The 55,659-nt window shown below is 68.8% G+C and carries 61 protein-coding genes (2 of these 61 only partly in view); 19 read left to right on the forward strand and 42 right to left on the reverse strand.

Going from position 1 to position 55,659, the window contains the following annotated elements; genetic code table 11:
* On the reverse strand, positions 1-190 hold the start of the coding sequence (locus tag FB560_RS15950; RefSeq protein WP_141873502.1) for a cupin domain-containing protein. It extends 236 nt beyond the left edge of the window; 190 of the gene's 426 nt are visible here — the first part of the coding sequence; it begins with the start codon at positions 188-190; its stop codon lies beyond the left edge, outside the window.
* 240 nt (positions 191-430) lie between these two features.
* Here FB560_RS15950 and FB560_RS15955 point away from each other — a divergent pair, with 240 nt between their 5' ends.
* The 3 genes from FB560_RS15955 (at position 431) to FB560_RS15965 (ending at position 2,231) form a co-directional block, all read left to right on the forward strand.
* On the forward strand, positions 431-880 hold the full coding sequence (locus tag FB560_RS15955) for a carboxymuconolactone decarboxylase family protein (protein ID WP_141873503.1): 450 nt from the start codon (positions 431-433) through the stop codon (positions 878-880).
* A 95-nt stretch (positions 881-975) separates the two neighbouring features.
* Positions 976-2,028, forward strand: a complete 1,053-nt coding sequence (locus FB560_RS15960; protein WP_141873504.1) for an iron-containing redox enzyme family protein — start codon at positions 976-978, stop codon at positions 2,026-2,028.
* Positions 2,025-2,231: a CDGSH iron-sulfur domain-containing protein gene (locus FB560_RS15965; RefSeq protein WP_141873505.1), complete on the forward strand. Its 207-nt coding sequence runs from the start codon at positions 2,025-2,027 to the stop codon at positions 2,229-2,231. The genes FB560_RS15960 and FB560_RS15965 overlap by 4 nt, the downstream gene beginning before the upstream one ends.
* A 17-nt stretch (positions 2,232-2,248) precedes the next feature.
* Here FB560_RS15965 and FB560_RS15970 read toward each other — a convergent pair whose 3' ends face one another.
* The 4 genes from FB560_RS15970 to FB560_RS15985 are packed head-to-tail and all read right to left on the reverse strand — an operon-like array spanning position 2,249 to position 3,722.
* Positions 2,249-2,581 carry a rhodanese-like domain-containing protein gene (locus tag FB560_RS15970; RefSeq protein ID WP_141873506.1) on the reverse strand — a complete coding sequence of 111 codons (333 nt, stop codon included), beginning with the start codon at positions 2,579-2,581 and terminating at the stop codon, positions 2,249-2,251.
* Positions 2,578-2,841 (reverse strand): hypothetical protein, encoded by a 264-nt coding sequence (locus FB560_RS15975; protein ID WP_141873507.1) that lies wholly within the window; start codon positions 2,839-2,841, stop codon positions 2,578-2,580. Before FB560_RS15975 ends, FB560_RS15970 begins: the two co-directional genes overlap by 4 nt.
* Positions 2,838-3,284, reverse strand: coding sequence for a hypothetical protein (locus FB560_RS15980; protein WP_141873508.1), 447 nt, complete (start codon positions 3,282-3,284; stop codon positions 2,838-2,840). The genes FB560_RS15975 and FB560_RS15980 overlap by 4 nt, the downstream gene beginning before the upstream one ends.
* A gap of 9 nt (positions 3,285-3,293) precedes the next feature.
* Positions 3,294-3,722, reverse strand: coding sequence for a MarR family winged helix-turn-helix transcriptional regulator (locus FB560_RS15985; RefSeq protein ID WP_141873509.1), 429 nt, complete (start codon positions 3,720-3,722; stop codon positions 3,294-3,296).
* Positions 3,723-3,812: 90 nt separating this feature from the next.
* Here FB560_RS15985 and FB560_RS15990 point away from each other — a divergent pair, with 90 nt between their 5' ends.
* The 3 genes from FB560_RS15990 to FB560_RS16000 all read left to right on the forward strand — a co-directional run bounded on the left by FB560_RS15990 (position 3,813) and on the right by FB560_RS16000 (position 6,715).
* Positions 3,813-4,490, forward strand: a complete 678-nt coding sequence (locus FB560_RS15990; protein WP_141873510.1) for a response regulator transcription factor — start codon at positions 3,813-3,815, stop codon at positions 4,488-4,490.
* Positions 4,483-5,799 carry a sensor histidine kinase gene (locus FB560_RS15995; protein WP_141873511.1) on the forward strand — a complete coding sequence of 439 codons (1,317 nt, stop codon included), beginning with the start codon at positions 4,483-4,485 and terminating at the stop codon, positions 5,797-5,799. Before FB560_RS15990 ends, FB560_RS15995 begins: the two co-directional genes overlap by 8 nt.
* An 82-nt stretch (positions 5,800-5,881) precedes the next feature.
* On the forward strand, positions 5,882-6,715 hold the full coding sequence (locus FB560_RS16000) for a hypothetical protein (RefSeq protein ID WP_229672887.1): 834 nt from the start codon (positions 5,882-5,884) through the stop codon (positions 6,713-6,715).
* An 82-nt stretch (positions 6,716-6,797) separates the two neighbouring features.
* On the opposite strand, the gene FB560_RS16005 is transcribed toward FB560_RS16000, so the two are convergent.
* The 3 genes from FB560_RS16005 to FB560_RS16015 form a co-directional block, all read right to left on the reverse strand.
* A complete protein-coding gene (locus tag FB560_RS16005) occupies positions 6,798-8,099 on the reverse strand; it encodes an MFS transporter (RefSeq protein WP_141873512.1) in 1,302 nt (433 codons plus the stop codon).
* Positions 8,100-8,194: 95 nt separating this feature from the next.
* A complete protein-coding gene (locus tag FB560_RS16010) occupies positions 8,195-9,562 on the reverse strand; it encodes an amidohydrolase family protein (RefSeq protein WP_141873513.1) in 1,368 nt (455 codons plus the stop codon).
* An 85-nt stretch (positions 9,563-9,647) separates the two neighbouring features.
* Positions 9,648-10,217 (reverse strand): helix-turn-helix domain-containing protein, encoded by a 570-nt coding sequence (locus FB560_RS16015; protein ID WP_141873514.1) that lies wholly within the window; start codon positions 10,215-10,217, stop codon positions 9,648-9,650.
* Between the two features lie 153 nt (positions 10,218-10,370).
* Here FB560_RS16015 and FB560_RS16020 point away from each other — a divergent pair, with 153 nt between their 5' ends.
* Both FB560_RS16020 and FB560_RS16025 read left to right on the forward strand, forming a co-directional pair.
* Positions 10,371-10,598, forward strand: coding sequence for an RNA-binding S4 domain-containing protein (locus FB560_RS16020; protein ID WP_141873515.1), 228 nt, complete (start codon positions 10,371-10,373; stop codon positions 10,596-10,598).
* A 39-nt stretch (positions 10,599-10,637) separates the two neighbouring features.
* Positions 10,638-11,468 (forward strand): class I SAM-dependent methyltransferase, encoded by an 831-nt coding sequence (locus tag FB560_RS16025; RefSeq protein ID WP_141873516.1) that lies wholly within the window; start codon positions 10,638-10,640, stop codon positions 11,466-11,468.
* A gap of 18 nt (positions 11,469-11,486) precedes the next feature.
* On the opposite strand, the gene FB560_RS16030 is transcribed toward FB560_RS16025, so the two are convergent.
* The gene (locus FB560_RS16030; RefSeq protein WP_141873517.1) at positions 11,487-12,449 is read right to left on the reverse strand and encodes a helix-turn-helix transcriptional regulator; all 963 of its coding nucleotides are present in this window, start codon (positions 12,447-12,449) and stop codon (positions 11,487-11,489) included.
* A 63-nt stretch (positions 12,450-12,512) separates the two neighbouring features.
* Here FB560_RS16030 and FB560_RS16035 point away from each other — a divergent pair, with 63 nt between their 5' ends.
* Positions 12,513-13,649, forward strand: coding sequence for an epoxide hydrolase family protein (locus FB560_RS16035; protein ID WP_141873518.1), 1,137 nt, complete (start codon positions 12,513-12,515; stop codon positions 13,647-13,649).
* A 48-nt stretch (positions 13,650-13,697) separates the two neighbouring features.
* Here FB560_RS16035 and FB560_RS16040 read toward each other — a convergent pair whose 3' ends face one another.
* A complete protein-coding gene (locus FB560_RS16040) occupies positions 13,698-14,354 on the reverse strand; it encodes a class I SAM-dependent DNA methyltransferase (RefSeq protein WP_229672890.1) in 657 nt (218 codons plus the stop codon).
* Between the two features lie 104 nt (positions 14,355-14,458).
* Here FB560_RS16040 and FB560_RS16045 point away from each other — a divergent pair, with 104 nt between their 5' ends.
* Positions 14,459-14,980: a hypothetical protein gene (locus FB560_RS16045; RefSeq protein WP_141873519.1), complete on the forward strand. Its 522-nt coding sequence runs from the start codon at positions 14,459-14,461 to the stop codon at positions 14,978-14,980.
* A gap of 111 nt (positions 14,981-15,091) precedes the next feature.
* Positions 15,092-15,553 carry a hypothetical protein gene (locus FB560_RS16050; protein ID WP_141873520.1) on the forward strand — a complete coding sequence of 154 codons (462 nt, stop codon included), beginning with the start codon at positions 15,092-15,094 and terminating at the stop codon, positions 15,551-15,553.
* 64 nt (positions 15,554-15,617) lie between these two features.
* Here the strand turns inward: FB560_RS16050 and FB560_RS16055 are convergent, their stop codons facing one another.
* Positions 15,618-15,848: a histidine ammonia-lyase gene (locus FB560_RS16055; protein ID WP_141873521.1), complete on the reverse strand. Its 231-nt coding sequence runs from the start codon at positions 15,846-15,848 to the stop codon at positions 15,618-15,620.
* A 115-nt stretch (positions 15,849-15,963) separates the two neighbouring features.
* On the reverse strand, positions 15,964-17,337 hold the full coding sequence (gene dnaB, locus FB560_RS16060; protein WP_141874585.1) for a replicative DNA helicase: 1,374 nt from the start codon (positions 17,335-17,337) through the stop codon (positions 15,964-15,966).
* Between the two features lie 527 nt (positions 17,338-17,864).
* Between dnaB and FB560_RS16065 the strand changes: the two genes are divergently transcribed.
* Both FB560_RS16065 and FB560_RS16070 read left to right on the forward strand, forming a co-directional pair.
* On the forward strand, positions 17,865-18,869 hold the full coding sequence (locus FB560_RS16065; protein ID WP_141873522.1) for a hypothetical protein: 1,005 nt from the start codon (positions 17,865-17,867) through the stop codon (positions 18,867-18,869).
* A gap of 103 nt (positions 18,870-18,972) precedes the next feature.
* A complete protein-coding gene (locus FB560_RS16070) occupies positions 18,973-20,664 on the forward strand; it encodes a chaplin family protein (RefSeq protein ID WP_170198183.1) in 1,692 nt (563 codons plus the stop codon).
* A gap of 291 nt (positions 20,665-20,955) precedes the next feature.
* On the opposite strand, the gene rplI is transcribed toward FB560_RS16070, so the two are convergent.
* From rplI to FB560_RS16180, 22 genes are all read right to left on the reverse strand, one after another.
* Positions 20,956-21,408 (reverse strand): 50S ribosomal protein L9, encoded by a 453-nt coding sequence (rplI, locus tag FB560_RS16075; RefSeq protein ID WP_141873524.1) that lies wholly within the window; start codon positions 21,406-21,408, stop codon positions 20,956-20,958.
* A gap of 11 nt (positions 21,409-21,419) precedes the next feature.
* The gene (gene rpsR / locus FB560_RS16080) at positions 21,420-21,674 is read right to left on the reverse strand and encodes a 30S ribosomal protein S18 (RefSeq protein ID WP_141873525.1); all 255 of its coding nucleotides are present in this window, start codon (positions 21,672-21,674) and stop codon (positions 21,420-21,422) included.
* Between the two features lie 68 nt (positions 21,675-21,742).
* Positions 21,743-22,252, reverse strand: coding sequence for a single-stranded DNA-binding protein (locus tag FB560_RS16085; protein ID WP_141873526.1), 510 nt, complete (start codon positions 22,250-22,252; stop codon positions 21,743-21,745).
* Positions 22,253-22,257: 5 nt separating this feature from the next.
* Complete coding sequence (gene rpsF, locus FB560_RS16090) at positions 22,258-22,626, reverse strand: 30S ribosomal protein S6 (protein WP_141873527.1); 369 nt, start codon at positions 22,624-22,626, stop codon at positions 22,258-22,260.
* A gap of 220 nt (positions 22,627-22,846) precedes the next feature.
* Positions 22,847-23,842, reverse strand: coding sequence for an ADP-ribosylglycohydrolase family protein (locus FB560_RS16095; RefSeq protein WP_170198184.1), 996 nt, complete (start codon positions 23,840-23,842; stop codon positions 22,847-22,849).
* A complete protein-coding gene (locus FB560_RS16100) occupies positions 23,839-24,834 on the reverse strand; it encodes an ADP-ribosylglycohydrolase family protein (RefSeq protein ID WP_170198185.1) in 996 nt (331 codons plus the stop codon). The genes FB560_RS16095 and FB560_RS16100 overlap by 4 nt, the downstream gene beginning before the upstream one ends.
* Positions 24,835-24,855: 21 nt before the next feature.
* The gene (locus FB560_RS16105) at positions 24,856-26,205 is read right to left on the reverse strand and encodes an ADP-ribosylglycohydrolase family protein (RefSeq protein WP_141874586.1); all 1,350 of its coding nucleotides are present in this window, start codon (positions 26,203-26,205) and stop codon (positions 24,856-24,858) included.
* Positions 26,205-27,353: an ADP-ribosylglycohydrolase family protein gene (locus FB560_RS16110; protein ID WP_141873530.1), complete on the reverse strand. Its 1,149-nt coding sequence runs from the start codon at positions 27,351-27,353 to the stop codon at positions 26,205-26,207. The genes FB560_RS16105 and FB560_RS16110 overlap by 1 nt, the downstream gene beginning before the upstream one ends.
* A gap of 51 nt (positions 27,354-27,404) precedes the next feature.
* Positions 27,405-28,697: an ABC transporter substrate-binding protein gene (locus FB560_RS16115; protein WP_141873531.1), complete on the reverse strand. Its 1,293-nt coding sequence runs from the start codon at positions 28,695-28,697 to the stop codon at positions 27,405-27,407.
* Between the two features lie 48 nt (positions 28,698-28,745).
* Positions 28,746-29,654: a carbohydrate ABC transporter permease gene (locus FB560_RS16120; protein WP_233444110.1), complete on the reverse strand. Its 909-nt coding sequence runs from the start codon at positions 29,652-29,654 to the stop codon at positions 28,746-28,748.
* Complete coding sequence (locus FB560_RS16125) at positions 29,651-30,592, reverse strand: carbohydrate ABC transporter permease (protein ID WP_141873532.1); 942 nt, start codon at positions 30,590-30,592, stop codon at positions 29,651-29,653. The genes FB560_RS16120 and FB560_RS16125 overlap by 4 nt, the downstream gene beginning before the upstream one ends.
* Entirely contained in the window at positions 30,589-31,611 is a 1,023-nt protein-coding gene (locus FB560_RS16130; RefSeq protein ID WP_141873533.1) for a LacI family DNA-binding transcriptional regulator, read from the reverse strand. The genes FB560_RS16125 and FB560_RS16130 overlap by 4 nt, the downstream gene beginning before the upstream one ends.
* Before the next feature lie 104 nt (positions 31,612-31,715).
* Positions 31,716-32,519: an HpcH/HpaI aldolase/citrate lyase family protein gene (locus FB560_RS16135; RefSeq protein ID WP_141873534.1), complete on the reverse strand. Its 804-nt coding sequence runs from the start codon at positions 32,517-32,519 to the stop codon at positions 31,716-31,718.
* A complete protein-coding gene (locus FB560_RS16140; RefSeq protein ID WP_141873535.1) occupies positions 32,519-33,736 on the reverse strand; it encodes a CaiB/BaiF CoA transferase family protein in 1,218 nt (405 codons plus the stop codon). Before FB560_RS16140 ends, FB560_RS16135 begins: the two co-directional genes overlap by 1 nt.
* 51 nt (positions 33,737-33,787) lie before the next feature.
* A complete protein-coding gene (locus FB560_RS16145) occupies positions 33,788-34,816 on the reverse strand; it encodes a FecCD family ABC transporter permease (RefSeq protein WP_141873536.1) in 1,029 nt (342 codons plus the stop codon).
* The gene (locus FB560_RS16150) at positions 34,813-35,844 is read right to left on the reverse strand and encodes a FecCD family ABC transporter permease (RefSeq protein WP_141873537.1); all 1,032 of its coding nucleotides are present in this window, start codon (positions 35,842-35,844) and stop codon (positions 34,813-34,815) included. The genes FB560_RS16145 and FB560_RS16150 overlap by 4 nt, the downstream gene beginning before the upstream one ends.
* Complete coding sequence (locus tag FB560_RS16155) at positions 35,841-36,884, reverse strand: ABC transporter substrate-binding protein (RefSeq protein ID WP_141873538.1); 1,044 nt, start codon at positions 36,882-36,884, stop codon at positions 35,841-35,843. The genes FB560_RS16150 and FB560_RS16155 overlap by 4 nt, the downstream gene beginning before the upstream one ends.
* Positions 36,885-37,099: 215 nt before the next feature.
* Entirely contained in the window at positions 37,100-37,939 is an 840-nt protein-coding gene (locus FB560_RS16160) for an ABC transporter ATP-binding protein (protein ID WP_141873539.1), read from the reverse strand.
* Positions 37,932-38,780: an ABC transporter ATP-binding protein gene (locus FB560_RS16165; protein WP_141873540.1), complete on the reverse strand. Its 849-nt coding sequence runs from the start codon at positions 38,778-38,780 to the stop codon at positions 37,932-37,934. Before FB560_RS16165 ends, FB560_RS16160 begins: the two co-directional genes overlap by 8 nt.
* Entirely contained in the window at positions 38,777-39,688 is a 912-nt protein-coding gene (locus FB560_RS16170) for an ABC transporter permease (RefSeq protein ID WP_141873541.1), read from the reverse strand. Before FB560_RS16170 ends, FB560_RS16165 begins: the two co-directional genes overlap by 4 nt.
* Complete coding sequence (locus tag FB560_RS16175) at positions 39,685-40,746, reverse strand: ABC transporter permease (protein WP_141873542.1); 1,062 nt, start codon at positions 40,744-40,746, stop codon at positions 39,685-39,687. The genes FB560_RS16170 and FB560_RS16175 overlap by 4 nt, the downstream gene beginning before the upstream one ends.
* An 11-nt stretch (positions 40,747-40,757) precedes the next feature.
* Positions 40,758-42,344 carry an ABC transporter substrate-binding protein gene (locus tag FB560_RS16180; RefSeq protein ID WP_141873543.1) on the reverse strand — a complete coding sequence of 529 codons (1,587 nt, stop codon included), beginning with the start codon at positions 42,342-42,344 and terminating at the stop codon, positions 40,758-40,760.
* Positions 42,345-42,495: 151 nt separating this feature from the next.
* On the opposite strand from FB560_RS16180, the gene FB560_RS16185 reads away from it, so the two are divergent.
* Positions 42,496-43,086, forward strand: a complete 591-nt coding sequence (locus FB560_RS16185; RefSeq protein WP_267901917.1) for an Lrp/AsnC family transcriptional regulator — start codon at positions 42,496-42,498, stop codon at positions 43,084-43,086.
* A gap of 39 nt (positions 43,087-43,125) precedes the next feature.
* Here the strand turns inward: FB560_RS16185 and FB560_RS16190 are convergent, their stop codons facing one another.
* Genes FB560_RS16190 through FB560_RS16200 form a run of 3 tightly spaced genes read right to left on the reverse strand, consistent with a single transcriptional unit; the run spans position 43,126 to position 45,111 of the window.
* Positions 43,126-43,482, reverse strand: coding sequence for a hypothetical protein (locus FB560_RS16190; protein WP_229672905.1), 357 nt, complete (start codon positions 43,480-43,482; stop codon positions 43,126-43,128).
* Positions 43,483-43,504: 22 nt separating this feature from the next.
* A complete protein-coding gene (locus FB560_RS16195) occupies positions 43,505-44,104 on the reverse strand; it encodes a GNAT family N-acetyltransferase (RefSeq protein ID WP_229672910.1) in 600 nt (199 codons plus the stop codon).
* A complete protein-coding gene (locus FB560_RS16200) occupies positions 44,101-45,111 on the reverse strand; it encodes a hypothetical protein (RefSeq protein WP_141873545.1) in 1,011 nt (336 codons plus the stop codon). The genes FB560_RS16195 and FB560_RS16200 overlap by 4 nt, the downstream gene beginning before the upstream one ends.
* 80 nt (positions 45,112-45,191) lie before the next feature.
* Here FB560_RS16200 and FB560_RS16205 point away from each other — a divergent pair, with 80 nt between their 5' ends.
* The 4 genes from FB560_RS16205 to FB560_RS16220 all read left to right on the forward strand — a co-directional run bounded on the left by FB560_RS16205 (position 45,192) and on the right by FB560_RS16220 (position 49,579).
* Complete coding sequence (locus FB560_RS16205) at positions 45,192-46,160, forward strand: hypothetical protein (protein ID WP_141873546.1); 969 nt, start codon at positions 45,192-45,194, stop codon at positions 46,158-46,160.
* Positions 46,157-47,266 carry a hypothetical protein gene (locus tag FB560_RS16210; RefSeq protein WP_141873547.1) on the forward strand — a complete coding sequence of 370 codons (1,110 nt, stop codon included), beginning with the start codon at positions 46,157-46,159 and terminating at the stop codon, positions 47,264-47,266. Before FB560_RS16205 ends, FB560_RS16210 begins: the two co-directional genes overlap by 4 nt.
* A gap of 368 nt (positions 47,267-47,634) precedes the next feature.
* The gene (locus FB560_RS16215; RefSeq protein WP_170198186.1) at positions 47,635-48,681 is read left to right on the forward strand and encodes a sensor histidine kinase; all 1,047 of its coding nucleotides are present in this window, start codon (positions 47,635-47,637) and stop codon (positions 48,679-48,681) included.
* Positions 48,674-49,579, forward strand: a complete 906-nt coding sequence (locus FB560_RS16220; RefSeq protein WP_170198187.1) for a response regulator — start codon at positions 48,674-48,676, stop codon at positions 49,577-49,579. The genes FB560_RS16215 and FB560_RS16220 overlap by 8 nt, the downstream gene beginning before the upstream one ends.
* Before the next feature lie 145 nt (positions 49,580-49,724).
* Here FB560_RS16220 and FB560_RS16225 read toward each other — a convergent pair whose 3' ends face one another.
* Positions 49,725-51,089: a glycosyltransferase gene (locus FB560_RS16225; protein ID WP_141873550.1), complete on the reverse strand. Its 1,365-nt coding sequence runs from the start codon at positions 51,087-51,089 to the stop codon at positions 49,725-49,727.
* A gap of 64 nt (positions 51,090-51,153) precedes the next feature.
* Between FB560_RS16225 and FB560_RS16230 the strand changes: the two genes are divergently transcribed.
* Positions 51,154-51,795, forward strand: a complete 642-nt coding sequence (locus FB560_RS16230) for a TetR family transcriptional regulator (protein ID WP_141873551.1) — start codon at positions 51,154-51,156, stop codon at positions 51,793-51,795.
* Between the two features lie 105 nt (positions 51,796-51,900).
* Here the strand turns inward: FB560_RS16230 and FB560_RS16235 are convergent, their stop codons facing one another.
* The 4 genes from FB560_RS16235 to FB560_RS16250 all read right to left on the reverse strand — a co-directional run.
* Positions 51,901-52,299 (reverse strand): DUF779 domain-containing protein, encoded by a 399-nt coding sequence (locus tag FB560_RS16235; RefSeq protein ID WP_141873552.1) that lies wholly within the window; start codon positions 52,297-52,299, stop codon positions 51,901-51,903.
* A 68-nt stretch (positions 52,300-52,367) separates the two neighbouring features.
* Positions 52,368-53,918, reverse strand: coding sequence for an acetaldehyde dehydrogenase ExaC (gene exaC, locus FB560_RS16240; protein WP_141873553.1), 1,551 nt, complete (start codon positions 53,916-53,918; stop codon positions 52,368-52,370).
* A 115-nt stretch (positions 53,919-54,033) separates the two neighbouring features.
* Positions 54,034-55,356 carry a GAF domain-containing protein gene (locus tag FB560_RS16245; RefSeq protein ID WP_141873554.1) on the reverse strand — a complete coding sequence of 441 codons (1,323 nt, stop codon included), beginning with the start codon at positions 55,354-55,356 and terminating at the stop codon, positions 54,034-54,036.
* A 94-nt stretch (positions 55,357-55,450) separates the two neighbouring features.
* A protein-coding gene (locus FB560_RS16250; protein ID WP_141873555.1) for a CCA tRNA nucleotidyltransferase crosses the window boundary here: on the reverse strand, positions 55,451-55,659 show its 3' end. 1,219 nt of this gene lie beyond the right edge of the window; 209 of the gene's 1,428 nt are visible here — the last part of the coding sequence; its start codon lies beyond the right edge, outside the window; its stop codon occupies positions 55,451-55,453.

Raw genomic sequence — 55,659 nt, forward strand, 5'->3', positions numbered from 1 at the left:
CGTCACTCGTGACGACATGCCATTCGCTCCGCTCGGCGGGCAGCAGCAGGTAGTGGATGCAGGTCGCCGCGGGCCGCGCGCCGTTCGGAGTCTCGACCGCGATCGGGCTGGTCCAGGTGCGTCGGAACCATCCGCCCTCGGGGTGGGCGGCGAGGTCGAGCCGTTCAGCGGTGTCGGGGCGCGATGTCATCGGAATCCTCCGGAGTCGGGGCAGCGGCGCGACCTGCGCTCGATCAGCGTAGACGCCTGGAGGTACCGGGTGCGCGCGGGTTCGGGAGGAGATCTGCCGTCCGGAGGACGATTCTGGCCGGATGCTCCTCCCGACGCCGAGTTCTCCTCCCGAACCCCTGGCCACACGACGTCACACATCCGCGGGCTGCGCCGTCGTACTGGTGGAGGCGCGCCCGCGCCCCGGAACGAAGGAGATGACGTGTCGCACGTGAACATCGGCAAGGTCTACGCAGCCCCCTACAAGGCGATGCTCGAGTTCAGCGCCCAGGCCGCCGCGGCCGGAGTGGATGCCGGGCTGTCGCCGCTGCTGGTCGAGCTGGTCAAGATCCGCGCCTCGCAGCTGAACGGCTGCGCGTTCTGTCTGAAGATGCACGTCGCCGACGCGGTCAAGGCCGGGGAGACGGCTGACCGCCTCGCCGTGCTCGCGGGTTGGTGGGAGTCGCAGTACTTCAGCGCCGAGGAGCAGGCCGCTCTGCAGATCGCCGAGCGCGTGACCCTGCTGAGCGACCACGGGCGTCTCGCCGATCGCGGTATCGACGTCGACGGTGTGCTCACCGAGCAGCAGATCGCCGCGGTCACCTGGCTCGCCGTCGTGATCAACAGCTGGAACCGCATCGCAGTCAGCAGCCACTACCCCGTCGCCCCCTGAGACGCGGACGGTCCCGAGCGGACCTGAACGAGCGGCGGGAGTCAAGACCCTTTCCGCTGCCGTTCAGCCGGGTCAGACTGCCTCTCATCCGATCGATGGGAAGCACCGTGAGCCCGACCGCCGTCCGTACTGCGACAACCACAGACCTGCAGGAGCGGGGTCCGCTGAGCGCCGCTCTCGTGCGCCGCCTCACCGGCCACGAGGAGTCCGACCATTTCGCTCACGCGGAAGCGGCGATCGCCCGAACCGGCGACATCGTGCGCGACGACGACATCCAGCTCTCGCTCTTCCTCCTGTTCGCCTCGTCGTACGGCGCGCTCCCGCAGATCGATCCCGCACGGGAATGGGACCCGGACCTGATCGCGACGCGGCGTCTTCTGGAGACGGCCTTCGAGCGCGCGCTACGGGACTCCGTGCCGGTGCCGCCGAACCCGGAGGCCACGGTCGACGCCGTCGGTCGCGCACTCTTCGCACTGGCGGAGGCCGACACCGGCCCCAGCCTGTCGCGGTACGTCGCGAAGAAGGCGACGTCGGAGCAGGCCCGTGAGTTCTTCATCCAGCGTTCGATCTACACGCTGCACGAGGCCGATCCGCATTCCTGGGCGATCCCCCGTCTGCACGGGCGCGCCAAGGCCGCGCTCGTCGAGATCCAGTCCGACGAGTACGGCGGCGGGCGTCCCGACCGTGTGCACGCCACGATCTTCGCGAAGGCGATGCGGGGTGCGGGGCTCGACGACACCTATGGTGCGTACCTGGAGCAGGCACCCGCCATCACTCTCGCCTCGCACAACATGATGTCGATGTTCGGCATCAACCGCCGGTTGGTGGGGGCGATCGTCGGCCACCTGGCCGCTTTCGAGATCACCTCCTCGATCCCCAACCGTCTCTACGGCGACGGGATGCGCCGGCTCGGCTTCGGCGATGACGTGACCGACTACTTCGACGAACATGTCGAAGCGGATGCCGTCCACGAGCAGATCGCGGCGCGCGACCTCGCCGGTGGCCTGGCCGAGGACCGTCCCGAGCTGCTGTCCGACATCATGTTCGGCGCATCCGCCTGCCTGACCGTCGACGGGTGGGCGGCCGGGCACATGCTCGATGCCTGGGAACGCGGCGAGTCGTCGCTCCGAACGGTCGACCCCGCATGAGCGCCGCCGACCGCGAGGCGACCATCACGCCCTACCCCGACGGCCCCCTGCTGGTGCGAGGCGCTGTCGAGCTGCGTACGACCGAGGGCGAGCCGATCCAACCACGTCGCCGTACGGTCGCACTGTGCCGGTGCGGACTCTCGACCATCAAGCCGTTCTGCGACGGCACGCACAAGGCCGCGGGGTTCCGCACCGACGCGTGACCGCCGCCGGAGTGGTCTCAGCCTCCGACGAGGTCTCCCCCGGCAGCGCGCCAGTCGATGAGGCCTCTGGCCATGTTGGCCGCGTCGAATCCGAGTTCGGTGAGCAGTGACGCCGCCCCGCTCGACAGGAGGCCGCCGGTGCAGAAGGTGATGAGCAGGCGATCGTCGGGAAGCTCATCGGCACGCTCCTCGAGCTGCGCCAAGGGGATGTGGATCGAACCGGGGATGTGACGGCGTCGCCAGTCCTGCTCCCTCCGCACGTCGACCACGACCGCGCCGGCCGCGATGAGCTCGATCGATTTCGCGGCACTGACAGCGCGTGGTCGACGGAAGAAGGACCTCATGGTCATCGGCGGACCTCCGTGCGCACGTTGATGAGGGTGAACAAACCGCCCAGCACCGGGATCAGGGCCAGCAGTCTGGTGCGCAGGAGCAGATCACGACCGAGCACGGCGGTGACGGCGACGGTGAGGTAGAGCGCGCCGTGCACGGGTCCGAGCAGGGAGGCGACCCCGTCGATGTGGACGGTCACGAGGTTGCCGAGGAGCACGGCGATGCTCAGCAGTTCGAGCACCGACAACACCTCGAGCGCGCGCAGAATCGGTCTCATTCGGCACCCGGCCGCACGATCATGAGCACGACGACGACGGCCCACAGCACGTTGAAGACGCCGGTCAGCATTCGCATCCCGCGTTGGCCGCGCACATCGAGAGGCGCGATCAGCGCGTCGCGCTGCGCGGGCACGATGCGCAGCGCGAGCAGTCCGCCGGCCACCGCGGTGAGCACCATCGCCACGGTGATCCAGATCTCGCCGAGCCGCCCTTGCACGGCGGCGAGGGCGAGTCCGACGAGCGGGACGACGAGCGCCAGCACGCCGTAGGTGCGGGTGATGCGGTGAAGCAGTCGGGCGACGTCGGCGCCCCCGTCCTCGGGCTCGCGCCCTGCGCCGACGGATCGCGGGGCGAAGCGCGGGAAGAGGCTCGTGGTCACGGCGACAGGACCGACGAAGAGGATGCCGGCGAGCACGTGCACGGCGAGAAGGGTGTTTTCCACACCTTTAGTCTAACTAAAGGTGTCGCGTCCCGTCATCAGTTCTGCGACATGCGCTCTCAGCGCCTCCGTGAGTCCGGGATGAGCGGCAGCGAACCGGGCATCCAGCTCGGCCAGCCGCACACCGGCCTCTACGAGCAGCTGCTCCCCCGCGCCCGTCACCTGCAGCTGCGATGCGGCGCCGGCACGAGCTGTGGCATCCTCGACCAGCCCATCATCCTTGAACGCGGCGACCGCGACATGGGCGCTGGGCGCCGTGATCCGGGACCTGCGCGCGAGCTCGCTGAACGAGATCCCGGGTGTCGCGCGGATGTGCCCGAGCAGCGCGTACTTGCGCGAGGTCAGGCCGAGCGGCTTCAGAGCCTCCGCGAACGCCTCCTGCCACACACCCACCACGGTCAGCAGAGTGACCGTAGGGCTGAACGGTGGAGGGACGGGCATCTGATCAGGCTACTGGTCGCGCGTCGGGCGCGGCCCTCAGTCCACGCCCGCTTCAGCCCCGATTCAGCCGCCGACCGCCACACTGGAGGAATGCGGATCCTGGTGGTGGACGACGAGGTGCGTCTGGCGGAGGGCGTCCGGCGTGGACTCGAGGCGGAAGGCTTCGCCGTCGACGTCGCGCACAACGGCGTCGACGGGCTCTGGCGCGCCCGCGAGACCCGCTACGACGCGATCGTGCTCGACCTCATGATGCCGGGGATGAGCGGTTGGAAGGTGTGCGAGGCCCTGCGTGCCGAGGAGAACTGGACTCCGGTGCTCATGCTCACCGCGAAGGACGGCGAGTGGGACCAGGTCGAGGCGCTCGAGACCGGCGCCGACGACTATGTCACCAAACCCTTCTCATTCGCGATCCTCGTCGCGCGCATCCGCGCTCTCGTGCGGCGCGGTGCCGTCGCACGACCCACGATCCTGGAGGCGGGCGATCTGCGACTCGATCCCGCCGCGCATCGCGTGTGGCGCGGTGAGACACCCGTGCCGCTGACCGCGCGCGAGTTCGCCGTGCTCGAGTACCTGCTCCGCCACCGCGGCCAGGTGCTGTCGAAGCGCGCCCTGATCGAGGGCGTGTGGGACGACGACTTCGACGGCGATCCGAACATCGTGGAGGTCTACGTCGGGCACTTGCGCCGCAAGCTCGACAAGCCGTTCGGTCGCGAGGCGATCGAGACGGTGCGTGGTGCGGGATACCGTCTGGCGGCCGACGGTGGCTGAGCGCGGCTGGCGCTCGGTCCGTGGTCGCACGACGCTCGGTGCGACCCTCGTCGTCGCCGTCGCCCTGCTGATCGGCGCGTTCTCGTTCTACGGCGTGCTCAGCGCCAGCGTGCACAGCAACGCCGAACGCGCGGCCGAGCAGCGGATCTCTGAGCTCACCGAACGTGGTGACGGTCCGGGTGGGCGGACCATCGACTCGCTGGACGACGAGATCGTGCAGCTCCTCGGCGAGGACGGCTCTGTGCGGGCGGCCAGCGAAGACGCCCGCGAGGCACTCGGATCGACACCGCTCCCGCTCTCCGATGACCCGCAGACCATGACGATCGACGGCGAGCCGATGCTGATCGTGTCGGATGACCTCGACGACGATCAGACACTCGTGCTGGCCGTGTCGGTCGAGGACGGCGCCGAGACGCTGGCGACGGTCGCGACCCTGCTCGCGGTCGCGGTTCCGTTGCTGCTGCTTCTCGTCGCCGTGACGACCTGGCTCGTGGTCGGTCGCGCCCTGCGACCGGTGACCCGTATCCGCCAGGAGGTCGACGGCATCACCGCGGAGCGACTGCATCAGCGCATCGCCGTGCCGGAATCCGCGGACGAGATCGCCGCGCTCGCGACGACCATGAACGGGATGCTGGACCGCCTCGACGCGTCCGCCGCGGCCCAGCGGCGGTTCATCTCCGACGCCTCGCACGAGCTGAGGTCCCCGCTCGCGACGATCCGTCAGCACGCGGAACTCGCCCAGGCGCATCCCGACATCACCAGCATCGGCGAGTTGTCCGAGGTCGTCTCGGAAGAGGGCCTCCGGTTGCAGGGCATCGTGGAGTCGCTGCTGCTCCTCGCCCGCCTCGACGAGGGTGCGAGCGGGCGCGAGGAGCCCGTCGACCTCGACGACATCGCGCTCGGCGAGGTGCGCCGGCTCCGCGCCGCGGGCCTCGATGTCGACGGGTCGGGCATCCGCGCGGCACGCGTGAACGGCGATCCGCGTCTGCTCGGACAGCTGTTGCGCAACCTCGCCGACAACGCCACCCGCCACCGCCGTGAGCGCATCGCGATCGGGGTGGAGCCGTCCGACGCGCACGTGTTCGTGACGATCGAGGATGACGGGGCCGGGGTTCCAGCGGAGGAACGGGAGCGCATCTTCGAGCGCTTCGTGCGGCTCGACGAGGCCCGCAGCCGGGATGCCGGCGGCAGCGGACTCGGGCTGGCGATCGTGCGCGGCATCGCTGCGTCCGCCGGGGGAACCGTGACCGTCGACGACTCTCGCTGGGGCGGCGCGAGGTTCGTCGTCACCCTGCCGCTCGCCCGCTGAGCCAGAGGGAACGCGGGCATTCCTGAAGAGGTCTTCAGGACGCTTCAGGGTGGCTTCAGGGCCTCCGCGCGAACATCGACATATGGACGACAAGAACCTCACCCCCGACCAGACTCCCGAGCCCTCGACCACCCCCGACGCTCCGACCGTGCCGGTCGCGCCGGCAGCGGCACCCCCCGGCGCCGCGCCCGACGCCACGGCGCAGTACCCGACGGCCGGCCAGCATCCCGCGCCGGCAGCGCCTGCCGCTGACGCGCCGAAGCCGCGCCGCACCCGCGCCCTGCTCATCGGCGGAGGCATCGCCGCCGCCGTGCTCCTCGCCGGCGGAGGGATCGCTGTCGGCGCCGCGATCGGTGACGAGTTCGGCGACGACGACGATCACTCCTCGGTCTCCGACGACGCGCGGCATGACGACGGCCCCGCCGATCGCGGCGACCAGCGCGACGACCGGGATGAGGACGGTGGAGCCGCATCGAACGGAGGCGCGGCCGTGACCGGCATCGGCACCGCCTCAGCCGATGAGCTGGTGGCCATCGCGGATGCGGCCCGCGGCGCCGCCGACGGAGATGTCACCTCGATCGACGCCAAGCGCGACGGCACCTGGGAGGTGCAGCTCACCGCCGCGAACGGTGACGAGACCGACGTGCGCGTCGACGCGGACCTCGGTACGAGCATCGTCTCCACCGACCCCGCGGACGGCGATGACACCGGCCCGGCGCTCACGCTCGACGAGGCGACCATCCGCGCGCTCGTGACGGCCGCGCTCGATGAGGCCGACGGGATGATCACGGACCTCGACGTGGACAGTGACGACGTCAGCCCCTACGACGCCTCCGTGCTCACGACCGACAACCGCTCGATCGACATCGACTTCGACTCCGCGTTCGCGGTGGTCGGCACCGACATCGACGACTGAGGCCGGAGCGCCCGGCACTCGTCCGCCGGATGCGCGAAGGACCGGATGCCTCGCACTCGCGAGGGCATCCGGTCCTGTGGTCTCAGCGCACGCCGCTGCGCCGGCGCAGCGTCTCCGGCAGCATGAGCACGATCACGATGAACATCACCGCAGACACGGCGATCAGGTAGAAGCTCGGAGCGATCGCGGTGCCGGTCGCGGCGACGAGTGCGGCAGCGACGAACGGGCTGGTCCCGCCGACGGCGGCAGTACCGATGTTGTTGCCCAGCGCGACGCCGGTCATACGGATCTCGGCGGGGAACAGTTCGGTCTGGGTCACTGTCACCGACACGCTGAGGCAGGCCGCGAGGATGGCGAAGATCGCCAGTCCGAAGAACGCCAGCAGCAGGTTGTGGGAGCTGAGCAGCAGGAAGATCGGCACCGCCAGCACGGCCAGACCGATGATCGCCCCCAGGATGAGCCAGCGTCGTCCGAGACGATCGCTCACGAGGCCGACCACGAGGCACATCGGCGCATAGACGAGCTGCGCAGACAAGGCGATGAAGGTCGCCTGCGTGGGATCCAGCTCCACCGTCGCCACCAGGTAGTTGATGAAGTACGTGTTGAAGTAGTAGAACGTGATGCCGGTCATCGAGGCGAGCGCGATCGCGAGGATGATCGCACGAGGGTTGTCGCGGAAGAGCGTGCGGAGCGGGGACTTGGCGACCTTCTCGGACTTGACGAGCTCCTTGAACGCCGCCGTCTCCTCGGTGCGGCGACGCAGGTAGAGGCCGATGAGCGCGAGCGGCAGCGCCATCAGGAACGGCACGCGCCATCCCCAGGCCTCGAACTGCTCGGTCGGCAGCGTCGTACGCAGGGTCAGCACGACCAGGCTCGCCAGGATCGTTCCGACCGACGACGACATCGACAGCCAGCTCGACCAGAAGCCGCGGCGGTGGGCGGGGGCGTTCTCGACGATGAACGTCGCGGCACCCGCGAACTCGCCACCCACGGAGAATCCCTGGATGCAGCGCGCGAGCACGAGCAGGATCGGCGCCAGGATGCCCACGGTTGCGTAGGTGGGAAGAAGACCGATGCCGGCGGTCGAGATGCCCATCACGAGGATGCTGAGCGACAGCGCGATCCGGCGCCCCCGTCGATCACCGAGGGATCCGAAGAACGCCGCACCGATGGGCCGGAACAGGAACGCGACGCCGAAGGTCGCCAGGGACGCCAGCAGCGAGAGGGCAGGGCTCTCATTCGGGAAGAACAGCGAGCCGATGACGACGGCGACCAACCCGTATGCGACGAAGTCGAAGTACTCCATGACATTGCCCAGCAGCGCCGCGGTGACCGCGGTGACTTTGGGCTTGGATGCCGTCTGTGGTGATTCGGTGGTGCTCATTCGCGGGTCTCCTTTGACACAACTGTGGACGTGCGGGCGTTCTTTCGGGTGACGGGTTCTGCGGGTGTGGACGGTGGTGCGGGAGGGAGGAACGGTCAGCGGGGCAGGCCGTAGAGCTCGGCGACGTTTCCGCCGAGCACGCGCTCCGCGAGCATGGATGTCTGCGCCGCCGTCCAGATCCGCGCCGACAGCCCCTGCTGGAGCACGGTCTCGAGCGCTTCTCTGGCGAGGAGCGTGGCCCCGACGTGGATCTCCGGGTGCGCGGTGTCGGTGCCGTAGGCGACCTTGTGCGCCGGAAGGAACTCCAGCCACTCCTGGAGCACGCGCACCGTGAGGTGGGAGTGCAGGTACGGCATCCAGGAGTAGTCGAGGTAGACGTTGCCGAGCGAATGCGCGAGCGCGCCGAGCTGCGACGCGTACGGGTAGCCGCCATGGATCAGGACGACCCGGAGCCGGTTGAGGGAAGGGGTGTTGAGGAACTCTTCGAGGAGCAGCGGGTTCGCGTTGGCGATCCGCAGTCCGGGCTCGCTGTGGCCGATGCCGGAGTGGATCTGCACGGGCAGTTCCCACTCGACGGCGAGATGAGCGATCTCGCTCACGAGGTAGTCGCTGAGCTGCTTGCGAGCGACCGGCTGCGTCGACCCCGCCGGAGCCGTGCGGAGTGCGTCGTAGGCGGCTCGCGCATCCACGACGTCGACGTGCTCGAAGTGCAGCGTTCGAAGGTACGCGGAGACGATCTTGAAACCGACGACACCGGCATCCACCCGCCGGCGGAGGGAGCGCGCCACGAACTCGCGGTACTCCCCGAGCGTCGCATGCGGCGAATCCCGTCCGTCGGCAGCCAGCTCGACGGTCAGCTTCTCGGAGAGGATGTCGGCGAACCGCTGGGCATCGAAGCCGCGGCCCACGTACGTGTCGTGCCCGAAAGGGAACATGTACGGATCGATGCGCGCGATCTGGCGGTAGCGCTCGACCGGCCACTCGTGCGGGTCGAGGTCGGGAACGTCCGTCAACACCATCCGCGTCGTGGAGGCGGTCAGCGCGTCGTCGTAGAGACTCCGGTAGTCCTCGAGCCGCGTGCGGGCGGAGGCGAGTTGGGCCTCGCGGCTTCCGCTGCCGTAGAGCGCGTCGCATCCCAGGGTGAGGGCCCGGTCGAATGCGGTCGTGCGGTAGAGCTCACGGGCCTCGTCGCGCAGTGCGGGGATGCGGTGGCGATCGGCGAGAGCGGCCGCCGCCGCGTGATCACCCGCACGGTTCGCTCGCACGAACTGCTGGTACGCGTCCGCCGGGATCCTCGACTCGACGTAGCCCGCAGCGATCTCGGTCTCCAAGGAGTCGAAGGTGGCGAGCTTCTCCCCCGGTCGCACGTAGGCGGCGTGGGAGTGATGGTCGATCGCGGGTACGGAACCGGTGATCTCGAGGCCGTGTGCGGGCACGGAAAAGGGCATGACTGACGTACTCATGGGTGATTCCTCTTCTCAGCGGATCGGTGTCCGCTGGTGATGTGAACGGGCAGAGCGCCCGGTTTCCTGCGTCGCGGCTATGCGCTCACTGTTGACGCAGCGTCGACGGCGGGCTCACGACCCACACCGCCTCGCCGACTTCTTCTCCGACGTTGGTGATCATGTGCGAGATGTTGGTGCGGAAGTCGAGGCTGTCGCCCGGGCCCAGCAGGAACTCCTCACCACCGAGCTCGAACGAGAAGGTGCCGCGAAGAACGATCACGACCTCGCGGGAGTTTCCGTGGGTGTAGTCGTGACCACCGCTGAACGCACCGGGTTCGTACTCGGTGACGGCGACATCGACCTCCCCCACGGGCGGCCGGGTGATGCTGTAGCTGCGCACACCTTCCTCCGTCACCAGCAGGGGCCGCTCCTCGCGGCGCAGCACGCGACCGGTCGTCGGTTGGGACGCATCGAAGAGCTCCGCGAAGGTCAGCCCGAGGGCGGAAGCGATCCGACGCAGCGCGTCGAAGCTCGCGTTGGCCTTGCCGTTCTCGATCTGACTGATGGAGGCCGGGCTGAGCTCGGCGGTCTCGGCCAGCGCGCGGAGGGAGATCCGGTGCGCCCGGCGGACGGCGCGGATCCGCACCCCCAACGCCTTGCGGTCATCATCCATAGAGCACGCTCCTCACTGAACGTTCAAGTTCGTCTTCAGTGAACAGTATTGTTTAGCGCACGCCGGGATGTCAACGGGCAGTTTCCGCACAGGCCACGACCCGTTGCCTGCGACGCTCCGGTGAGGCCTCGGTCAGGCCGTTAGCATTCAAGGATGACGAACTCCGGTCCGATCGACGACGTATCCATCGGCGGCGACATGATCCGCCTCGGCCAGTTCCTGAAGTACTCGGGTCTGCTCGATTCCGGCGGCGACGCCAAGGAGGTCGTGATCGACGGATACGTGACCGTCAACGGCGAGGTCGATCGCCGCCGCGGGCGCCAGCTGCACGACGGCGACCTGGTGAGCTTCGAGGGACGCACGGTCCGCGTCCGCCCCTGACGGAGCGCCGCCGAGCACCCACCCACGCAAGGACCACCCATGCCGGACCCCTCCTCCTACGACCTCAACCGAGCCAACTGGGACGAGCGCGCGCCCTTGCATCTCGCCTCTCGCGAGTACGCCGTGCAGTCCTTCGTGGATGACCCGGGCCGGCTGTCCGACGTCGTCACTTTCGACCGCGACCGCCTCGGCGACCTGCACGGGCTGAAGGCCGTGCATCTGCAGTGCCACATCGGCACCGACACGATATCGCTCGGGCGTCTGGGCGCCGATGTCACCGGCCTGGACTTCTCGGCCGCCGCGATCGCGGGCGCTCGCGACCTCGCCGCGCGGGCGAACAGCAGGGCTGTGTTCGTCGAGGCGAGCGTCGACGACGCCGTCTCCGCGCTCGGCGAAGGGCGCTTCGACCTCGTCTACACCGGGATCGGCGCCCTGTGCTGGCTGCCGGATATCACCGCCTGGGCACGCACGGTGTCGTCGCTGCTCGCCCCCGGTGGACGCCTCTTCATCCGCGAGGGCCATCCGGTGCTCTGGGCGATCGACGAGGAGCAGACGAGTGGGCTCGTACTGGGATATCCGTACTTCGAGCAGCCCGAGCCGCTCGTCTGGGACGACTCGACCACCTACGTCGAGACCGACGAGAGCATCAAGGCCTCCGTCACTCACGAGTGGAATCACGGCATCGGCGAGATCCTGACCGCAGTCCTGGAGGCCGGGCTGACCATCACGCAGTTCGTCGAGCACACCAGCGTCCCCTGGGAGGCCCTGCCCGGGCGCATGCACCTGGATGACGACGGCGAGTGGATGCTGAGCGAGCATGCGGAGCGGCTGCCGCTGACGTACACGCTGCAGGCGGTCAAGACCGCCTGAGCAGCCCGCAGACCTCCGTCACGGTGTGGGGGCGCCACCCGCGGCACGACCGAATCGCGCCGCCAGGCGGTCGAACGCGACGGAGAGCTCCTCGCCGTCGATCACCTCGATGTCGATGTCGAGCTGCGAGACCCACAGGGCGAGACGGTGTGGATCGTCGGCTCCCAGCTCGACCCGACAGGTCACCTCATCGACCTCCTCGATGTCGACGGGGATGACGATCTTCGCCGCGAGCACGGCGGCGGGCGCATGTACGAGCATCCGGGCGCGATACTTCCAGCTCGCGCGGATCACGCGACCGACCACGTAGTCCACGACGCTCCCTTCCGGGATCACGCGAGGGCGGAACCGCGCGCCCGTCTGCGCCGGCGCGCTCATGCGATCGACGCGGAAGACCCGCCAGTCGTCGCGCTCGAGATCCCACGCCAGCAGATACCACAGCGGTCCCCAGCTCACGAGCCGCTGCGGCTCGGTGTGCCGCGCCTCTTCCCTGCCCCCGGGCTTCGTGTATCCGAACCGCAGACGTTCATGACCGCGGATCGCGAAGGCGACCTGGCCGAGCGCGGCGAGGTCGAGCGAGGGCTCCGTGCCGACCACGACGCTCGTCGCACCACGGACCGCGTCGACGCGCCGTCGCAGACGCGAAGGCAGCACCTGCTCGAGCTTCGCGAGCGCGGTGAGCGACGTCTCCTCCACACCGAGACGCGACGTGGCCACGGATCCCAGTCCGACCGCGACGGCGACGGCCTCGTCGTCGTCGAGCAGCAGCGGCGGCATCGCCGTGCCCGCGACCAGCTGATACCCGCCCGCGACTCCGGGGCGCGCGTCCACGGGGTAGCCGAGGGACCGCAGCTTGCCGATGTCGCTGCGGACGGTCCGCGTGCTGACACCGAGACGCTCGGCGAGCGCGGAACTCGTCCAGTCGCGCGTGAGCTGCAACAGGGAGAGCAGTTCCAGCAGGCGAGCCGATGTCTCCAACATGCTGTCGATCATCTCAGCAATTGCGGAAGCTCGTCTTCCTCATTGGTTGAGAGCGTGGATGCCATGACCGAGAACACCGCACTCATCCCCTTCCGCATCGACATCGCTCAGGCGGACATCGACGACCTGCACGATCGGCTGGCACGCAACCGCTGGCCTCACCCCGTTCCGGGCCGCGACGACCGCACGGACTTCCGCCGTGGCATCCCCCTGACGTATCTGCAGGAGCTCGCCGACCGCTGGGGCGACGGGTTCGACTGGCGTGCGCAGGAGGCGAAGCTCAACGAGCACGAGCAGTTCACCACCGTCGTGGACGGACAGACCTTCCACCTGGTGCATGCCCGCTCGACGAACCCGGATGCCGTCCCCCTGCTGCTGAGCCACGGCTGGCCCGGATCCTTCGTGGAGTACCAGCGGCTTCTCCCGCTGCTGGCCGAAGACTTCCACGTCATCATCCCTTCACCGCCGGGCTTCGGGTTCTCCACGCCGCTCTCGGGATCGGGATGGGAGCTGGCGCGCACGACGGACGCCTACGCCGAGATCATGACGCGGCTCGGCTATGCCAGGTTCGCGGCCCACGGCACTGACATGGGCGCGGGCATCGTCGGACGCCTCGCCGCCGTGCACTCCGAGCGCGTGATCGGCACGCACGTGGGCGGCGATCGCACCTGGCTCGGCCTGGTCGGCACCAAGTTCCCCTCCCCTGCCGACCTGTCCCCCGCAGAGATCGCGCAGCTGGAGGAAGCGCATGCGGAGAGTGCGGCGGAGCGCGGGTACCTCGAGATGCACAACCACCGCCCCGACACGATCGGCCCGGCGCTCACCGACTCCCCGGTCGGGCTGTTGGCGTGGATCGCCGAGAAGTTCAAGCGCAGGATCGATGGTGGCCACCGGTCGCCGGATGTCGACGTCGATCAGCTCCTCACGAGCATCAGCGTGTACTGGTTCACCCGCAGCGGCGCATCGAGCGTGCAGTTCTACTACGAGGCGGAACACGCAGAGCTCGACTTCGTGATGGGCATCGGGGTGCCGTCCGGGTGGGCCGTGTTCGACGCGCATCCGCTCGTCCGACGCACGATGGACCCGTTCGGTGCGATCGGACACTGGAACGAATTCGCCGTCGGCGGGCACTTCCCCGGGATGGAGGAGCCGGCGCTGCTCGCGGGGGACATCCGGGCGTTCGTGCGTGGGATCAGCTGAGGTCGCGACCGGTGGGCTGCGGGACGTTCTCGCAGTCCGCCTCCCGGGTCAGACCGCGGTCGCGCTGATCGACGCGTGCGGGCGGCGGCCCTCCTGCACCCGCGCATCGCTGTCGACGACGGCGAATCCCGCGTCGTCGAGCAGTGCTGTCATCCCCGATATCGACCAGTAGTGCGCGGTGGTCACGGCATGCGAGAACGGTTCGCCATCCACCCCGTCGAAGAAGCCGAGGAGGAGGCCGCCGCCGTCTCGCACCACGCGGCGGGCGGCTGCGAGGAGCGACGGAAGCTCGTGCGGATCGGCGTGGATCACCGAGTACCAGGCGAGTACCCCACTGAATGCGCCCGGCGCGACACCGGTGTCGGCGAGCGACGCGACCCGAAACGGGACGTGCGGAAACCGCGAGGAGGCATGGTCGATGAACTCCGGCACGAGATCGATGCCTTCGATGTCGTGTCCGCGATCGGCGAGGAATGCGGTCCACTGCCCCGGGCCGCAGCCCGCGTCGAGAATGCGGCCGTCGATGGCCGCCGCCCACCGCCCGATGCGTTCCCGGTCGACCTGATCCATCTGCTCGATGGCGCCGAGGAGGGCCGCGTACTCCGCCGCGCGTGCGGAGTAGCTCGCTCGCACGCGCCCGTCGCTCACCGCCTGCCGAGGCGCGGAGGCTCCTGGGGGGAGAGACGACACGGGGATGGATTCCACGTTGGCGAGCTTAGGTCGTCGGCTCGACTGCTGGCATGCTCAGTACGAGCAGAGGCACGCCCCCACGACGCGGACGGCACGCTGCAACGGAGAGGACGCAGGCAATGACGATCATTCGACTGGGCCGACCGACGCCATGGCGTGGCATCATCACCAGCCTCGTCATGGGCGCGGGCGCAACGGTCATCGGCATGCTGCTCGCCCTCTTCAGCTCGCACCCCGAGAACTCACCGCTCCTGTTGTTGTTCCTCCTGCTCCCTGCGATCGTCATCCCGTGTCTGATCGCGCTCAATCAGTACGCGGAGTTCGATCCGCAGACGGGGCTGATCCGCATCAACGGCACTGCGCCCGTTCCGCTCTCGCGCATCGACCGGGCCCGCACGCGGACGTTCCGCGGTGTCAGCAGCATCGACCTCGGTACCGGGCCGACGCGCAAGGAGCGCTTCATGGTGGCGAACGGTCCGTTCGGGAGTCCACGGGTGGAGCGCGACTGGGTACGCCATCTGTTGCCCTACACCGGACTCCCGCGCCGAGGGCAGATGCTCGACGCGGGAATCGGCACGGAGAACCTGGGCTCGGAGACCCTCGAAGACGTGCAGATCTTCGCACAGGATTCGCTCAAGTGACCCGGCGGGCTCGCGACAGGAACGGGACATGATCATGGCGACACGTGAGACGCGGGGCCGGGCGACGAGCTCGATGGCGACGATCGCGGTCTGCGCGATCGCTCTGACCGGATGCATGGTTCCCTCCGCACCGGAGGGCCAGAAGCCTCGGCGGCCGGAAGCCTGACTCTCGAGGAGGCGAAGGCGGGGGCGATCGACATCCGCGACACGCTCGCGGCGTTGTACCCCGAAGAGGACATCGCGGACATCCGCGCGAATGCGACCTCGAAGGCACTCATGCCCTGCGATGGTGAGGAGGAGTTCGCCTGGCCCGGTCGCACCACCATCACCGTGGCCGGCGCCGTCGACAAGGACGACGCGCTGGATGCTGTCGCCGACGGGTGGGGCGAGCGTGCGGGATGGACGGTCGATCGCACGACGTCCGACAAGGGCTTCCCCCGCCTGGTGCTCAATCATGACGACGGCACCCACGTAAACATCGCTTACTTCTACGACGGCGATGAGCTCTGGGTCGACGTGGTGTCGCCGTGCTTCACACTCCCCGGGGGCCTCACCCTGGGAGGCGAGTACTGATCCCTCCGGATCCGTGCAGGTTGCCGATCCGGGCTCGCGATGAGACGGCAGCCCGGCATTTCCGTCAGACCGATCCGTTCGGAGTGAACGGGCTCGAGGGACCGTGGTGACGGCGGGTCTCGGGGTCGATCCAGTTGCCCGAACCGGTCATCCGGTGCCAGCGCTTGTGGAACGCGAGATCGGTGCCGTCTGCTTCGACCACAGCCGCACCGCACAGATCGCAGATGCGCAGGATGACGATGTCACCGTCTGCGGTCTTGATCGAGAACGACCCCGTCGGAAATACGACGCCCATCGTGCTCCTCCTCTCGCGCCCTCACCGACCGTGGAGGTCGGGTTCGAGGGTCCTCTGAGGGTAGCTGAGCACGCCCCACGCCGACGCGTCGTGTCGGCCTGGAACCCACAATCAATCAGTGGAAGTCGCCGCCGGGGGCCATATCCATGAAGCGCGAGTAGTGACCCTGGAACGCGACGGTGATGGTCGCGGTCGGGCCGTTACGGTGCTTGGCGACGATCAGGTCGGCCTCGCCGGGACGCACGTCCTTGTCATACACGGAGTCGCGGTGCAGCAGGATCACCATGTCGGCATCCTGCTCGATCGAGCCGGACTCACGGAGGTCGCTGATCGCGGGCTTCTTGTCGGTGCGCTGCTCGGGACCACGGTTCAGTTGCGACAGGGCGATGACCGGAACCTGCAGCTCCTTGGCGATGAGCTTGAGGCTACGCGAGAACTCCGAGACCTCCTGCTGACGCGACTCGACGCGCTTGCCCGAGGTCATGAGCTGCAGGTAGTCGATGATGACCATGCGCAGGCCCTCGCGCTGCTTGAGCCGACGGCACTTCGCGCGGATCTCGACCAGCGTCATGTTGGGGCTGTCGTCGATGTAGAGCGGGGCGTCGTTGATGCGCCCACGGGTGGCGGCGACCGTGGTCCAGTCGCGGGGGTCGAGGTTTCCCTTACGCATGTTCTGCAGCGGGATCTGACCCTCGGCGCTGAGCAGACGCATCGCGATCTCGCTCTTGCCCATCTCGAGGGAGAAGAACACCGACGGGATGTTGTGGCCGATGGACGCCGATCGCGCGAAGTCGAGCGCGAGCGTCGACTTACCCATCGCGGGTCGCGCGGCGACGACGATCATCTGCCCACCATGCAGGCCGTTGGTGAGCTCATCGAGCTCCTTGAAACCGGTGGGGACGCCGGTCATGGAGCCATCGCGGCCGCTGGCGGCCTCGATCTCCTCGAGTGCGGCATCCACGGCGATCTGCAGCGGGACGTAGTCCTCGGCCGTCTCGGATCCGGTGATCGAGTAGATCTCCGCCTGGGCGTTGTTGACGATGTCGGTGGCGTCGCCCTCGCCCGCGTAGCCGAGCTGCACGATGCGCGTGCCGGCGTCGACCAGGCGACGAAGGATCGCGCGCTCCGAGACGATGCCCGCGTAGTAGCCGGCGTTGGCGGCCGTCGGAACGATCGAGGTGAGCGTGTGCAGGTAGTCGGCGCCGCCGGCTCGGCCGAGCTCACCCGTCTTGATGAGCTCGTCGGTGACGGCGACGACGTCGGTCGGCTCGCCGTGCGAGTACAGAGAGAGGACCGCTTCGAAGATCAGCTCGTGCTTGGGGATGTAGAAGTCGGCACCCTTGAGCGTCTCGATCACATCGGCGACGGCGTCTTTCGAGAGCAGCATGCCACCCAGGGCGCTCTGCTCCGCGAGGAGGTCGTGCGGCGGCACGCGTTCGGGAGAGCGCTGCCCTCCGAGGCGGTCCTGCGAGATGTCCGCGATCGACACACTGCTCCCTTCGATGCGACTTTCATTGACGTCGTGGCGCCGCTGCAGGAAGCGGCGCTGGATCCGCTTCGACTGTGCGACGGGCACCTGCACAGCGAATCAGGCACCCCCGACATTCGGTCGCTCGCTAACGCTACGAGGGGCGCTATCCACATGCAACACAGCCTGTGGATAACCCTGTGCAAAGTGTGCGAACAAGATCGGAGTGTCTGTGCACAACCGCTGTGGATAACTCGGTGGAGGGTCCGAACTTGAAACTTTTTTAGCCGCCCGGATCAGGGGTTTTCCCTTTCCCCAGCCTGTGGATGGGAAAGAGCTTCAATATTCGATTGAAGGTTGCCTCTCGCGAGGCGGCATGTGCAGAACCTGGGGAAAGTCAAGCTCGGATTCTCCCGGGCGCGTCACGGAACGACATGCCCGGCATTGCGCGGAAAACCCCCTAGACAGGGGGTGCACCTGGGAGTAAGGTCTCCGGCAATCGATGCACTTCGTGTGAACGTGCGTTGCCTTCGGAGGGGGAGGTTGACGTGGATGCTCGGGCCACCCGACGCGGCGTACCCGCCGGCGTCATCTGGGGTGGCCTCGGCGTGCTCCTCTGGTCCGCATTCGCGATCTTCACCGGCGGTTCCGCCCACGCGGACGAGAGCGATGAGGGTCCGCTCGACGAGATCACGTCCCTCGTCGGCCAGACGGTCACCTCGGTCGCCACACCGGTCGTCACGCAGGTCGTGGCTCCCGTCGTGACCCAGGTCGTCGCCCCCGTCGTCCAGACCGTGGTCGCTCCCGTGCAGCAGGCCGCCCCGGCGGTCGTGCAGACGGTCGCGCAGACCGTGGCCGCCGTCCCCGTGGTCGGTCCGGCCGCAGCCCCCGTGGTGAAGGTGGTCGCTGACACGACGCAGGCCGTCACCGCCCCGGTCACAGACCTCCTCACCGACTCCCCCGTCGCACAGATCACCGATCCGATCCTCGACGTCGTCACCGGTCTTCCCGTCGTCGGAGGTCTCGTCGACGACCTCGGCGTGACCGAGGTGGTCCGAGATGTCGTCGGCGTCGTCGATGACACGACCGGGCTCATCGGCGGAGTAGCTGCCGAAACTCTTCCGCCGGTGCTCGAAGCCCTCGAACCGACGACTCCCGGTACCGGTCCCGAGCCGGGCGCTCCTTCCTCGCCCACCGTCTCCGGCACGGATCCGGCAGCAGCGGCGATCCTCACGCCCCGCGCCGGTGGTCCGGGCTCATCGGCTGTGCCCGCGCACGCTCCTGGCGAGGTCGCTGCCTCCCTGTCCGTCCTCGGCCTGAACGACGATGCGACTCCGGCAGACCTCCCTGCGGATGGCGCCCCCGGTGCCCCACCGGGGGCTCCCGCATCCCCGACTTCCTCCGCCGGCCCCGGCGGAGCCTCCTCGTACACCCATGCTCGCCTCGGCGACTCCGGCGTGCCCCCGCTCCGTGCCTGGGAGCGGGCTGCCGGCGCATCCGACGACGTCCTTCCGGCGTCTCCGGTCGCCGACGCCGACGTCTCTCCTGACTGACGGGTTGTCACGTCGTTCCCCGTGAACGACAGATGCTGTGCTGCGCGCACCCCAGATGCGCACGCACATCCCCGACACCCCACACCCAGTCAGGAGCAACATCATGCGTACATATCTGAAGCGTGCCCTCTGGGGGACGCTCATCGCCGGCGGGATCACCCTGCTCGGCGCGACGGCCGCGAATGCGGCCGAGACATCCGGCGAGGACGGACTCCTCTCCGGCACCCAGGCAGTGGCACCGGTCTCCGCACCGCTCACCGTCGTCGGCAACGCGATCTCGGTGCTCGGCACCTCGACCGCCCCGGCTCCGGCCCCAGCCCCGGCACCGGCCCCTGCCCCGGCACCGGCACCGGCACCCGCCCCTGCACCGGTGACGAGCGGCGAATCCGGCACCGCCTCCGGCACTCAGGCCGCGGTGACCGTCACCGTTCCCGTCACCGTGACGGGCAACGCGGTGAGCCTTCTCGGCACCTCTTCGACCAGCACTCCGACCGCGGTTTCCCAGAGTGAGGCTCCCCAGGCCCAGACTCCCGCGGCCGGGGTGCCTTCCCTCACGACCAACGGCATCGACGGCGTGCTCTCGGGCACGCAGGCGCTGCTGCAGGTCGATGTGCCGGTGACCGTCACCGGCAACTCGGTGTCGCTGCTCGGCACCAGTGGTACCAACGCCCCGGCAGGGCAGGGAGCCGCAGCACCGGCCTCCCCCGCCCCGAGCGAGGCCGCCACGGATGGATCGGATGGCGTCGGCAGCGGAACCCAGGTCGTCGCTCCGATCACCGCACCGGTGACGGTCGGCGGCAACGCGATCTCGATCCTCGGCGACAGCAGCGTCACCGCGAACCCGAGAGCATCCGCACCCACACCCGCATCGACGCCGGCTCCGTCCGGCGGCACCTCGGGCGATGATTCGCTCCTGGGCGGAAGCCAGGTTACGGCTCCCATCGCCGCTCCGATCACGCTGGTCGGCAACGCGATCACCGTCGGCGGCACCAGCGCCGTGTCAGGACCTGCTCCGGCGACACCCGCCCCGGCGGGCCCGGTCGGGAACGCCCCGGCAGCTCCGGCGACGTCCGGCGAGAACGGCGTCGGAGGCGGCACCCAGGTGATCGCCCCCGTCACGGCTCCCGTCGCCATCGGCGGCAATGCGATCGGCGTCCTCGGTGACAGCAGTGTCTCCGGTGGCGCGGGCACGCCCGCACCGGCATCCACGCCCGGCACTCCTGCCGAGACGTCAGGTGACGATGCGATCCTCGGTGGCACGCAGGTGATCGCGCCGGTCAGCGCACCGGTCTCAGTCGTCGGCAACGCAATCGGGGTGCTCGGTGACAGCACTGTCACCGGAGGTGCAGGCGCCGCGCCGGCACCGACCGCTCCCCTCACGGGAGGCGGCCTCACCACCGGTCTGGACTCGATCCTCGGCGGCACGCAGCTGGCGCTCCCGGTCACCCTGCCGATCACGATCGGCGGCAACGCCATCGCGGTCGCCGGCGAGAGCACGGTCACCACGCCGGGGACGACGCCGGGAACCGACCCCGGCACTGACCCCGGAACCGACCCGGGCACCGATCCCGGCACTGACCCGGGAACCGACCCCGGAACCGATCCGGGAACCGACCCGGGAACCGACCCCGACGCCCTCGTCGGAGCGGGTACGGCATCCGGTGCGGCCACGGCCGCGGCAGCGGAGGGCCTCGCCATGACCGGCGGCGCTCCTGCGCCGGGCGTGCTCGTGATCGGAGTGCTGCTGCTCCTCGGTGGTCTCGCCCTCCTGCGTCGTCGCACGATGACGGCGTAGCCGCAGCCCCGGCGGTGCGGGAGTCCTCGGGGGAGGAGACCTTGCACCGCCGGTGCGCGGGTGCGTCGACCGTCGCGGAGACCGGGCACTGCGTCCCGGCATCCTGCACCGTCGCAGCCCGCGCGACATCGCGGGTGCCTCGCGGGGATTCCTCTCCGCGGGGCATCCGCCGCGCCATCGGCACGAATCGGCGACGTGTCGGAGCTATCGGCCCGGAGACGCCGAACGCCCCCTGTCCCGAAGGGCAGAGGGCGTTCGTGCGTCGACGGGCTCAGAGCCCGAGGAACAGAATTACTTGGCGGCGACGACCTGCAGCGTGATGACCGCAGTCACGTCGTCGTGCAGACGAACGGTGGCCTCGTGGTCACCGGTCGACTTGATCGGCGCCGTGATGTGCACCTTGCGCTTGTCGATCGCACCGAGACCGGCAGCCGCGACAGCGTCGGCGACGTGCTCGGTCTTGACCGAACCGAAGAGGCGACCAGCGGCGCCCGCCTTGACGGCGAGACGGACCTTGGTGCCCTCGATGGCGGTCTTCAGTGCGACAGCGTCGTCACGGTCGTGGATCGCGCGTGCCTGACGCGCGGCCTGGATCGATGCGACCTGCTTTTCGCCACCGCGGGTCCACGCCGTAGCGAAACCCTGGGGGATGAGGAAGTTACGGGCGTACCCGTTCTTGACCTCGACCACGTCACCGGCACTACCCAGCCCGGCGACCTCGTTCGTGAGAATCAGCTTTGCCATCTCGATACCCCTTACCGGCCGGCGCCAGCGTAGGGCAGGAGCGCCATTTCGCGTGCGTTCTTGATCGCCGTGGCGATCAGACGCTGCTCCTGCACCGAGACACCGGTGATACGACGGGCACGGATCTTGCCGCGCTCCGAGACGAACTTGCGGAGGGTGGCGACATCCTTGTAATCGATGAGGCCGACCCGGATGGACTTCGCGGGAGCGGCGTTCTTCGCGCCCTTCCGCGGCTTGCGGCGGTCGCCGCTCGACTTTCCAGCCATTGTTGTTCCTTAATGATGAGCGGATGCCGTCTCCGAGATGAACTCGGGAGACGGATCCAGAAAGTTGTTCAGAAGGGGGTGTCGTCGCCGAAGCTGCCCGGAGTGCTCCAGGCATCCGCGCTGGTCGACGAGCCGGGCGTGGACCACGGCTCCTCCGACACCTGCTGCGCGGGACGGGACTGTCCACCACCGGCACCGCCAGCACCGCCGGTCGACGCCGCACGGGTGACCTGCGCGGTCGCGTACCGGAGCGAGGGGCCGATCTCGTCGACCTCCAGCTCGATCGCGGTGCGCTGGTTGCCCTCGCGGTCCTGGTAGGAGCGCTGACGCAGACGGCCCTGCGCGATGACGCGCATGCCCTTGGTCAGCGAACCCGCCACGTGCTCGGCGAACTCGCGCCAGACGGACGCACGGAGGAACAGCGCATCGCCGTCCTTCCACTCGTTCGCGGCGCGGTCGAAGTTCCGAGGCGTCGATGCGATGGTGAAGTTCGCCACCGGCAGCCCGTTCTGCGTGTAACGCAGCTCGGGGTCGGCCGTGAGGTTGCCCACAACGGTGATGACGGTTTCGCCGGCCATGGCGCTTAGGCCTTCGCAGCCTTGGCGGCCTTGCGGGCAGCCTTCTCTTCGGAGCGCTTGGCTTCGAATGCGGCCATTGCCTGAGCCTCTTCGGCACGGAGGACCTTGGTGCGCATGATCTGCTCGTTCAGCTTCAGCTGACGGTCGAGCTCCTGCGTGGCCTCGCTGGTTGCGGTGAAGTTGACGACGGCGTAGATGCCCTCGTTCTTCTTCTGGATCTCGTAGGCCAGACGGCGCTTACCCCAGATGTCGACCTTGTCAATCGAGCCACCATCGTTGGTGATGACCTTCAGGAACTTGTCGAGCGTAGGTGCGACCTGGCGCTCGTCGATCTCGGGGGTCAGAATGACCATGAGTTCGTACTGGTGCGTCACTTACCCACCTCCTTCGGACTAGAACGGCTCTCGGGGCTTTCCCGGGAGCAGGAGGGTGTGTGAACGTGTCCGCCCGAAGCATCCGAATGGACGCCGGTAGGCAGACAACCTGCCCAGTCTAGCGGAGTCCCGGGCGTGGCGCGAACGCACGACCGCCCGGAGAGGGCGGAGAGGTCGCGCGATGCGCGGATCCGTCTCCGCCCTCAGCGGGCAATGGCCATCAGCCGGCGATCACCTCTGCCACCGTGCGTCCAGCCAACGCCGGTATGCCGAGACCCGTGAGGCGGATGCCATCGGCTTCCAGTCCCGCGGGAATCCAGTCCTCTCCGAACAGCACGGCCGCCGCGGCGCCGGCCAACGCAGGGAGAGACGCGGCGTTGCGCGGCTGAGCGAGTGCTCCGAGCAGCAGGTCGTCAGCGCTCCGCGCCGTCGCCACGTGGGCGAGCAGGAAACCGAACGTCTCGGGAGCCGCGATCGGGTAGCTGTAGACCCAGTCCCCCACCTGCGTGCTCAGGCGTCGCGCACGATCCAGGGGGCCCGTCGCGTCGGCCGCGACGTGCATCGAGGTGTCGGCCATCCGGCGGCTCCAGGTGTTCTCGGGGAGTTGCGTCACAGCGAGGTGCACGGCGTCGGCCGCGGACGCGCCGTCGACCAGTGCGCCGAACAGCGCCGCGCTGGCCCTCGCGCACCACAGGCCGTCGAGGGAGTGGGTGACGGCAGCGTCGGCGTGCGCGGCATCGACCGCTCCGCCTGATCCGTGCACGGCGACCGCCGCGATGGCGCGCACGGTGGCGATGTCATCGAAGTAGTGCGCGTTGTCGTGCCCTGACTGCGGGGGCTCGGCGCCGCCTCGCAGATTCTGCAGCGCGAGCTTGGTGCCGATGCGGGCACGCAACCCGCCGGCGGGGTCGGCCTCGAGCTCGGCGAGCTCACGCCACTCGCTCAAACCCAGCTCCCGCGCATGCTGCCGAGCGGAGAACGCGAACCACTCGACGTTCTCTCCCGCTCCGGGATGCAGGGTGCGAGGCGGCGCCGCATGGGTGAACGGGCGCGGCACCGTGGTGGTGCGGTCGTCGTCACCGAGCTTCGACAGGATGCGCACCCTGTTGACGCGCTTGGGCGGGAGTGCATACACGCGGAAGTCGGCGTTCATCGACGACGCGGACTCGCCGGCGACGATGCCCCGGGTGAACAGATCGATCAGGGGGGTGGTCATGCGCGCGCCTCCTCGACGATACGGGTCAGGGTGTCGGCGGCATCCAGCGGATGGATCCCGGCCATGGAACGGATGCACGACCCCACGACGGGGCGCAGTCCCGCCACCCATTCCTCGGGCAGATCGCCGATGCCGGAGATCGCACCGCCGATGCAGCCGGCGATCGCTGCGGTGGTGTCGGCGTCGCGCCCCATGTTGACGGCGAACAGGATGCTCTCGGCCGCTCGGCCGTCCGCGTGCAGCACCGATGCCATGGCGAGGCCCACCGCCTCGGGAGCGAGATCGGCCCAGAAGTAGTCCGCCACGGCCAGGCGATCGTGCAATGCGAGCGCGAGCGCGTCGTCATCGAGTCCGGAGTGCACCAGATCGCGGGCGTCGCGAAGGTTGCGGGCCGTCCAGCTGTCGGCAGGGATCGCCGCGAGCCCCGCGTCGTAGCAGGCGGCGGCATCCGCCCCGGTGAGAGCAGTGGTCACGGCGACGGCGACCACCACGCCGGCCCAGATGCCCTCGGTCGTGTGGCTCACGGCGCCGTCGGCTTCAGCCAGGCGACGGGCGAGCTCGACATCGCCGTCCGCGACGATGCCGAGCGGGCTGACCCGCATCGCGAGCCCGTCGCTCCAGCCGTGCATCGTGTCACCGCTCAGCGGGGGGCGGATGCCGCGACGCAGGTTGTCGATCGCCGCCATCTCGCTGAATCCCCCACCCTTGAAGTCGTCGGCCTGCGGGAGCACGTCCTCGATCCAGGTCTGTGCGAAGTCCTCAGCCGTGGCCCCGACGCCCACGCGCTGGACGGTCTTGGCGGTCAGCAGGGCGTATTCGGTGTCATCGCTGCCGGCGGGCTCCGGGTCGAGATATCCGGTCACCCGCCCGTGCGCGGCCTGGATCTCTGCGGCGGAGAACCCTTCGACCGGCCGCCCGATCGCATCGCCGATGGCGAGCCCGGCCAGCGAACCGCGCGCGCGGTCCTTCAGGGTCGGCGTGGGAGAAGTCATGAACATCCTTGTCTGTCGGGGTCAGCGGGTGGGGAGCAGGGCGAGCGTGCGATGGGCGAGCGCGTCGATCTCGACCCCGTCGAGCCCGGGCAGGCTCGTCGCGATGCGGTTCTGCAGCGGATCGATGAAGTGCGCGGGCAGGCCGTCGATGCCGGCGAGTCCGCCCAGGACCGAACCGACGGTGGCACCCGCCGAGTCGGTGTCCCACCCCGTGATCACGGCGAGTGGCACTCCCCGTGTGAACTCGCCGCCGCTGCGGGCGAGCGCGAAGGCGATCAGCGCCGCGTTGTTGATCGTGTGCACCCAGTGCAGGTGTCCGTACGCGGCGTGCAGAGCGTCGATCGCGGCGGAGTCGTCGAGCTCGCCCCGCCCGAGCGCCACGCCGAAGTCGATGGCCTCCCGCAGTTCGCTGCCCGCGGGCACCGCAGTGGAGGCGAGGTCGAGCACCTCGTCGACGGATGCCGCGACGAGTGAGGCCGAGGTGAGCGCTGCCGCCCACATCGCTCCCCAGAGCCCGTTGCGGGTATGGCTGAGGCGGGCATCCGTCCAGGCCATACGGGCGGCCTCGGCGATGTCGCCCGGGTTGATCCACCCGTAGACGTCGGTGCGGATGAGCGCGCCGATCCACTCGCGGAACGGATTGCGCACGCGGGCCGCCTCATCCGGACGGTAGCCGTCGAGGAGGTTGCGGTACGCGATGCGCTCTGCCGTGAAAGTGCGGCCGGCGGGCAGATCGGCCAACCACGCCTGGGCGATGTCGTCGGTGGTGAAGCCGCGGCCGGCGGTCTCGAGCACCCGAAGGTTGAGCAACGGGTAGTTGAGATCGTCGTCCTCGGGCATCCCGGCGATGTTCTCGATCAGGGAGTTGACGGCCGAGCGCCGGTTCCACGGCCAGCGGCGCGCGACATCGTCCGGGAGGCCCTGCGCGGTGAAGTAGTCCGTGAGCGGCCAACGACCCGTCGCCCGGAGGATCTCCTCGATACCCGCGCGCGGGATCTTCTCGACGGGCTTGCCCCACAGGCATCCCGCCGAACGTCCGGCCCATGCGCCGTGGATGCGGCCACGGAGCGCGGCGTCAGCCGGCGTCGCGATCGGTGCGGGCATACCGGTGAGCACCGCCCGCACCTCATCCCACGTCGTCGCCTCGGACTCCGCGGACACGACCTCGTCGATCTCGACCAGCAGCGCACGGGCCAGCGTCCGGAGGCCGTCGGGTGCCGCCTCCGCCGTCGCCCCGCCACGCACCGGGTCGAGCGCGCCGCCCGCCGCAGTCCAGCGGGCGACGATCGCCTCGACGTCCTTCCCTTCCGCGCGCGCCTGCACCAGCTCATGCGGCAGCAGGTCCTCCGGCTGCGCCCAGGTCAGGCGCATCACGCCTCCCGGAGCGACGCTACGCGACGCAGGTCGGCCTCGGCACGAGCCGCGTCCTTCTGCATGACATCCACCGCGACGCCCGACAACAGCGCCGCGTACTCGTCGAAGTCGACCCTGCTGGCCGTCGCGATGGCGTCGAGGATGTCCGAGGGGATCACGGCCTGACCGCCGATGCCCGCGGCCAGGCTTCCGGCCATCGACGCGATGGAGTCGGAGTCGCGACCGTAGTTCACTGCACCGAGCACGGTGGGGAGGAACGCGCCGTCATGCGCGACGAGGAAGCCGAGCGCGACGGGCAGCTCCTCGATCGACTTGGTCCGAGACGGCACCCGCGCGTCCATGAGCGGCTCGCGATAGGCGTCTCCCACGGTGTCGAAGGGACGGATGGCGTCGCGCAGAGCCCGCCCGATCTGCTCCTCGTCGGCGCCGGGGGCCAGCCCTCGGGCCGCATCGACGACCGCCCGGATGGCTGCCGCCGTGCCGTCGTGGGCGACGCGCAGCGCGGCGTCGATCACCGAGTCGACCGTGGCGTCGAGAGCGACGGATGCCGCGACCGCAGCCGCGAACACCCCCGCGGCCTCCCGCCCGTAGCTCGACTGGTGGGCGCCAGCGACGTCGATCGCCTCGGCGTAGGCCGCTTCGGGGTTACCGGCGTTGACGATGCCGACCGGGGCCATGTACATCGCTGCACCGCAGTTGACGACGTTCCCGACGCCGGCCTCGCGCGGGTCGACATGGCCGTACTGCAGACGGGTGACCAGCCACTTCTCGGCGAGGAAGATGCGCTGCAGCAGGATCGATTCGCGCTCCAGCTCCGGGATCCACCGGATCTCGGTCTGCAGCAGCGGCACGAGCAGCTCGGCGACGGCGAACGCATCGATGTGGTCTCGCCGCTCCGCGTACACCCGGATCAGAGCCTGCGTCATCAGGGTGTCATCCGTGATGTGCCCATCACCCTTGTGGTACGGACTGACCGGTCGAGCGGTCTGCCAGTCCAGGTGGTACGGCGGGACGATGCCCGTGATCGGGCCCCCGTACCGTTCCTTGATCTTCTCCGGACTGAAGCCTTCGGCCGCCCCGCCCAGGGCGTCGCCGATGGCCGACCCCGCGAGCACGGCCGCCGTGCGTTCCCGAATCCAGCTCATGCCATTCCTCTCTTATAGGTGGGGCGGATGCGCGCATCCGCCCCACCGTCGTCAACCGTTGACCTGTGCCCAGCCGTCATCGAGCTCGGACGCCAGGCCCTTGTCGTCGATCTCTCCGCCCAGGAACTTCTGGAACGCGGGAGTCGCGACGGTGTCCTTCCAGCGCACGAATCCGTTCGCCTGCAGGAAGGCCGGTCCGTCGAGGCCCTCTGCCGACTGCACGATCTCGGGCCACCCGTTCTGGTCGGCCGTCTGTTCGGCGAGCGCCTCGCGTGCCGAGATCGTCGTGGGGATGAGTCCGTCGGCGATGTTCATCTTCACGAGGTTGTCGGTCTGCATGAAGTAGTCGAGGAACTTCGCGGCCTGCTTCTGGTACGGCGAGTCGATGTTGATCGACAGCGTCTGCGGGTTGGCGGCCTGCACCGCGCCCTCGGATCCGGCGAGCGGCGGCAGCACGATCCAGTCCATGTCGGCCGGGGCGTCCGTGGCGATGTTCGCCACCTGGTACGAACCCTGCACGGTCATGGCGGCCTTGCCGGCGTAGAACGTCGCCAACACGTCGGAGCCCGACTGCGTGACCCCGATCGGGTCGACAGAGCCGTCCTCGATCATCGACCGCACGCGGTTCGGCACCTCGAGGTCGGCATCCTTCACGTCGACCTTCATGTCTTCGCCCTCGCCGGTGAAGTACTCGGAACCGAAGCCCATGCCGAGGCTCATGAACGCCGCGGTCGGGCTCTTCAGTCCCCAGGTGATGCCGTGGACGTCGCCGGACGTCGTGGCCTTCGCGATCTCGTCGAGTTCATCCCAGGTCATGGAATCCCCGGTGGGGATATCGACGCCGGCTGCCTCGAGCAGCGTCTTGTTCGCGAACACGACGTACGTCTGCAGCTCCGTCGGGGCGCCGATCATCTGGTCGTCCACGGTGACCGAGGCCAGCACACCCGGGTCGATGTCGTCGATGGTCTCCTTGCTGAGCAGTTCGCTCAGGTCGGCCACGTAGCCGTCGCGGGCGAAGGGCACGATGCCGAGAACCTCGTAGTGGATGATGTCGGGCGCGACTTCGCCGGCGAACTGCGTCGTCAGCTTGTCGTCCAGGCTGTCGGTCGGCGCCTGCACGATGTCGACCTGGATATCGGGGTTGTCCTCGTTCCAGGCGTCGACGATCTCCTTGGTCGCTTCGATCGCGGCCGGCTGGTCGGAGAAGGACTGGAAGGTGATCGATACCGGCTCGCCGTCGCCGGCGTCGTCGGTCGTGTCGCCGCCCGCGGAGCAGGACGCGAGGGTCAGCGCCGTCACCGCGGCTGCGGCGAGCGCGATGGACGCGCGATGAAGCTTCTTCACTTCATACCTCTTTCTCTCTGTGATGGGAATTGCGGGAAGTCTGTACGTTCAGCCCTTGACCGCTCCGGAGAGCAGGCCGGTGGCGAGTCGCTTCTGCAGCAGCGTGAAGAAGACGATGCTCGGGATGCTCGACAGCAGCGCACCGGCGGCGAGCGGCCCGACCGCCACCTTCCCCTCACCTCCGACGAACGTGCTGAGCGCGATGGGAAGGGTGTAGTTCTCCGGCGACTGCAGCAGCACCAGGGCGAAGAAGAACTCGTTGTACGCCGAGACGAAGCTGAACATCGCGGTCGCCACGAGCCCGGGCATCAGCAGCGGGAACACGACCCGCTGCAGCGTGCGCGCCTTGTTGGCCCCGTCGATCGACGCCGCCTCCTCGATGTCATACGGGATCGCGGCGACATAGCCCTGCAGCATCCACAGGGAGAACGGCAGGGTGTAGACGGAGTACACCGCGACGAGCCCGAGCAGAGAGTCGACCAAGCCGACCGAGCGCAGGATGAAGAACAACGGGATGACGATCAGGATCACCGGGAAGATCTGACTCACCAGGATGTAGCCCACCCCGATCGAGCGGAGCTTTCCCTGGTACCGCGCCATGACGTAGGCACCGGGGATCGACAGCAGGGTGACGATGATCGTCGTGGCGACGGCGACGAGAAGGCTGTTGCCCGCCGCGCGTACGAGGCCCTGCCGTTCCAGTGCCACCACGAAGTTGTCGATCGTGGGCTGCAGCGGGAAGAGGTTGACCGCGAGGGAGTTGATCTCGGCCGAGGACTTGAAGGCGGTCGAGATCAGCCACAGCAGCGGGAAGCCGAGGAAGATCAGGAAGCCCGCGAGCGCCACGTACTGCAGGATGCGGACCAGCGGCTTCTTCGTGCGCTGATTCATCTTCCTGCGCTGCCGCTTCGGCGCGTTCTGCGTGACCATCGTCCGGGTCGCCGTGCTCTGGTTCATCGGGGGCTCCTCTCCGGACGCAGCTGGCGCCACAGGGCGATCACCAGGATGACGATGAGGAAGATCACGATGACATCCCCCATCGCCGCCGCACCGCCGGTGTTACGGGACTTGAAGGCCTCGAGGTACGTGAAGAGCATCGGCAGCATCGTGCGGCCTCCGGGACCGCCCTCGGTCATGACGTAGACGATGCCGAAAGAGTTGAAGTTCCAGATGAAGCTGAGGCTGGCGATCGAGAAGATCACGGGCCGCAGGGCCGGCAGCGTGACGCTGACGAAGCGGCGCCAGGTGCTCGCGCCGTCGACCGCAGCGGCCTCGAGGAGCTCGCCGGGCACCTGCTGCAGACCAGCCAGCAGCACCACGGTGTTCTGCGGCATTCCGACCCAGACGCCGACGAGGATGACGGCGGGGAGGGCCAGGCCGAAGTCGCCGAGCCAGTTGATGTTCTCCGGCCCTCCGAGCGATTCGATGAGCCAGTTCAGCGGGCCGTTGGTCGGCGAGTAGATCATCTGCCACATCACGGCGACGACGACGGGCGGCATCGCCCACGGGATGAGCGCGAGAACGCGGGTGATTCCGCGGAAGCGCAGATCCGTGTTGAGCAGCAGCGCGAGCGACAGCCCGCCGATCAGCTGCAGCGCGGTGACGGTGACGGCCCAGATCATGCCGATGCCGAACGACTGCCAGAACTGCGTGTCGGAGCCGAGCTTGATGAAGTTCTCGAACCCGATGAACTGCGTCTCGTGGTGCCGGGCGAGGCGGGAATCGGTGAACGCCGTCGCAACACCGATGAACAGCGGGATCACGCTGAGCGCCAAGATGGGGATCAGAGTCGGGATGACGAGACCGAGCGCCTCGTTGCGACGCGAACGGGCGAGGCCGCCCGGCTTGGGCGTGACCCCCTTCGCGGTGGTGTTCTTCACGGCAGTCGTGCTCATGCGGATTCCCCGATCGTCGACGCACGGATCACGAGCGTGGCCTCGACCGTCTCCCGCCGCGTGGGACGCGACGGATCGGCGAAGCGCTCGCTGAGCATGCGCGCCGCGATCCGTCCCCGTCGCTCCGACTGGAGGGAGACCGATGTCAACGGCGGGCTGTAGAGCGCAGCCAGGTCGGTGTCGTCGATGCCCGTCACGGCGATGTCCTCCGGAACGCGCAGACCCTGTCGTCGGATCGCGTTGATGGCGCCGATCGCGATCAGGTCGTTCGCGCACACGATCGCGTCAATCGGTTCGCCGGTCTCTCTCTTCGCGGCGAGCAGGCGTTCTGCGGCATCCACTCCTGCGCCGACCGTGAAGTCGGTCGCGGTGATCTGCAGGGCGTCGGTACGCACCAGACCATGCCGCTCCACGGCGGCGGCGAAGCCGGCACGACGCGCCGCACCCGGGTTGGTGTTGCCCGGGCCGTTGATCACGCCGATGCGCGCGCGCCCGATGTCGACCAGGTGGTCGACCACCATTCCGACCGCGACCGCCGAGTCGACGAACACGCTGTCGATGCTCAGCTCCGAGTGCAGGGTGCCGATGACCACGACGGGCACGACCGTGTCGGCGAGCGCCTGTCGAAGAGCGGGAGTCACGCGCAACGGCGAGATGATCAGCCCGTCACCGGCGCCCATGCTGAGCATGCGCACGAGCTCCACCGTCTGGTCAGGGCGACGGCCGGTCGCCGAGACGCTGATGCGCGTCGTCTCTCCCAGCTCCTCCTCGATCGCGCGCAGCATCTGCACGTAGTTCGGGTTGCCGATGTCGTCCACCGCGAAGACGACCTGGGGATGACCGCCCAGCCGTAGCGAACGGGCCGTGGCGTCGGGCAGGTAGCCGATGCGCTTGGCCGCCATGCGCACCTTGCGCACCATCTCCGGGCTTGCGGAGCGACCGGTGAGCGCACGCGATGCGGACGCCAGCGAGACGCCGGCCGCAGCGGCGACCTCGTGCAGAGTCGGCTTCGTCCCCATGGTTCTCCTCGTTGAGCGGAAACGTTTCCATCACGCGATTTGGAAACGTTTCCAATTCGGCGATGATCGGGCTCCAGGGAATCTAGGCGGACTCCCGTCGGGTGTCAAGACCTCGGTTCGACCGACCTCAGGATCTGCTCGGCGCGCCCCCGCATCGCCGGGTCGACCATCTCCCCCGACGAGAGCGTCGCGACCCCTCCCCCCCGCAGCGTGGAGACGACCTCCTGCGCCCAGGCCACATCGGCTTCGCTCGGGGCGAAGACCGCAGCGATCACCGCGAGCTGCCGCGGATGCGCGGCCATGCGGCCGTACAGACCGAGATCGGCCGCGCGGCGGGTGTCATCAGCAAGCCCTTCGAGATCACGGATCGCGGGATACACCGATGCCATGGGTGCCGGCAGCCCGGCGGCGCGCGCCGCGAACAGCATCGAGAGTCGCGCATGGGTGATCGCCGGCTCACCTCCCCCGACCTCGCTGCGCAGATCGCTCTCCCCGAGCGCGAGCGCGAGCACGGCCGGATGCTCGGCGATCGCGACAGCGTTGATCACCCCTCGAGCGGACTCGAGCAGAGCGACGAGCGGTCGCCCCGGCGCGAGCGCGACCGCCCGGTCGAGATCGTCGACGCTCTCGACCTTCGGCAGTCGGATGCCCACGTCGGGAGCGAGTGCCGACACGGCCCGCAGATCTCCCTCGTCGCCCGCATTCACGCGCACCTGCACCGCGGCACTCCCCCGCTGTCCGTCGCGCAGCCACTGGACCACGGCGTCACGCGCTGCCGACTTGCGCTCCGGAGCCACGGCATCCTCGAGGTCGAACACCACGAGATCCGCGCCGCTCTCCTCCGCCGACCGGAAGCGATCGGGCCGGTCTCCCGGCACGTAGAGGCCCGTGCGGTAGTGGGCGGTCATCACACCGCTCCCGCACTGCGGAGGTCGGCGATCTCGGCATCCGAGAATCCGGCGCCGCGGAGAACCTCGTCCGTGTCGGCACCGTGACCTCGCCCGGCCCACCGGATCGATCCGGGCGTGCGCGACAGACGGAACAGCACGTTCTGCATCGCGATGTCGCCGAGGTCTTCGTCTTCGACGCGCACGACCGTGCCCAGAGCGCGGTACTGCGGATCCTCGACCACACCGCGCACGTCGTAGACCGGAGCGATGGCAGCGGATGCCGCCTCGAACACCGCGACGACCTCGTCGGCATCGTGGGCGCCGATCCAGGACTGCACCGCGTCGTCGAGTTCATCCGCATGCAGCGCCCGCTCATGGCCGGAACGGAACCAGGGCTCTTCGATCAGCTCGCCGCGGCCGACCACGGTCATCACGCGCTCGGCGATGGACTGCGAGCTGGTCGACACCGCCAGCCACACGCCGTCGCGTGACCGGTAGACGTTGCGCGGAGCATTGTTGACGGAGCGGTTGCCGGTACGGGGCTGCACCATGCCGAGCTGATCCCACGCGGTGATCTGCCCGCCCAGCAGCATCAGGATCGGCTCGATGATCGCCATGTCGACGACCTGCCCGTGGCCGTCGCGCTCGGCGGTTCGCAGTGCGGCCATGACGGCATAGGCCGTCGCGAGAGCGGCGATCCCGTCGGCGAGGCCGAATGGTGGGAGCGTGGGCGGCCCATCCGGATCGCCGGTGAGCGCGGCGAATCCGCTCATCGCCTCGGCGAGGCTGCCGAAGCCGGGGCGCGCGGCGTAGGGACCGAACTGCCCGAACGCCGTCACTCTGGCCAGCACCAGTCGGGGATTCGCCTCCTGCAGGCGCTCGGGAGAGAGCCCCCAGCGTTCGAGCGTGCCGGGGCGGAAGTTCTCGATCATGACGTCGGCTCCGGCCACCAGCCGCAGCAGCACCTCTGCGCCGGCGGGGTCGCTCAGGTCGATCGTCACTGTGCGCTTGTTGCGCCCGAGCGTCTTCCACCACAGGTTGACGCCGTCTTTCTGAGGCCCGTGTCCGCGCGAAGCATCCGGCCGGATCGGATGCTCCACCTTGATGACGTCTGCACCGAAATCCCCGAGGAACGTCGCCGCCAGCGGCCCGGCGAACAGCGTGGACACGTCGAGCACGCGCACCCCCTCGAGGGGCGCCGTTGGAACAGTTCTCAGATCTTCCCGGTCCGGCACCGAGACATGATAGTCACAGCTCTGCCGAGACTCGACCCCCTCGCCTGCGCCTCAGAACCGCCGCCGCGCCGTCCGCACCACGAGGAACATCAGGTACAGGCCTCCGAGCACGAGCGTGACGACACCCACCGGCAGCGCGTGCTTCGGCACGGCGTTCTGTCCGATGATGTCGGCGAGAGAGAGCAGCGTCGCGCCCATCAATGCGGTCGCGATCAGATGCGCCGGACCGTTCTTCACGATGAGCTTCGCGAGATGCGGAGCGGCGAGTGCGATGAACGCGATGGGCCCGATCACGGCGGTGACGACGCCGATCAGGCCGACCGCGATCGCCACGAGCCCGGTCTTGGTGAGACCCATGCGGCCGCCCAGGCTCGTGCCGATGTCGTCGCCGAGCTCGATGAGCCACAGGCCGCGCCGGGAGAACCACAGCACGACCATGAGCGCCGTCACGACACCGATCGGCAGCAGGGCCTGCGCCCATCCGACGCCGTTGAGCGATCCGGCATCCCAGATCGCCGCGGAGATCGCGACCTCGCGTCGGGCTCGCAGCAGCATCCAGGCGTTGACGGCGGCGAGCACCGCACTCACCCCGATGCCGACGATCACGATCCGGTATCCCAGCGCCCCGCGCCCCGCGATCAGCAGCGCGACCAGCGCCGCCGTGGCGAAGCCGCCGAGCACCGCACCGATCGCGACGGCGAGGCCCGATCCCCCGCCGGTCGTCATGACGATCAAGGCCCCGGTGTACGCGCCCGTCGTGAGCCCGATCACGTCCGGACTGCCGAGCGGGTTGCGTGTGATGGTCTGGAACACGGTGCCCGAGAGCGCGAGTGCCGCGCCGAAGAAGACGGCGGCCAGCGCCCGCGGCAGACGCCAGTCGACCACCACCATCCGGATGCCGCCGTCCGTCTCGAACAGCGCCTCGATCACGCGGAGCGGCGGGATCACGGTGTCACCGATCGACAGGCTCGCGAGGAACGAGAGCAGCATCACCGCGGCCAAGGAGCTCATGGCCCACCACCCGCGGCGGCCGAGGGGGCGACGGGCGCGGCGGATGTCGGCGCGGGTCGAGGCGTTCACATCTGCACCGGATTCCTGCGGCGGCCGATCCAGATGAGGAACGGCGCGGCGATGAACGCCATCACGATGCCGACCGGCACCTCCTGCGGGGCGATGATGACCCGACCCACCACGTCGCCGAGCACCACGACGATCGCTCCGATCACCGCGGCCAGGGGCACGATCGCCTTCTGCGATGAGCCCACCACCCCGCGCGCGATGTGCGGGGCGGCGAGCCCGAGGAAGGCGATCGGCCCCGCGACCGCGGTCGCCGTGCCCGCCAGCAGCGTGACGGCGGCGACGGCTCCGGTGCGCATCCATCCGATCCGCACCCCGAGCGCCGCCGCGGTGTCGTCGCCGAGCGCGAGCACGTCGAGGCTGCGGGTCATCAGAAGCGCGAGCACCAGCCCCACCGCGATCGCGGGGCCGGCGACCGCGAGGATCGACAGGTCGCGTCCGGCGAGTGCGCCGGATTCCCAGCTGCGCATCTGCAGGAAGGCCATGGGGTTCAGCAGCACGAGGGCCGTCGTCACGCCACCCAGCACTGCGGCGAGCGCGACGCCCGAGAGCACGAGGGTGACGGGGCTCCCTCCGCCTGCCGCTCCGAGGAGCACGACGGCGATCGTCGCGAGGAGCGCTCCGCCGAGTGCGAAGGCCATCAGGTGCGGGAAGTCGTTGAGTCCGAGCGCAGCCACCGCGATGGCGACCGCGACGGATGCGCCCGCGTTGACCCCGAGCAGTCCCGGATCCGCCAGCGCATTGCGGGTGAGTCCCTGCATCACAGCGCCGGCGGCACCGAGCGCGAGTCCCACGATGAGGCCGAGGGCGGTGCGCGGGATGCGCGACTCCCGCACCACGAGCTGCAGGTCGCTGCCGTCGAAGTGCACGATCGCGGCGAACACGGTGTCGAGCCCGACCAGTTTCGTGCCGACGGTCAGTCCGATCACGGTCGTGACGGCCAGCGCGACGACCGCGAGCACGACGACGAGCGCGACCCGCCCGGCGGAGAGCCGGCGCGGATCGCGTGTCGCGCGTGCGGCGGTGGTCACTCCGCGGTGTGTGCGGGCCCGTTCCCGGCGACCGCGTCCGCGAGGGCCGGCACCAGCGAGTCCAGGACATAGGGGAGGCTCAGCGGCGAGGTGAAGTAGATCGCGCCGGCCGTGATGCCGTCGGTGTAGACGTCCTTGTCGTTCTTCATGGCCTCGATCGCGGTGACGAAGGGCTCCGCCTCGAGAGCGGTGATGTCGTCGTCGGACTCGGTGCCCCAGATCAGCACGTCAGCCGCGTTGAGCACATCGAGGTTCTCGACCGGGATGTACGCCTGGCCCCCGGAGGTGTCATCCGGAGCGTAGGCATCGATGTCAGCAGGAATCGTGAACCCGAGGTCGGTGAGGAAGTCGGTGCTCAGTCCGTCCTGGTAGGCGATCGCGGCACCGTCGTAGATCGCGTTCTGGAGGAACACGATCGAGGTGTCGGCGAACTCGGGGTGTGCGGCGGCGGCTGCGGCGAACTGCGCGTCGATGTCGTCGACCAGCTTCTGCGCCTCGTCGCCCAGGCCGACGGCCTCGCCGATCTGCAGGGTCTGCACATCCCACGGCTCGAAGTACATGGAGTAGTCGCCCGAGTGCGCGACGGTCGGCGCGATGTCGGAGAGACGGTCGTAGTCCTCCTCCGTCATTCCGGCGTTCGTGCCGATGATGAGGTCGGGGTCGAGCAGAGCGATCGCCTCGAAGTCCAGGCCGTCGGTGGTGGTGAGCACCTCGGGCTCGGAGTCGCCACGCGCCTCGTCCGCCCACGGCCACGACGCGAATTCGTGGTCGCCGTACCAGTCGGTCACCCCGACCGGCGCGAGGCCGAGCGCCCAGAGCGTGTCCTGCTCGGTGTAGCCGACCGTGACGATGCGCGCGGGCTGCTCGGAGATGGTGGTCTCGCCGTAGGCGTGATCGACCGTCACCGGGAATGCGCCGGGATCGGCGGCGGGCACCGAGTCATCCGTCGTCGAGGCCGACGTCGAGCAGGAGGTCAGGACGGCCGCGGCGAGCGCGGCGGCGAACAAGGCGGTGAGCGCCTTCGAACGGGAGAGGGGCATGGAGGGACCTGTTCCGTGAGATAAGGGTTGCCTAAGCTTATCTATCGGAAGGGATCCCCGCACCCGGAGACCTGGCGCACCTGGGGGGGGCAAGACACGCCGCACGAACGCACGCGGATGCGGCGAGTGGTGGCCCCTCGCCCGACAGGGCCGGGCGAGGGGAGTGAGAGGGCCGACGAGCCCGACGAGGGCCGACGGATGAGGCGCGCGTGACCTCAGTACAGGACCGGGGGGATCTCCGACCAGACGATGCGCTCTTCGGTCGTCGGCGCGACCGGAATGTGCCCGGCGCCGTCCGGCTCGGGGATCGCGGCCAGTAGCGCGCGCGTGTACGGGTGCTGCGGATCGGCCCAGACACGGTCGGTCGGACCCGACTCCAGCACGCGTCCGCCGAACATCACGAACGTGCGGTCGGCGATGCGCCGCACCACGGCGAGGTCGTGCGAGATGAACAGCATCCCGGCTCCGGCTTCCGCCACCAGGTCGCGCATCAGGCCCGCCACGCTGGTCTGCGTCGAGGCGTCGAGTGCCGAGATCGGCTCGTCCGCGACGAGGAGCGACGGTCGAGCGGCCAGTGCGCGGGCGATCGCGATTCGCTGCTTCTGCCCACCCGAGAACTGGTGCGGGTACCGCGTGCTCACGTTCGTCGGCAGCCCGACGCGTTCGAGCCACTCCTCGACCGTCGATCCTGCGGCGCCTCGCGCCTTGGCCGTGGCGATGCCGTCGGCGATCTGCTCGCCGATCCGGCGTCGCGGGTTCAGCGAGGTGGACGGATCCTGGAACACCATCTGGATGCCGGTGAGCGCGATCGAGCGACGACGGATGCCGAGCGGCGACACGGGCGCATCCCGGAAGAGCACGGTTCCGCCCGCGGTCTTCTCGATGCCCACGACGGCACGCGCCAGGCTGGACTTGCCGCTGCCGGACTCGCCGACCAGGGCGACCGTCTCGCCGGGGGCGACGCTGAGCGACACCCCGTTGACCGCGATGACGGGCGGGTTCCCCGGGTAGCGGACGACGATGTTCTGCGCGTCGAGAACGGCGACCTCACTCATCAGCGGCCTCTCCCTCGGGTGCTTCCTCGATCTTCGAACCGGGCAGCGCCGCGAGCAGCGTGCGCGTGTACTCGTGCTGCGGCGAGAGGAACAGGGTCTCGCGGTCGGCCCGCTCGACGATGCGTCCGTCCTTCATGACGGCCACCTCGTCGGCGATCGCGCTCATGACACCGAGGTCGTGCGTGACGAGCAGCACGGCCAGGCGGCGTTCGGTCGCGAGATCGCGCAGCAGCCGCAGGATGCCGGCCTGCACCGTGACATCGAGAGCCGTGGTCGGCTCATCCGCCAGCAGCACGTCGGGGTCGCAGGCGAGGGCGCAGGCGATCGCGATGCGCTGACGCTGTCCCCCGGAGAACTGGTGCGGATACCGCTTCAACGCCTCCTCGGGATTCGGCACCTGCACGGTCTGGAGCAGCTCGACCGCCCTGGCGCGCGCTGCGGCCCCCTTGAGGGCGAGGTGCACGCGCATGTGGTCGGTGAGCTGACGACCGACCGGCAGCTGAGGGTGCAACGAGGCCGACGGGTCCTGGAAGATCATCGCGATGCGCTTCCCGCGGATGCGATTGAGCGCGCGGCGGCCGAGTCCGACGAGCTCGTCGTCGCCGAGACGGATCGACCCCCCGGTGCGCGCCTGGCGTGGCAGCAGCCCGAGAACAGCCAGCGAGGTCAGCGTCTTACCGGAGCCGGACTCGCCGGCGAGGCCATGGATGCGACCGGGCGCGAGGTCGATCGACACGCCCTTCACGAGCGGACGACCGATGTCGATCGTGAGATCGCGGATGCTCAGCGTCGGGGCGATCCCGGTCGACGCGCCCGGAACCGGCGTGTTCTGCGCGCTCATGCGGCGACTCCCGTCGCGGAGGCCTTGTGCTCGGCCTGCTTCTCGTGGGCGATCTCGGCGGTCGGGTCGAGAACATCGCGCATCGCGTCACCGAGGAAGTTGAACGCGAGCACGACGGTCAGGATCGCGAGTCCGGGGAAGACGCCGAGCCACCAGGCGTCGAAGTTCTGCATCGCACCGGAGATCATCGATCCCCACTCGGCCGTCGGCGGCTGTGCGCCGAGACCGAGGAACGAGAGCCCGGAGAGCAGCAGGATGGCCGCGCCGATGTCGAGCGTCGCCAGCACCAGCACGGGGCCGGCGATGTTCGGGAGGATGTCGACGAACAGCGTCCGCACCGGCGAGTGGCCGAGCAGCCGACCCGCGATCACGTAGTTCTGTCCGCGCAGGCCGAGCACGATGCTGCGGGTGACACGGGAGTACTGCGGCCACGACACCACGATCGCGGCGATCACGGCGTTGAACAGCGAAGGCCCGAGGGATGCCGCGACCACCATCGCGAGGATGACGGTCGGGAACGCCATGAAGAGGTCGGTGATGCGCATCAGGGTCTCGTCGAGCCAGCCGCCGAAGTAGCCGGCGAGCGCGCCGATCACGGTGCCGATGATCATGGCCGCGATCACCAGGGTGAGCGCGAGCGGCAGGCTCACGGTGGCACCGGTCATCAGACGCGAGAAGATGTCGCGGCCGTTGCCGTCGGTACCGAGGAGCGTGTCGATCCCCGGCGGCTGCAGGCGGGGCAGCACCTGGGCGTTGGGGCCGAACGGCACCCACCACTGCGCCGTGAAGGCGACGATGACCCAGGCGCCGGCGATCACGGTGCCGATGATGCCGAGCGGGGTCCGCCAGGCTCGGGGCCACCGGAAGCGGAAGCGTCCGGCCGGGGTCGCGGCGGCGATGCGGCTCATGCGATCCTCACTCTCGGGTCGAGGACGCCGTAGAGCAGATCGACGACGAAGTTGATGAGGAGGTAGATGAAGCCGACCACGAGGCCGACGCCCATGATGCCCGGCAGATCGAGGTTCGCGGCGGAGTTGTAGGCGTACGTGCCCAGTCCCGGCCACGCGAAGACGGACTCGACGAGCACCGTTCCCGAGAGCAGTGCACCGAAGGCCACACCGACGACGGTCAGGATCGGCAGCGAGGCACCGCGGAGCACGTAGTCGAGGATCACGCGCATCGCCGGGAGTCCCTTGGCCCTGGCGGCACGCACGTAGTCACTGCCGAGGACCTCGAGCACGGAGGTGCGGATGAACCGGGTGAGCAGACCGATCGTCACGAGCGACAGCACCATGACCGGCAGGGCGAGGTGCGCGAGGGCATCGAAGAACCCGACCGCGTCGCCGTTGAGCAGGTAGTCGACCGTGTAGAGCCCGGTCACGCGCGGGGGCGGCGTGATCGAGGGCGAGATGCGTCCGGAACCGGGCGCGATGCGCAGCTCCAGGAAGAAGACGTAGAAGCTGACGAGCGCCAGCCAGAAGGTCGGCACGCTGAGTCCCACCAGGGTCACCACGCGGATGACCTGGTCGGTGACCAGACCACGCCGGTAGGCGGCGAGCGTGCCGAGCACGATGCTGACCACGAGGCTGAGGATGATCGCGCCGATCGCGATCTCGATCGTGGCCGGTACCGCGGTGGCGAGGTCGCTGGTGACCGGGCGTCCGGTCACCAGCGACGTACCGAGGTCCCCGCGCAGCAGGTTCCCCATATAGATGAAGTACTGCACGAACAGTGGCTGGTCGAGTCCGTGCTCCCGGATGAACGCGTCACGCGTCGCCGGGTTCTGGGACGCGCCCTCACCGAGCGCGGCCGAGACCGGGTCTCCCGGCACCAGGTTGGTGAGCGCGAACGTGACGATCGTCACGCCCACCAACAGGAGCAGGGAGGTGCCGGCCCGCCGCAGCAGGTATCCGATCAGAGGCGATCGGCGCCGCTGCGCCTGCCTCTGCACCGCCACTGTCGTCATGAGATATCCGTTCAGCCGGCCGGGGTGATCTCGGCGATGTCCATCTCCCAGACGGAGTTGTACACGGCGCCGGTGACGCTGTCGGCCGAGGAGATGTTGCGACCGGGGACGATCAGCGGCACGAAGGGGCCCTCGGCCTGCATGGCCTCGGCGAACTCGGTGAACGCGTCGGTGCGGGTGTCGGCATCCGTGGCGCTGGCAGCACCTGCGGCGATACCGGCGATCTCCGGGTTGGCCTCCGCAGCCCAGCCGGCGCGGAGACCGACCTTCAGACCCGGAGCGAAGGGCAGGAAGTTCGCGGAGTCCGCGTAGTCCGGGCCCCAGAACCAGAGGCCGAAGCCCTCGGTGCCGTTGACGTAGGCGTCCAGCTCGGTCGCGAACGGGGCCGGAGCGAGCTCGACCGTGATGCCGGCATCCTCGAGCTGCGCCTGGATGCGCTCGGCGAGCGGCGTGAACTCCACGCCACCGACCGGGTAGTCGTTCGGGAACTGCAGCTTCAGGGTCTGGCCCGTGTAACCGGCCTCTTCGAGAGCGGCCTTGGCCTTGTCGAGGTCCTGCGTCACTCCGCTGTCGAGCGCGCCCTCGAATCCGGGCGGGATGACACCGGTCGCCTGCACGGAACCGGCGCCTGCCAGCTCCAGGAGCGCGTCGTAGTCGAGCGAGTAGCGGATGGCCTCGGCGATCTTGACGTTCGCCAGGTCACCGGCGACGGCCTCGGACTGGTTCAGCAGCAGGAAGATGGTCTGTCCGGACGGGACCGAGTCCACCGTGATGTCGTCGCCCAGACCGGCGACCTGGTCGCCGTTCAGGTCCATCGCGACCATGGAGTCGCCGCCCTTGAGGTTGGCGAGCTGGGTGGCGCTCTCCGAGACGTTGCGCACGACGACGCGCTTGTACGCCGACTCCTCATCGCCGTTGTACTCGTCGTTGCGGGTCAGGACGACCTGCGAGCTGAGGTCGAGCGTGTCGAGGACGAACGGGCCGGAGCCGGCAGACTCGCCGTCGAGGAACTTCTGCGCCGTGTCGGTGCCGTCGGTCGTGCCGCCGTTCTCGATCACGACGTCGGAGTTGACGATGCCGAGCGCCGGGTTCGCGAGGATCGCGGGCAGCTGCAGCAGCGGGGTCTCGGAGGTGAACTCGATCGTCTTGTCGTCGACCTCGGTGATCGTGAGGCCGCCGAGCAGGAAGTTCGGCTTGGCGTCTGCCATGCCCTGGATGCGCTGGAGCGTGAAGACGACGTCCTTCGCCTCGATGGGCGAGCCATCGGAGAAGACCCGGTCACCCTCGAGCGTGAAGGTGAACTCGGTCGCCTCGTCGTTCTGCTCCCAGGATGCGAGCCCAGGGACCGGGGTCGAGACGTCGGAGCCCTTGAAGTCCACCAGCGTCTCGTAGAGCGCCTTGGCGATCATGTTGCCGGTGGGGTCGTAGGTGTGGCCCGGGTCGGTCGTCTCGATCGAGAACGCCGTGTCGATGACCAGTGAATCCGTGCCGGAGGACTGGTCGCCGTTGTTGGCCGAGTTCCCTCCTGAGCATCCTGCGAGCGCGAGGAGCGCTACGGCTCCGATCGCGATGACCGACGTGCTGCGACGTGACGACATGAGAGCCTCCAGAGGCGAGGAGTACATTCGGGTGTGGCCGACCCAGATGTGGACGACCGGTGATCAGATTCGCATCATATGCGACGATGTGTCCAGCAAGGATGCGGATCATCATCATGGTCTGTCTAGAACCTCGGATGTGAGGAGCAATATGTCCAGCAAGGATGCCGAACAGTCAAAGCATTCTGGACGGAATGCCACCCCGTTGGACGAGACCGCGTACAGAATCCTCGAAGTGCTGCGTGATAACGGTCGCGTCTCGATCGCCGCCCTCGCGGACAAGGTGGGGATCTCCCGCGCGAATGCGTACACCCGGGTCGAATCGCTCGTGCACGACGGGGTCATCACGGGGTTCAGCGCGCGGGTCGATCAAGCCAAAGCAGGACTCTCGATCGGTGCACTCGTGTTCGTCACGGTGCTGCCGCAGGCCTGGGCGTCGTTCCGCGACCGCGTTCTCGAGATGCCCGATGTCGAGTGGTGTGCGATCACCACGGGCGAGCACGACGCCATGCTGCTGATCCGCGCGGTCGACGTGAGCGGTGTGCACGAGTTCTCGACCGGCGTCATCGCGCAGCTGCCCGAGGTGCGCACGGTCGTGAGCGTCGTGGTGCTCGACGAGGTGATCCGTCGCCCGTACCTGCTGCCCGGCGATCTGCCCGAACGCGACAGCGGCATCGCCCCCTTGGGGATGACCCGCTGGACGCCGGCCTCCCCCGGCCGTGACACGCTCCCGCCGCGCTGACCGCACCCCGCCCCACCCTATGAGGGGTCGAGAGGAGGGTCAGGCCGCGATCTCCTCGCACACGCTGAGCTGCGGCAGGCCGTGCATCTCGTAGTGCTCGACCAGACGGATCGCGCCGTCGTCGGTGAACTCCAGCTCGCTCTCGCCGTCTCCGGTCACGACCGTGCCGTCGGAGACGAGCACGTGCACGAACGAGACCCAGATCGTGTCGCCGGTGCGGGTGCCGACGAACTTGCCGAACGTGACCGTGTCACCCTCGTACCCGCCCCAGATCGCGCCGTCACGTTCGAAGTACTCGAAGATGCTCGGCGCAGCGGGGTCGACCGCAGAGGTCGTGGACGACACCATCCGGAATCGGCGGCCGTCGAGGGAAGGGATCGTCGCAGTGGCAGTCACCCCTCGATTATGGGGGATGCTTTCACCGCGCGGATGCGGAGCGCTCTCGCCACTCGGTCTCGAGCAGGCCGTAGATCAGGAGTGTCGTCCACTCGTCCTTGAACCATTCGCTCTCGACGAGCCGCGCCTCCCGGCGGAAGCCGAGCCGCTCCACGACGCGCGTCGAGGCGGTGTTCCGCTCGTCGATCCGCGCGGCGATCCGATGCAGGCCGAGTCCGTCGAAGCCGAGTGCGAGCAATGCCTCGACGGCTTCCGTGGCGTACCCGCGCCCCGAGAAACGGGGGTCGAAGATGTAGCCGACCTCGCCTGCACGATCGGTCGCGCTACGCCAGAACAGCACGACGTCGCCGACGAGCGCGCCGCTCTCGCGGTCCTCCGCGGCGAGGCAGATCCCGTCGCCCTCCGCCGTGAAGACCGTGCGCGACCAGGTCGTGGTGATGCGCTGTTCCACCTCGCCGAGAGTCAGCGGCGCATACGGCACGTAGCGCACCGCAGCCGGATCCGACTTGTACGCGTGCATCGCGACCGCGTCGTCGGCCACGATCGGTCGCAGCAGCAGCCGCGGGGTCAGGATCGGGTACTCGGGGGCGAGCACGGGTGTCTCGCGGGCTGCCTCCGTCACTCGAGATCCAGGGAGAGCAGGCCGGGCACGCTCGCGGTCTCGGCCTGGAGGGCGGTGAGGAACACGGCGTACTCGGGGTTCATGTCGATCCGTGAGGACACCAGCGTGTGGATCACCGTGCGGCCGGTGCTGCGCTCGATCCTGATCCGGTTGACGGGGTACGCGGGCGGCGTGACCCAGATGCGCGTGAGCTGGTTGTACGGGTGGTCGACGTCACCGATGCGGATGCCGTGGTGGCTGAGCGACACCTGCGCCGGAGCCGAACGCGCGATGCGCCGACGCTGCGCCGCGCCGATGGCGAAGCCGATGCCGACCACCGCCGATGTGGGCGCGAGCAGGATGAGTGCGGAGAGCTCCCCGTCGAGGAAGCCGGGTGTGAACGCCAGCAGGACCACCGCGAGCGTCACGACGAACGCGATCACCGCGACGAGCAGCAGCTGTCCGGCGAGACGACGCTCGCGGGAGGCGTCGACGGTGTAGGTGGTGGGCAGTGTCGCGCGCAGTCGGGCCGCCTCGACCGGATCGACGTGGGTGGGGGCGATCGGGTTGAGCGCCGCGATCAGCTCGTTGAATGTCGCACGCGTGAAGCCCGGGAGCTCGATCGTGATCTCGCGCCCGGCGCTGTGCACGACCAGCGCTCGCGTCGTGCCGCTGCGCAGACCGTTCGTGCGGTGCTCGGTGATCTGCGAGCGGAACGCCGTGGTCGCCCGCGAATAGGTCTCCCGGTTGCCCGGGCGCCCGATCTCGACCGCATCCGCAGTGACGACCACACGCATGTTGCGGAACCAGAACGCGCCCGCCCACACGGCGATCGTGAGAGCGATCGCCACGACGAGCACGATCACTCCGCGCGTCGGACGATCGACGCTGAACGGCAGGAACTGCGGAATGATGAACAGCGCGGCGGCCGACAGCACCACCGAGAGCACCAGGGCACCGACCGCCACGCGAACAGGGTGACGGCGGAAGACCCGCTCGCCCGCCGACAACGGAGTCTGACTCACCACGCGAAATCCCCTCGGAACGCCCACTTCTCGACGTTCGGATCTTAGGGCACGCGTGTCCCACGACAGGTACCGTGGGTCGCATGGAGTGGATCGAGAACCCGAGCGTCGGCGATTGGCTGCGCGAGCAGCTCGATGAGGACTACTCGAGCATGCACGGCGTCGTCCCGCGCGGATACCCGGCGTACGCGCGGGTCTTCCACCCCGCATCCGTCCGTTCCCTGCCGGACCGGGCGGTTCCGACGCACCAGGAGTGGGAGCGGCTGACCCCGGACGAGCAGGGGCGGCTCGTCGATCTCTTCATCGATGCCCCCACCACCTGGGCGGAGACCGCCGCCGCGTTCGGCACGACGCTGCATCCGCTGGCCCAGTGGCAGCGGATCGTGCGGACGCCCGCCGAGGAGGATTGGCGCACACGCGTCGCCCCCGACGGTCGTGAGTTCACCGCGCCGCTCGACGGCGAACTCGACGTCGATGCGCTGGCCCTGGTCGCCGCGCACCTGATCTCGCACACGCGCACCCCGGATGCCGGCTACGCGGCACTGTGGGAGGGCACCGGCAGTCTGGTCGGCTACCTGGGCGAGTCCCCGTCGCGCGTCTTCTTCAGCATCGGCGGCGACCCGAATCATGAGGCGATGCTGAACCGCAGCACGCACGATCCGTTCAACAACGTGTTCCGCAAGCCCTCCTGGCAGGAGGGCATCCTGTCGCGCGAGATATCGGAGGGTCCGCGCCTGCGGCTGCCGGGCCGCGACCACGTGCTCTTCTCGGTGCCACCCCGCATCTTCGCCGATCCGCACTGGGTACTCGACGTGCCGTGGCGCGATCGCATCGCCGAGGAGCACGGATTCCCGCCGTCCGCGCAGGGACCGAGCATCATCTGGCCCGAGGATCGGGCCTGGGTCGTGGTGACCGAGGTCGACTTCGATTCGACGGTGGTGGCCGGATCCGCCGAGCTCATCCGGGCGATCTGCGCCGACGAACGTCTCGAGGCCCTGCCGATCACCGAGGGTGCCAACCTGGGATGGAACGGCGATGAGGTGAACGGGTGACGACGCCCCCGCTGACCTTCGATGCGAGGCCCCTCACCGACCCGGTCGATCCGGCGGCGGTGCGGGCGTTCGCCGCCGAGGTGCGTGCGCGCGGGACGCAGGGCCCGGCGATCTCGACCGTCATCGGCATCGTCATCGCGGTCGTCGTGGGGCTCGTGCTGGTGCCGACCGTGGTGACCGTCATCCTCAGCCTCGCCTCGTTCAGCGATTCCCCCGAGGCTGCCGCGATCCCGCTGCTGCTGATCGGCCTGGTGCTCGCCGCGATCGGGATCATGGTCTGGCTCGGCTGGCGCAACGGACGCGACACGCGCTATCGACTCAACCGCTTCGCGCAGGCGAACGGCATGTCGTATGAGGCGCGCGTCGCAGACCCACCCCTGCCGGGCATGATCTTCAGCCTGGGGCGCTCGCGGCTCGCGACCGACCTGGTGCGCGGATCGACGCCGCGCTTCGTCGAGTTCGGCAACTACCAGTACACGGTGCAATCGGGGAAGAACTCCACCACCTACCGGTGGGGGTACGTCGCGGTGAAGCTCGACGTGCCGCTGCCGAACATCGTGCTCGACGCGAAGGGCAACAACGGCTTCGGATCCAACCTGCCGGCGTCTTTCCAGAAGGAGCAGCGCCTGTCACTGGAGGGCGACTTCGACCAGCACTTCACGCTGTACTGCCCGTCGGGATACGAGCGCGACGCGCTCTACCTGTTCACGCCCGACATCATGGCCCGGTTCATCGACAACGCCGCCCAGCTCGACGTCGAGATCGTCGACGACTGGCTCTTCCTGTACACGCAGCGCAAGGTGTCGACGCTCGATCCGGCGACCTGGGCGTGGCTTTTCGGCGCGGTCGGGGCGCTGCTCACGAAGTTCGACCAGTGGGCGCGGTGGCGCGATGAACGGCTGCTGGCCGAGAGCGCGGATGCCGTGGCGTCGGGCGTGCCGGTCGCGACCGATCCCGCCCTGCCGTTCGCCCCGCCGGTCGGACTGCTCACTCCCCCGCCCGGTGTCGCACCGCAGGGACGTCGACTCAAGCGCAGCGGAACGTGGCTGCCGATCGTCATCCTGATCGTGTTCGGCGCGTTCTGGTTCTGGAGCCGCCTGAACTGACAGCGGAGACGCCGTGTGTGGGGGTGGGTGCCGTCTGGGGAACAGCTGCCCACCCCATCCCCCCTCGGGATCAGGAGAAAGACTGGGGATCTTCTCCTGCATGACGGCGATGCCGTCGCGCCCGCGGTCAGCTGGGGGCTGACGCTGCTCGGCGCTTACGGGAATGGTATACCGGATCACGTTGCAATGTCTTGCGTTCATTCACGCGCATATTGACGCGGCCCCCGCTCCGGCCGTACCCGGTGTGCGACTCCGTCTGCACGACGCGCATGTCACAGTCACCCCCTAGATAGATGGGAAAGGAGGAGTGCGGGTGTTGAGCGAGTCCTCGACGCGCAAAGATGCATCTCAGCGTCGAAGGGAGGATCGTGCGAAGACAGCAGTCGACGAGCGACGCCGTGCACCGCGCGGAGCCGAGGCCAGGAGAGCATGCGGATGCCGACCGCGCTGCGCTGTTGGAGAGCATCAGCGACACTGCTATCGGGATCGACCATCGCGGTGCGCTGACCTGGTTCAACCCCGCAGCCGCCGATCTTCTCCACCTCACCATGCAAAGCATCGGCCACGACGCAGAGCAGCTCGTGGCCGATGCCAGCGGAATGAGTACAGGCCGCGCCCTCGAGGCGCGACTCATTCAGATCGGCGGGCGCTTACTGATGGTGTCTTCGGATCGAGAAGCCCTCCGGTCCGCCCAAAGGAGTCGATTGGTCATCTTCCGCGACTACTCGCGCGACGCTGCCATGCTGCGCGACCTCGACGGTGCGCAGGAGCACATCGAGGCGCTGCGGGCTCACGGTCACGAGTTCGCGAACACGCTGCACATCGTCAAGGGCCTTCTGGAGATGGGCGAATCTCAGCGGGCACTCGACTTCGTGCGGTCCGGAGGGCTGTCGGGAGATCTCGCGCTGGCGGTCGACGAGATCGCAGACCCAAGTATCCGCGCGCTGATCAGGGCATACAGAGCCCGCGCCCGCGAGCGCGGCATCGATCTCACTCCCGCGGCGACCTCCGCATTCCCCGACCTCGCGGGTGCGGACCCCGGATTCCTCGAGGCGAGTTTGCTGATCGTGGGCAACTTCCTCTCCAACGCGGTGGAGAGCTGCGCCCACGGCGACCGCATTGACATAGCCATCACCACAGCGGAGAGTGCCCTGACGACCGGCCTGCTCGTGCACATCCGGGTAGACGACAGCGGTCCTGGGGTGGCAAGCGATCTGAGAGAGCGCCTCTTCGCGCTGGGAACGACAACGAAGACGGGAAGTACGGCACGCGGCTGCGGTCTGGGCATCGTGCATGGCACGGTCACACGGTTGGGAGGCACCTGCACCTTCGAGCGTTCGGGACTGGGTGGCACCCGTTTCGAAGCAAGCCTCCCCGTCCCGGAATCTGAGCGGTGGAGGTTCACGGATGGGTGAGCTTGAAGTGCTGATCGTCGACGATGAGCCGATGGCGGCAGAGCTGCACCGCATGTTCGTCGATCGCACTCCGGGTTTCGTCGTGATGGGTGTCGCCTCGTCCGGGGAAGATGCTCTGCGGACCATACGGCGACGAACTCCCGACGTGGTATTGCTCGACCTCCAGTTGCCCGGCATATCGGGAGCGGAGGTGCTTCACGCGGTGCGCAGGGATCACGGAGACGCAATCGAAGTCATCGCCGTCACCGCTGACCACCGCGCGAGCAGCGTGTCCCAGATGCGCATGCTGGGTGTGGCGCACTACCTGGCGAAGCCGTTCTCGGTGCGTGAGCTGCAGAAGAGGCTGCGGTCAGTGGCACGAGTGCGCAACACTCTCTCGTCCCGCCAGCAGTTCTCCGATCAAGCGGAGATCGATGACGTGATGCGCACCGCATACGCCGAACGCTCCCCAGCCGCCCCTTCCCGGAGCGACGACCCCACGCGAGAAGACATACGTGTCGGCCATCCACTCGATGCGCTGCGGGAACGAGCGGATCGCTGGATTGCGGATCAGGGGCACCTGCACGATGCGGGCCTCTCGGTGCTCGCCGAGGCACTCCATGTATCGGTGCGCCAGCTGCAACGCGCCTATGCACGCGTCGACGGTTCGGCTCAGGAGGCCCTGCGCGATCATCGAGTGGGAGTGGCGGCAATGCTGCTGCTCGGCACGGAACGGATCGCGACCACCGAGGTCGCCCGCCGCACGGGGTTCCGTTCACTGCGGACGATGAGGCGTGCGTTTCAAGATGTGCTCGGCGCGCCGCCCTCACGGTGGCGAGCAATCCATGAGTCCGCGGCGACGAAGGAGGCGGTATCACGACAAGAACCGGACAGAAGACGTCCAAGAGGGTTGGAATGATCCGCAGAGACGTCACAGCTGTTCTGAGGCAGCCAGGATACTGACCAAGGGCGCCGCGGTGCACGGGTTCGAGAGTTCTTGTCGCACCGAACGCCCGGGGCCGCCCTGGGGAGCGGCCGGTGGCACCGCCCTTTCGGAGCGGTGTTCAAGGAGTCGATGGCGACTCCGCATCGTGAGGGGCCTCTGCCGGCGAGAGGCCCTTCACGACCGTGTATTGCTCGGGTGCTCGGCGCGGAGCCAGTGAATCGAGCACGTCTCCGAGGGCAGCCCACGCGTCCGAGACGCGCATCTGTTCTCCGATCGCCTCGGCGCGTGCGCGGTACGACCCGTTCTCGAGCACACGCGCCACGGCCCGTCCGACCTGATCGGGCGTCACCGTGGTGGCACGCAGATTCAGACCCGCACCCGACCACCCGACCCGCGCCGAGACCTCGACCTTGTCTTCCGTCTGCCCGGCGACCACCAGGGGAACACCGTGCGCAAGCGCCTGCTGGACGCCGCCGTATCCTCCGTTCGTGACGAGCACATCGACCAGGGGCAGGAGCCGGTCGTATGGCAGGTACTCGGCGACGCGCACGTTCTGCGGCAGACCCGCAGGCAGCGCGTCGACCGGACGCCCTCCCGTCGACACCACCACAAGGGCGTCGGTGGCAGCGAGCGCGGTGATCGTGGGCACGATCACCTGCCCGAGATCAGAGTTCGCGATGGTGCCCTGGGTCACGTGGACGACGGTCTTCGCCTCTTCGACGTCGGTCCACCAGGAGGGCACGGCGAGTTCCGAGCGCGGCGCCGGCAGAGGGCCGGCGAAGTGGACCGTGTCCGGCAGGTCGGAGCGCGGGTATTCGAAGGACGGCACCGTGAACTGCACGTACGCATCCGCCCGGCCGGCCCAGTCGAGCACGAAGCTGCCGAGCCCGCGTCCGGTCGTGCGCCGTGCCATGGCATCCGCCTCGCGCTGCACGCCGCCGAAGATCGCTCGCTCCGCCACCATCCGTAGCAGCGCATTGCGCATGCGCCCGAGCGGACCCGGCAACGGTGTGACCCCGAGTCCGAACGGCGCCGCGTCCTTGCTGCGCGCCCCCAACGGGAAGATGCCGAGCACGACGACCGGCGGACGCTCCTCCCGCGCAAGCAGTTGCAGCAGTGCCGCCCCGATGAACAAGGGTTCGGTGAGCACCGCATCGACAGGGCCGCTGGCGAGCACGCCACGGATGGCCTCGAGCTGGGCCGCACCGGGGCGGATGAAGAGATTGCTCATGTCGAAGCGCAGGGCGGCGGGGCCCGTGAGACCGGCGCGCTCCGGGAAGGCGCCATCCGCATCATCGAGGTCGACGTCGCCCTCCGCCGGCAGCGGCACGAAACGAGCACCGGCGGCGGTGACGCGATCGGCGTAGCGGCTGCTCGTGAGGAAACTGACCTCGTCACCGCGGGAGACGAGGTGGCGAGCGATCTGCAGCAGCGGCACGACGTGGCCGTGCGCGGGCGTGCACGTGATGAGGTAGCTGGACATGATGGGTTCTTTCCCTAAGATTGAATGTACCCACGTAGTATTCATCACCCTCTTAGGAAAGTCAATGACTGAAGTCGTATCTCGTACCTACCGCTCCGAACTCCGAGTGCGCCAGGCCCGCGAGACTCGTGCCCGCATCATCGCTGCGGCGGCCGGGCTGTTCGCAGCACAGGGGTATCAGGCGACGACTATCGCGGCCATCGCCCGCGCCGCCGGCGTCTCCGCGGAGACCGTGAAAACCTCGGCGTCGAAGGCAGAGCTTCTCATCGCTGCGTTCGAGGTGACATTCTCCGGTTCGGAGGGGGCGGAGTCCCTGGCCGACACGGAGGTCGCGGCCGGCCTCCTCGACCTCACTGACGACGCGTTCCTCGATGCCGTTCTTCGTCAGATCACAACCGCGAATGCGCGAGGCCACGCACTGTGGACCGTATTGCTGGGAGCCGCACTGTCGGATGCCGTCGTCGACGAAGCCCTCCGCGGGATGCTGACGCACCGTCGCGCTGACCTCACACTTCTGGTCGACGAACTGATCCGCCGAGGCGTTGCGAGAAACCTTCGCGACCCTGCCGCAGCGGCCGCCGCGATCTCGTTCCTGATCTCTCCCGAGAGTTACCAGCAGCTCGTGGTGCAGTCCGGATGGACGGCCGAGAGCTACGCGGTATGGCTGCGCTCGCGAGTGCTCGCCGAGGTCCACCGCCCGAGCTGACCGCACTTCACGTCTCGCACCGCACGAGGAAGGGCCTTGATGCGCCGACACGCACCCAGGCCCTCGCGGGCGGGCCGTCGGGGGACCGCCCGCCCTCCCTGCGCGTTACGACGCGGAGGCGAGCCCGAAGTACTCCAGCTCCGCCTCGTTCAGCATGCGCGAACGGATCAGGAACCGCATCCCCGTCGGCCCCTCCACCGAGAAGCCGGCGCCGCGCCCCGGCACCACGTCGATCGTGAGATGGGTGAACTTCCAGTACTCGAACTGCGACTCCGACATGAAGACCTCGACCGGTGCCTCCAATCCGACGTCGAGCGCGCCGAGCAGCACATCTCCGGGGCCTGTGATGAACATGCCCACCGGGTAGCACATGGGCGACGAGCCGTCGCAGCACCCTCCGGATTGATGGAACATGAGCGGACCGTGCTGCGTCGTCAGATCGCGCACGAGGGTTGCCGCGGCATCCGTCACCGCGACCCGCTGGTAGGTGCCGATGCTCACCATGTCTCGTTCCTCTCCGCAGATGGTTCCGGGCGGACGCTGAGGGTGCAGCGCCCGCCCGGGGATCGAACTCAGAAGAAGCCCATCGGGCCTTCCGCATACGAGACCAGGAGGTTCTTGGTCTGCTGGTAGTGGTCGAGCATCATCTTGTGGTTCTCGCGCCCGACGCCCGACTGCTTGTACCCGCCGAACGCGGCGTGCGCCGGGTACTGGTGGTAGGTGTTCGTCCAGACGCGACCCGCCTCGATCGCACGGCCGGCGCGGTAGGCGGTGTCGCCGCTGCGGCTCCAGACACCGGCGCCGAGCCCGTAGAGCGTGTCGTTGGCGATCGAGATCGCGTCGTCGAACCCGTCGAACGACGTGACCGAGAGCACCGGACCGAAGATCTCCTCCTGGAAGATCCGCATGTCGTTCGTACCCTCGAACACGGTCGGCGCCACGTAATAGCCCTCACTGAGATCGCCGCCGAGGTCGACCCGGTCGCCGCCCGTGAGCAGGCGAGCACCTCCCTGCTTGCCGATGTCGATGTAGCTGAGGATCTTCTCCAGCTGGTCGTTCGACGCCTGCGCGCCGATCATGGTGGCCGGATCGAGCGGATTGCCCTGCACGACCTTCTTGACCCGCTCGAGTCCATCGGCGAGGAAGCTGTCGTAGATCGAGCGCTGGATCAGTGCGCGCGAGGGACACGTGCAGACCTCGCCCTGGTTGAGCGCGAACATCGTGAAGCCCTCGAGAGCCTTGTCGTAGAACGGATCGGAGGTGGAGCGGGCGACGTCCTCGAAGAAGACGTTCGGGCTCTTGCCTCCGAGCTCCAGCGTCACCGGGATCAGGTTCTGCGAGGCGTACTGCATGATCAGGCGGCCGGTCGTGGTCTCGCCGGTGAAGGCGACCTTGCGGATGCGCTTGTGCTGCGCGAGCGGAGCGCCCGCCTCGATCCCGAAGCCGTTGACGATGTTCACGACGCCGGCCGGGAGCAGGTCGCCGATGATGTCGAACAGGAACAGCAGGGATGCCGGCGTCTGCTCGGCCGGCTTGATGACGACGCAGTTGCCCGCGGCGAGCGCGGGAGCCAGCTTCCACACCGCCATCAGGATCGGGAAGTTCCAGGGGATGATCTGACCGACCACGCCCAGCGGTTCGTGGAAGTGGTAGGCGACGGTGTTCTCGTCGAGTTGGCTGATGCCGCCCTCCTGAGCGCGCAGGACGCCGGCGAAGTAGCGGAAGTGGTCGACGGCGAGGGGGATGTCGGCGGCGAGCGTCTCGCGCACCGGCTTGCCGTTCTCCCATGTCTCGGCGACGGCGATCTCCTCGAGGTGCTGCTCGATCCGGTCCGCGATCCTGTTCAGGATGACGGAGCGCTCTGCCGGGCTCGTCTTGCCCCACCCCGCGAACGCCTGCCACGCGACCTCGACCGCGCGGTCGATGTCTTCGACGGTTCCGCGTCCGACCTCGGTGAACGGCTTGCCGTTGACGGGGCTCACGTTCTCGAAGTACTGCCCCTTGACCGGGTCGACGAACTCGCCGCCGATGTAGTGGCCGTAGCGCGCACGGTAGTTCGCGAGGGCGCCCGGCTGGCCCGGGGCCGTGTAGGCGGTGGACACGTCTTCTTCGACGATGGTCATCGTGACTCCTTCGACCGGCCGCGCGTCGGTGCTGCGGCGTGTCCTCTGAAGGTAGGTCGCGGGAGGTTGCACCCGGGTGCGCAACGTTGCGAGAAGTTGCAGGGGGATGCGGAGGCTACTGGGCGCGCTCGATACGGGTGACCAGTCCGGCGCGTTTGGGCGACCGGGCGGGCAGCATCTCGAGCGCGAGGCGCAGGATCTCGACGTCCGCCTGCCCCTCGGGGATCTCGGCATACGCGAGCAGCACGTCGAGGCTGGCCTCGGACAGCATCGCCTCGCGCAGACCGGCGCGCACCGACTCGCGGAACTCCTCGACGCCGGGCGAGGTCGACTCCGGCAGCACCGGTCCGCGGTAGGCGGTCAGTGCCACGCGGTGCGCACCGCGGTCGAGCAGCGAGAGCACGTCGTGCGCATCCGTGTCGAGCGGCAGCGGCAGCCGGTAGGGACGCGACTCGGGCACCAGCTCAGGGGCTGCGCGCTCGAGCACCTTGCGCAGCCGCACCATCTCGGGGCGCAGCGTGTCGGGTGAGACTCCGGGTCCGTAGACCAGCTCGCACAGGCGCTCGGCCGAGAGCCCCTGCCGGTGCACCGCGAGCATCAGCAGGATGGCGGCGTGGCGGGCACTGAGCTCGATCATCGACTCCTCGTGCGCCGACTCGGTCTCGAGCCGCGCCCGATCACGGCCCAGCACATGCAGGGTCGCGCGGGCCGTGGCACGGGTGCGAGAGGTCGCCGCGTGCGAACGCGACGGCGTCTCGGCGCGCGAGCGCAGCCGTGCGACCAGGAGCTCGGACTCGACGGCGCGGGCCGTCGCATCGACCAGGAGTCGGGCCTGCGGGCTGACCACCTCCGGACCGCCCGTGATGTCGATCACACCGAGCACCCGCTTCGTCTCGGGGTCCCGCACGGGGGCCGCTGTGCACGACCACGGATGCACCAGCCGGTTGTAGTGCTCGGCGCCGCGGATCTGCACCGACTGGCCGAGGGCGAGCGCGGTTCCGGGGGCGGTCGTACCGACCGCATCCTCCGCCCAGTTCGCGCCCGCCACGAAGCCCATGCCGTCGGTGAGGGACTGCAGCTGCCGGTCGCCCTCGATCCAGAGCAGGCGCCCGGCCTGATCGCCGACCGCGATGACCACCCCGGTGTCCTCGGCATCGCCGGGGAGCAGGAGCGCGCGGATCATGTCCATCGCCGAGGCGAGCGGATGCGCCAGCCGATAGGCGTCGAGCTCGTCGCTCACGAGCTCCAGCACGGGGGCGGTCTCGGGCCCGACGCGGCGCCGCCACGACCGCTCCCACGACTCGCGCACCAGCGGTCGCACCTGCGCGAGGCGCTGATCGTCGAGATTGCCCGCCAGCAGCTCCTCGTGCGCACGCTCGATCAGCAGGCGGGAGGTCGCGGGCTGGACGTCCCGGGAGTCGTGCCATGAGGCAGACACGGCGGTCTCCGATCATCAGCGGTGGAGCGTCATCCCAGTGTATTGGCCGGAACCCCCGGGGGGAATGGGGGTCGAGCTCCGACGCCGCGCGGACTCAATCGCGCGCGGCCCACCAGGCGCGCAGGCGCTCTTCGGCGGCCTCGGGCCCGAGCACACCCTCGTCGAGGCGCAGCTCGAGGAGGAACTTGTACGCCTCTCCCACCTCGCGGCCCGGAGTGATGCCCAGCACCTGCTGGATGCGGTTGCCGTCGAGCTCCGGCCGGATGGAGTCGAGCTCCTCCTGCTCGCGCAGCGCCGCGATCC

Origin of the sequence: Microbacterium saperdae (genome assembly GCF_006716345.1) — a bacterium.
GTDB lineage: Bacteria > Actinomycetota > Actinomycetes > Actinomycetales > Microbacteriaceae > Microbacterium > Microbacterium saperdae.

Bases quoted from the DNA above. Each gene is read 5' to 3' on its own strand.
- FB560_RS15960 (WP_141873504.1), top strand. From the start codon at position 976: ATGGGAAGCACCGTGAGCCCGACCGCCGTCCGTACTGCGACAACCACA.
- FB560_RS15965 (WP_141873505.1), top strand. From the start codon at position 2,025: ATGAGCGCCGCCGACCGCGAGGCGACCATCACGCCCTACCCCGACGGC.
- FB560_RS15970 (WP_141873506.1), bottom strand. From the start codon at position 2,581: ATGACCATGAGGTCCTTCTTCCGTCGACCACGCGCTGTCAGTGCCGCG.
- FB560_RS15975 (WP_141873507.1), bottom strand. From the start codon at position 2,841: ATGAGACCGATTCTGCGCGCGCTCGAGGTGTTGTCGGTGCTCGAACTG.
- FB560_RS15985 (WP_141873509.1), bottom strand. From the start codon at position 3,722: ATGCCCGTCCCTCCACCGTTCAGCCCTACGGTCACTCTGCTGACCGTG.
- FB560_RS15990 (WP_141873510.1), top strand. From the start codon at position 3,813: ATGCGGATCCTGGTGGTGGACGACGAGGTGCGTCTGGCGGAGGGCGTC.
- FB560_RS16000 (WP_229672887.1), top strand. From the start codon at position 5,882: ATGGACGACAAGAACCTCACCCCCGACCAGACTCCCGAGCCCTCGACC.
- FB560_RS16005 (WP_141873512.1), bottom strand. From the start codon at position 8,099: ATGAGCACCACCGAATCACCACAGACGGCATCCAAGCCCAAAGTCACC.
- FB560_RS16010 (WP_141873513.1), bottom strand. From the start codon at position 9,562: ATGAGTACGTCAGTCATGCCCTTTTCCGTGCCCGCACACGGCCTCGAG.
- FB560_RS16015 (WP_141873514.1), bottom strand. From the start codon at position 10,217: ATGGATGATGACCGCAAGGCGTTGGGGGTGCGGATCCGCGCCGTCCGC.
- FB560_RS16020 (WP_141873515.1), top strand. From the start codon at position 10,371: ATGACGAACTCCGGTCCGATCGACGACGTATCCATCGGCGGCGACATG.
- FB560_RS16025 (WP_141873516.1), top strand. From the start codon at position 10,638: ATGCCGGACCCCTCCTCCTACGACCTCAACCGAGCCAACTGGGACGAG.
- FB560_RS16030 (WP_141873517.1), bottom strand. From the start codon at position 12,449: ATGTTGGAGACATCGGCTCGCCTGCTGGAACTGCTCTCCCTGTTGCAG.
- FB560_RS16035 (WP_141873518.1), top strand. From the start codon at position 12,513: ATGACCGAGAACACCGCACTCATCCCCTTCCGCATCGACATCGCTCAG.
- FB560_RS16045 (WP_141873519.1), top strand. From the start codon at position 14,459: ATGACGATCATTCGACTGGGCCGACCGACGCCATGGCGTGGCATCATC.
- FB560_RS16050 (WP_141873520.1), top strand. From the start codon at position 15,092: ATGCATGGTTCCCTCCGCACCGGAGGGCCAGAAGCCTCGGCGGCCGGA.
- FB560_RS16055 (WP_141873521.1), bottom strand. From the start codon at position 15,848: ATGGGCGTCGTATTTCCGACGGGGTCGTTCTCGATCAAGACCGCAGAC.
- FB560_RS16070 (WP_170198183.1), top strand. From the start codon at position 18,973: ATGCGTACATATCTGAAGCGTGCCCTCTGGGGGACGCTCATCGCCGGC.
- rplI (WP_141873524.1), bottom strand. From the start codon at position 21,408: ATGGCAAAGCTGATTCTCACGAACGAGGTCGCCGGGCTGGGTAGTGCC.
- rpsR (WP_141873525.1), bottom strand. From the start codon at position 21,674: ATGGCTGGAAAGTCGAGCGGCGACCGCCGCAAGCCGCGGAAGGGCGCG.
- FB560_RS16085 (WP_141873526.1), bottom strand. From the start codon at position 22,252: ATGGCCGGCGAAACCGTCATCACCGTTGTGGGCAACCTCACGGCCGAC.
- FB560_RS16095 (WP_170198184.1), bottom strand. From the start codon at position 23,842: ATGACCACCCCCCTGATCGATCTGTTCACCCGGGGCATCGTCGCCGGC.
- FB560_RS16100 (WP_170198185.1), bottom strand. From the start codon at position 24,834: ATGACTTCTCCCACGCCGACCCTGAAGGACCGCGCGCGCGGTTCGCTG.
- FB560_RS16105 (WP_141874586.1), bottom strand. From the start codon at position 26,205: ATGCGCCTGACCTGGGCGCAGCCGGAGGACCTGCTGCCGCATGAGCTG.
- FB560_RS16110 (WP_141873530.1), bottom strand. From the start codon at position 27,353: ATGAGCTGGATTCGGGAACGCACGGCGGCCGTGCTCGCGGGGTCGGCC.
- FB560_RS16120 (WP_233444110.1), bottom strand. From the start codon at position 29,654: ATGAACCAGAGCACGGCGACCCGGACGATGGTCACGCAGAACGCGCCG.
- FB560_RS16125 (WP_141873532.1), bottom strand. From the start codon at position 30,592: ATGAGCACGACTGCCGTGAAGAACACCACCGCGAAGGGGGTCACGCCC.
- FB560_RS16130 (WP_141873533.1), bottom strand. From the start codon at position 31,611: ATGGGGACGAAGCCGACTCTGCACGAGGTCGCCGCTGCGGCCGGCGTC.
- FB560_RS16135 (WP_141873534.1), bottom strand. From the start codon at position 32,519: ATGACCGCCCACTACCGCACGGGCCTCTACGTGCCGGGAGACCGGCCC.
- FB560_RS16155 (WP_141873538.1), bottom strand. From the start codon at position 36,884: ATGCCCCTCTCCCGTTCGAAGGCGCTCACCGCCTTGTTCGCCGCCGCG.
- FB560_RS16160 (WP_141873539.1), bottom strand. From the start codon at position 37,939: ATGAGTGAGGTCGCCGTTCTCGACGCGCAGAACATCGTCGTCCGCTAC.
- FB560_RS16165 (WP_141873540.1), bottom strand. From the start codon at position 38,780: ATGAGCGCGCAGAACACGCCGGTTCCGGGCGCGTCGACCGGGATCGCC.
- FB560_RS16170 (WP_141873541.1), bottom strand. From the start codon at position 39,688: ATGAGCCGCATCGCCGCCGCGACCCCGGCCGGACGCTTCCGCTTCCGG.
- FB560_RS16175 (WP_141873542.1), bottom strand. From the start codon at position 40,746: ATGACGACAGTGGCGGTGCAGAGGCAGGCGCAGCGGCGCCGATCGCCT.
- FB560_RS16180 (WP_141873543.1), bottom strand. From the start codon at position 42,344: ATGTCGTCACGTCGCAGCACGTCGGTCATCGCGATCGGAGCCGTAGCG.
- FB560_RS16185 (WP_267901917.1), top strand. From the start codon at position 42,496: ATGTCCAGCAAGGATGCCGAACAGTCAAAGCATTCTGGACGGAATGCC.
- FB560_RS16205 (WP_141873546.1), top strand. From the start codon at position 45,192: ATGGAGTGGATCGAGAACCCGAGCGTCGGCGATTGGCTGCGCGAGCAG.
- FB560_RS16220 (WP_170198187.1), top strand. From the start codon at position 48,674: ATGGGTGAGCTTGAAGTGCTGATCGTCGACGATGAGCCGATGGCGGCA.
- FB560_RS16225 (WP_141873550.1), bottom strand. From the start codon at position 51,089: ATGTCCAGCTACCTCATCACGTGCACGCCCGCGCACGGCCACGTCGTG.
- FB560_RS16230 (WP_141873551.1), top strand. From the start codon at position 51,154: ATGACTGAAGTCGTATCTCGTACCTACCGCTCCGAACTCCGAGTGCGC.
- FB560_RS16235 (WP_141873552.1), bottom strand. From the start codon at position 52,299: ATGGTGAGCATCGGCACCTACCAGCGGGTCGCGGTGACGGATGCCGCG.
- exaC (WP_141873553.1), bottom strand. From the start codon at position 53,918: ATGACCATCGTCGAAGAAGACGTGTCCACCGCCTACACGGCCCCGGGC.